The organism is Streptomyces sp. NPDC001828 (assembly GCF_042892175.1).
GTDB lineage: Bacteria > Actinomycetota > Actinomycetes > Streptomycetales > Streptomycetaceae > Streptomyces.
Map to the genome: position 1 here is coordinate 1 of NZ_JBIATV010000019.1, position 57,058 is coordinate 57,058.

A 57,058-nucleotide genomic window follows, 5' to 3' on the forward strand; every position below is an offset into this window, starting at 1 on the left:
CGATGGTCGCGCTCGTCCTCGCGGACGCGGTCGCCGAGAAGTTCGGCGGCGACAGCGTGCCCGAGACCCGCCGCAACATCACCTCCTACCTCGACAACCTCCAGATCCGGTGAGCGACGGACCGCTGGTCGTCCTGGTCGGGCCGATGGGCTCCGGCAAGTCCACCGTGGGCGCGCTGCTCGCCGAGCGGCTCGGCGCGCCCTACCGGGACACCGACGCCGACATCGTGGCCGCCGAGGGCCGCCCCATCTCGGACATCTTCATCGAGGACGGCGAGCCGCACTTCCGGGCCCTGGAGCGGGCCGCGGTACGCGCCGCGCTCGCCGAGCACCCCGGTGTGCTCGCGCTCGGCGGCGGTGCCGTCCTCGACGACGACACCCGCGCGCTCCTCGCGCCGCACCCCGTCGTCTATCTCTCGATGGACGTCGAGGAGGCGGTCAAGCGCGTCGGCCTGAACACCGCCCGGCCGCTGCTCGCCGTCAACCCGCGCCGGCAGTGGCGCGAGCTGATGGACGCGCGGCGTCATCTGTACACCGAAGTGGCCCGTGCGGTCGTCGCGACCGACGAGCGCACCCCCGAAGAGGTCGCCCAGGCGGTCCTCGACGCACTGGAGTTGAAGGACGCATGACGGAGCAGGCACCCACCCGGATCCAGGTCGGCGGCAGCGCCGGCACTGACCCCTACGAAGTGCTCGTCGGCCGCAACCTGCTGGGCGAACTGGCCGGGCTCGTCGGTGACGAGGCGAAGCGGATCGCGATCATCCACCCGGAGGCCCTGGCCGGCACCGGTGACGCGATCCGTCTGGACCTCGCCGCCGAGGGCTACGAGGCCATCGCCATCCAGGTCCCCAACGCCGAGGAGGCCAAGACCGCCGAGGTCGCCGCCTACTGCTGGAAGGCGCTCGGCCAGTCCGGCTTCACCCGCACCGATGTCGTCATCGGCGTGGGCGGCGGCGCCACCACCGACCTCGCGGGCTTCGTCGCGGCCACCTGGCTGCGCGGAGTGCGCTGGATCTCGGTGCCGACCACCGTGCTCGGCATGGTGGACGCGGCCGTCGGCGGCAAGACCGGCATCAACACCGCCGAGGGCAAGAACCTGGTGGGCTCCTTCCACCCGCCCATCGGCGTGCTGTGCGACCTGGTCGCGCTCGACTCGCTGCCCGTCCACGACTACGTGTCGGGCATGGCCGAGGTCATCAAGACCGGCTTCATCGCGGACCCGGCCATCCTCGACCTCATCGAGTCCGACCCGGCAGGCGCCCGCACCCCCGCGGGCCCGCACACCGCCGAGCTCATCGAGCGCTCCATCCGGGTCAAGGCCGAAGTGGTCTCCAACGACCTGAAGGAGTCGGGTCTGCGCGAGATCCTCAACTACGGCCACACCCTCGCGCACGCCATCGAGAAGAACGAGCGCTACAAGTGGCGGCACGGCGCCGCCGTCTCCGTCGGCATGGTCTTCGCGGCCGAACTCGGCCGCCTGGCAGGGCGGTTGGACGACGCGACCGCCGACCGGCACAGCGCGATCCTGGAGTCGGTCGGCCTGCCGCTCACCTACCGCGGCGACCAGTGGCCCAAGCTCCTGGAGAACATGAAGCTGGACAAGAAGTCCCGCGGCAACCTGCTGCGCTTCATCGTCCTGGACGGCCTCGCCAAGCCGACCGTCCTGGAGGGCCCGGACCCGGCGGTGCTGCTCGCCGCCTACGGGGAGGTCTCCGCGTGACCCGGCGGGTGTTCGTCCTCAACGGCCCCAACCTGGGCCGCCTGGGCTCCCGCGAGCCCGACGTGTACGGCGCCACCACCTACGCGGGCCTCGTCGAGGTCTGCGAAGGGCTCGGCAAGGAACTCGGCTTCGAGGTCTCGGTACGCGAGACCAACGACGAGGGCGAGCTCATCCGCTGGCTGCACGAGGCCGCGGACGGTCGAATTCCGGTCGTCATCAACCCGGGCGCCTTCACCCACTATTCGTACGGAATGCGTGACGCGGCGGCCCAGCGCACCGCGCCGCTCATCGAGGTGCACATCTCGAACCCGTACGCCCGTGAGGAATTCCGCCACACCTCGGTGATCGGGCCCGTCGCCACCGGTACCGTCGCGGGCTTCGGCATCGGTTCCTACCGGCTCGCGCTGCGCGCGCTCGCCGACGAACTGGCCGACGAACTCGGCTGACGGGGCACTGTTGCCGCCCCCCGGCCGTTCACACTGTGGCGGCCGGGGGAGGTACGGTTCTGCACCGGGCCGCCCCGCACGACGGGCGCCCGACCAGCGCCAGTTGCCTGTACGAGACGGAGTGGCACCGGATGCAGCACGCAGGGGGGGCTCCGCTGCCGCCGCCCCACGCCCCGGGGCAGCCCCCGCACGACTGGGCCCAGGGAGTCGAGCCGGAGGGCACCGCCCGGCTGAGGCCGAGCGCGCCGGGCACCCCGCCGTTCCAGCCCGGGCCCGGAGCCACCCAGCTCCCGGCCCACCCGCCGTCGCCCCCGGCCCCGCACCACCCCGGCACCCAACAGCCGCCCGGCCAGGGCTGGCAGGGACCCGCGCCCCAGCACGCCTCGGCCCGGCCGCCGTCCCGGGACACCACCGGGCACGTCGCACTGCCGCCCGGCGGCCCGGTACCGATGCCGCAGGCGCCCGAGGGGACCGGCGCCACCACGCTCGCCGTGCTGCTCATCGGCCCCGCGGGCGCCGGCAAGACGACCGTGGCCCGGTACTGGGCGCAGCACCGCCGGGTGCCCACCGCGCACATCAGCCTCGACGACGTACGCGAGTGGGTGTGCTCGGGGTTCGCCGACCCCCAGTCGGGCTGGAACGACCACTCCGAGGCCCAGTACCGCCTGGCCCGCCGCACCTGCGGCTTCGCCGCGCGCAACTTCCTGGCCAACGGGATCTCCTGCATCCTCGACGACGCGGTCTTCCCCGACCGGCCGGTCGTCGGCCTCGGCGGCTGGAAGCGGCACGTGGGCCCGGGCCTGCTGCCGGTCGTGCTCCTGCCGGGCCTCGAAGTCGTCCTGGAGCGCAACGCGGAGCGCAGCGGCAACCGCCGGCTTTCGGACGAGGAGGTCGCGGGCATCCACGGCCGCATGGCCGGCTGGTACGGCTCGGGCCTCCCGATCATCGACAACTCCCAGTACGACGTCCCCACCACGGCCCGCCTCCTGGACGACGTCCTGGCCAGAACGATCGCGAGCCCCCCGAGCTGGTAGCGCCGTTCCCGTCCGGGGGGCGGTTAGTCGACTGCGGGCCGTACGGGCCGTTCGCGCAGTTCCCCGCGCCCCTGAGGGGGCCGGTTTTCGGCTGCGGGCCGTGTGTGGCTGGTCGCGCAGTTCCTCGCGCCCCTTCGGGGCTGCTCCCCGGTTCCCCGGCTGCGGATCGTGTGGGTCCGGATCTCACAGCCCCGCGCTCCTTACGGAACCGGCGCCGGCCCGCATCGGTGCCGCCAGGGGCGCGGGGAACTGCGCGACCAGCCCGGGACGGCCCGCGGCCGAAGAACCGGGGAGCAGCCCCCCGAGCCCGTCCGGCGATTGAGGACGAGGACGGACCGACTACCGGGGCGGCCCCCGGTCGGACGCGCTGAGACGGCCGACCCGCGCCCCCGCTCATACGCTCGGGGCATGTCAGAGGTGTTCGCGGTGCGCCGCGGCTGGCTGCGGGACCGCTGCGCGGCCGCAGGCAGCGCGGCCGCCCTGGTCTCCCGCCCGGCCAATGTCCGCTATCTGTCCGGCGGTGCCCCGCCGGGCGCGGTCCTGTTGCTCGGCCCCGCCGAGGACGTCCTGCTGTGCCCGCGCACGCCGTCCGGCGACCTCATCGAGGGGCATCTGGACGAGCAGTTGCGGCTCATCGTGCTGCCCGCCCCCGGCGGTGACCCCGCCGTCGCGGCCGCCGACCTCGCCCAGGCCAGCGGCGCGGACTCGCTGGCCGTGGAGGAGCACCACCTCTCCGTGGCCCGCCACCGCGCGCTCGGCTCGGTGGCGCCCGGGCTGCTCCTGAGCGATCTGGGCGGCGCCGTCGAACAGCGCCGCCTGGTCAAGGACGAGGACGAGATCGCCTGTCTGCGCATCGCCGCCGAGATCACCGACCAGGCCCTGGGCGAGCTCCTGGAGTCGATCCTGGTGGGCCGCACCGAGCGGCACCTCGCCCTGGAGCTGGAGCGCCGCCTCGTCGACCACGGCGCCGACGGCCCCGCCTTCATGACGTCGGTCGGCACCGGCCCCAACTCCGGCCGGGCGGGCCACCGTCCGGCGGACCGCAGGGTCGAGGAGGGCGACTTCCTCTCGGTCTGCCTGGGCGCCACCTACCGGGGATACCGCTGCGAGATCGGCCGCACCTTCGTGATCGGCACCACCCCGGCGGACTGGCAGATCGAGCTGTACGACGCCGTTTTCGCAGCCCAGCGGGCCGGCCGGGAGGCCCTCCTGCCGGGCGCCGAGTACCGCGCGGTGGACCGCGCGACCCGTCAGGTGCTGGACGCCGCGGGCCATGCGGAGGCCTTCGGACCGCTCACCGGACATGGCGTCGGGATCGAAATCGACGAGGAGCCGCAGCTCGCACCTGGAGCCATGGGTAAACTGGACACTTGCGTGCCGGTCACCGTCGAACCGGGGGTCCACCTCCCGGGCCGGGGCGGCGTCCGGATCGATGACACGCTCGTCGTACGCCCCGAGGCGGACGGCGGCCCCGAGCTACTCACCATCACGACCAAGGAGCTGCTAGCGCTCTAGCACGCGTACGTGCCCCGTGTACGTACCCTCGGTCGTCCACCAGCTTTCAGTCCAGGAGATTCCGCAACCGTGGCTTCCACGAACGACCTCAAGAACGGCCTGGTGCTCAAGCTCGACGGAGGCCAGCTCTGGTCCGTCGTCGAGTTCCAGCACGTCAAGCCCGGCAAGGGCCCGGCCTTCGTGCGCACCAAGCTCAAGAACGTGCTCTCCGGCAAGGTGGTCGACAAGACCTTCAACGCCGGTGTGAAGGTCGAGACGGCCACCATCGACCGCCGAGACATGCAGTTCTCGTACATGGACGGCGAGTACTTCGTCTTCATGGACATGAGCACCTACGACCAGCTGATGGTCGACCGCAAGGCTGTCGGCGACGCCGCCAACTTCCTGATCGAGGGCTTCACGGCCTCGGTCGCCCAGCACGAGGGCGAGGTGCTCTACGTCGAGCTCCCCGCCGCCGTCGAGCTGGTCATCGAGCACACCGACCCGGGCGTCCAGGGCGACCGCTCCACCGGCGGCACCAAGCCGGCCCGCCTGGAGACCGGTTACGAGATCGGCGTCCCGCTCTTCATCACCACCGGTGAGAAGATCAAGGTCGACACCCGCACCGGCGACTACCTCGGCCGGGTGAACAGCTAACCGTGGCTGCCCGGAACAAGGCCCGCAAGCGCGCCTTCCAGATCCTCTTCGAGGCCGACCAGCGCGGTGAGTCCGTGCAGACGGTCCTCGCGGACTGGGTGCGGCACTCGCGGTCCGACGACCGTCAGCCGCCGGTCGCCGAGTACACGATGCAGCTCGTCGAGGGCTACGCGGGCCATGTGGACCGCATCGACGACCTGATCTCCACGTACGCGGTGGGCTGGACGCTCGACCGGATGCCGGTCGTCGACCGGAACATCCTGCGCCTCGGCGCGTACGAGCTGGTCTGGGAGGACGAGACGCCCGACGCGGTCGTCATCGACGAGGCCGTCCAGCTGGCCAAGGAGTTCTCCACGGACGACTCCCCGGCCTTCGTCAACGGCCTGCTCGCCCGTTTCAAGGACCTCAAGCCGAGCCTGCGCCGGGACTAGTCGCCCGGCGGGGCCCAAGGCCTTCGAAGGGCCCGCAGCACGACGCGTGCTGCGGGCCCTTCGGCATGCTCGGGCGCCGCGGGCGGAAAGCCGCGCGGAAAGCCGTCGGGCCCGCCGGGAGCGAGTGCTCCCGACGGGCCCGACGGCACGTTTCTGCTGAAGTGGTGTCAGCCCTCTTCGTGGGCGACCGCACGGCGGGCGTCCGCGTCCAGGACGCCCCAGCTGATCAGCTGCTCGGTCAGCACCGAGGGGGACTGGTCGTAGATGACGGCAAGGGTGCGCAGATCGTCCTGGCGGATCGAGAGGACCTTGCCGTTGTAATCGCCGCGCTGCGACTGGATGGTCGCCGCGTAACGCTGCAACGGGCCCGCCTTCTCCGGCGGCACGTGCGCGAGGCGCTCAAGGTCGAGGACCAGCTTCGGCGGCGGCTCGGCGGCCCCGCCCGGCGTGGTGCCCGGCAGCAGTTCCTGCACCGGAACGCCGTAGAAGTCCGCCAGCTCGGCAAGGCGCTGTACGGTCACGGCGCGGTCGCCGCGCTCGTACGAGCCGACCACGACGGCCTTCCAGCGGCCCTGGGACTTCTCCTCCACGCCGTGGAGGGAGAGGCCCTGCTGGGTGCGGATGGCGCGGAGCTTGGCCCCGAGCTGTTTTGCGTATTCGCTGGACATATAGCTCCCCGGACGCTGTGACAACGTGCGGCTCCGCCGCGCGGCTGTAACTCACTGTGAGGTTACGCAGCGTTACTTGGCCGCGTCAAGCCGAATGGTCCACACCCCCGCCCCGCAGGAGTGACGGGCTCCGCGTACGGCGGGCCGTACAGGTCACGGCGATTCCCCGGCCCGGCTCACCCGTTCGGGTGACGACCCGGTGTCGGGCGGGTCCCGGGCCCTGGTACCGTTGGTGACGCAATTCCGGCGTCCTTTAAGGTCCGTCCCGTGAGGCGGAGAAGGAGGTCCGTTTCATATGGACACGCAGCACCCGCACCACCAGCAGGATCCGGCGCACCCCGATGCGGCGCGGCCCGTTCTCGAAGGCCCCGACATCGCCCGCGTCCTGACCCGCATCGCCCACGAGATCGTCGAACGTGCCAAGGGCGCCGACGACGTGGTGCTCCTCGGCATCCCGACCCGCGGGGTCTTCCTCGCCGAGCGGCTGGCCGTGAAGCTCGAAGGCATCACCGGACGCAAGACCCCGGTCGGCTCCCTCGACATCACCATGTACCGCGACGACCTGCGGATGAAGCCCGCCCGCGCGCTCGGCCGCACCGAGATCCCCGGCGACGGCGTCGACGGCCGCCTGGTCGTCCTCGTCGACGACGTCCTCTTCTCCGGCCGCACCATCCGCGCCGCCCTCGACGCGCTCGGCGACATCGGCCGCCCGCGCGCCGTCCAGCTCGCGGTCCTCGTCGACCGCGGTCACCGCGAACTCCCGATCCGCGCCGACTACGTCGGCAAGAACCTCCCCACGTCGCTGCGGGAGACGGTCAAGGTCCAGCTCGCCGAGGAGGACGGCCGCGACGCCGTGCTGCTCGGGGTCAAGCAGACCGCTCCGGCCGGCGAGCAGTAGCTCCCACCACCCCCGTACGGCCCACACCGACCCGTACGGGCTGCTTCTGCGCGCTCGCACGCCCAAATCCTCCACCACACCTGGAGAACCCCCAGATGATGCGTCACCTCATCTCGGCCGCCGACCTCACCCGCGACGACGCCGTGCTCATCCTCGACACCGCCGAAGAGATGGCCCGCGTCTCCGACCGGCCGATAAAGAAGCTCCCCGCCCTGCGCGGCCGGACCATCTGCAACCTCTTCTTCGAGGACTCCACCCGCACCCGGATCTCCTTCGAGGCCGCCGAGAAGCGCCTGTCGGCCGACGTCATCAACTTCGCGGCCAAGGGCTCCTCGGTCTCCAAGGGCGAGTCCCTGAAGGACACCGCGCAGACCCTGGAGGCGATGGGCGTCGACGCCGTCGTCATCCGGCACAGCGCCTCCGGCGCCCCCTACCGGCTCGCCACCTCCGGCTGGATCGACGCCCCGGTCATCAACGCCGGCGACGGCACCCACCAGCACCCCACCCAGGCACTGCTCGACGCGTTCACCATGCGCCGTCGCCTGGTCGGCAGGGACGCGCTCGGCCAGGACCTGGCCGGCAAGCGCATCACCCTCGTCGGCGACGTGCTGCACAGCCGGGTCGCCCGCTCCAACGTCGACCTGCTGCACACGCTCGGCGCCGAGGTCACCCTGGTGGCCCCGCCGACGCTGCTCCCGGTCGGCGTCGACCACTGGACCTGCGACGTCAGCTACGACCTGGACGCCGTGCTGCCGAAGTCCGACGCGGTGATGATGCTGCGTGTGCAGCGCGAACGCATGAACGCCGCCTTCTTCCCGACCGAGCGCGAGTACTCGCGGCGCTACGGGCTCGACGGCGAGCGCATGGCCAAGATGCCCGAGCACGGCATCGTGATGCACCCGGGCCCGATGGTGCGTGGCATGGAGATCACCGCCGAGGTCGCCGACTCCGACCGCTGCACGGTCGTCGAGCAGGTCGCCAACGGCGTCCACACCCGCATGGCGGTCCTGTACCTGCTGCTCGGCGGCAACGAGCCCGCCGTCAGCCACGCCCGTCCCACCGATTCGGAGAACAAGTAACCATGAGCAAGATCCTGATCCGTGGTGCGAAGGTCCTCGGCGGCGACGTCCAGGACGTCCTGATCGACGGCGAGACCATCGCAGCGGTCGGCACCGGCCTGGACGCGGGGGACGCGACCGTCGTCGACGCCGAGGGCCAGATCCTGCTGCCCGGTCTCGTCGACCTGCACACCCACCTGCGCGAGCCCGGCCGCGAGGACTCCGAGACCGTCCTCACCGGCACCCAGGCGGCCGCACGCGGCGGTTACACCGCGGTCTTCGCCATGGCCAACACCTTCCCCGTCGCCGACACCGCGGGCGTCGTCGAGCAGGTCTGGCGGCTCGGCAAGGAGTCCGGCTACTGCGACGTGCAGCCCATCGGCGCCGTCACCGTCGGCCTGGAGGGCAAGCAGCTCGCCGAGCTCGGCGCCATGCACGACTCGGCCGCCGGGGTCACCGTCTTCTCCGACGACGGCAAGTGCGTCCACGACGCCGTGATCATGCGCCGCGCCCTGGAGTACGTGAAGGCCTTCGGCGGCGTCGTCGCCCAGCACGCCCAGGAGCCCCGCCTGACCGAGGGCGCCCAGATGAACGAGGGTGTCGTGTCGGCGGAGCTCGGCCTCGGCGGCTGGCCCGCCGTCGCCGAGGAGTCGGTCATCGCCCGCGATGTGCTGCTCGCCGAGCACGTCGGCTCCCGCGTGCACATCTGCCACCTCTCGACGGCCGGCTCGGTCGAGATCGTCCGCTGGGCCAAGTCGCGCGGCATCGACGTCACCGCCGAGGTCACCCCGCACCACCTGCTCCTCACCGACGAGCTGGTCCGCTCCTACAACCCGGTCTACAAGGTCAACCCGCCGCTGCGCACCGAGCGCGACGTGCTGGCCCTGCGCGAGGCCCTCGCGGACGGCACCATCGACATCGTCGCCACCGACCACGCCCCGCACCCGCACGAGGACAAGGACTGCGAGTGGGCCGCGGCCGCCATGGGCATGGTCGGCCTGGAGACCGCGCTCTCCGTCGTCCAGCACACGATGGTCGAGACCGGGCTGCTCGACTGGGCCGGCGTCGCCGACCGCATGGCCCACAAGCCCGCCGAGATCGGGCAGGCGACCGGCCACGGACGCCCCGTCTCGGCAGGCGAACCCGCCAACCTGACCCTGGTCGATCCGGCATACCGTGGTGAGGTGAACCCCGCGGGCTTCGCCTCCCGCAGCCGCAACACCCCCTACGAGGGTCGCGAGCTGCCCGGGCGCATCACCCACACCTTCCTGCGGGGCCGGGCAACGGTCGTGGACGGGAAGCTGGCGTGACGTACGCATCACTGATCAATCTGGCCGCCGAGGAGAAGTCCGCCGAGGTGACCAACTGGGGCGGACGCATCGGCTGGCTCGTCGGACTCGCGCTGTTCGTGGCGCTCGTCTACTGGCTGATGCGCCAGGGCTGGCAGTGGCGCGGCCGCCTCCAGGCCGACCTGCCCGACCTCCCCACCGCGCCCGAGACGCCCGGCGAGGCGAAACTGGAGCTGAGCGGCCGCTACCACGGCTCCACCACCGCCGGGCAGTGGCTCGACCGCATCGTGGCGCACGGCCTGGGCGTCCGCAGCAAGGCCGAGCTCACCCTGACGGACGCGGGTCTGGAGGTCGTACGCCCCGGCGCGAACGACTTCTTCGTCCCGGCCGCCCAGCTGCGCGAGGCCCGGCTCGACAAGGGCATCGCGGGCAAGGTCCTCACCGAGGGCGGCCTGCTCGTCGTCACCTGGAGCCACGGCGACAAGCTCATCGACTCGGGCTTCCGCTCCGACCGGGCCGAACAGCACCCGGCCTGGGTCGAAGCCATCAACTCCATGACCGAGATCTCCGCACCACCCACCACGACGGAAGGCGCCGCACGATGACCACCTCCACCCGGGGAGCCGCCAAAGCTCCCGCCGTACTCGTCCTGGAGGACGGCCGCATCTTCCGCGGCCGCGCCTACGGGGCCGTGGGGGAGACCTTCGGCGAGGCCGTGTTCTCCACCGGCATGACCGGATACCAGGAGACCCTCACCGACCCGTCGTACCACCGCCAGGTCGTCGTGATGACGGCCCCGCACGTCGGCAACACCGGTGTGAACGACGAGGACCCCGAGTCCGGCCGGATCTGGGTCGCCGGGTACGTCGTGCGCGACCCCGCCCGCCTCCCGTCCAACTGGCGCTCGCGCCGCACCCTGGACGACGAGCTCGTCAAGCAGGGCGTCGTCGGGATCTCCGGCATCGACACCCGCGCCCTCACCCGCCACCTGCGCGAGCGGGGCGCCATGCGCGTCGGCATCTTCTCCGGCGAGGCCTGGAAGGGCGTCCGCGACGAGGCCCTGCTGGCCCGCGTCAAGGAAGCCCCGCAGATGAAGGGCGCTAACCTGTCCGCCGAGGTCGCCACCAAGGAGACCTACGTCGTCCCCGCGATCGGCGAGAAGCGGTTCACCGTCGCCGCCGTGGACCTCGGCATCAAGGGCATGACCCCGCACCGCATGGCCGAGCGCGGCATCGAGGTGCACGTGCTGCCCGCGACCGCCACCGCCGAGGACGTGTACGCCGTGAACCCCGACGGCGTGTTCTTCTCCAACGGCCCGGGCGACCCGGCCACCGCCGACGGCCCCGTCGCCGTGATGCGGGCGGTCCTGGAGCGCAGGACCCCGCTGTTCGGCATCTGCTTCGGCAACCAGATCCTCGGCCGCGCCCTCGGCTTCGGCACCTACAAGCTGAAGTACGGCCACCGCGGCATCAACCAGCCGGTGCAGGACCGCACGACCGGCAAGGTCGAGGTCACCGCGCACAACCACGGCTTCGCCGTCGACGCGCCGCTCGACAAGGTCTCCGAGACGCCCTTCGGGCGCGCCGAGGTCTCGCACGTCTGCCTGAACGACCAGGTCGTCGAAGGCCTCCAGCTGCTCGACCAGCCGGCCTTCAGCGTCCAGTACCACCCCGAGGCGGCCGCGGGCCCGCACGACGCCGCGTACCTCTTCGACCGCTTCGTAACCTTGATGGAGGCCGAGCGTGCCTAAGCGCACCGACATCCAGTCCGTTCTGGTCATCGGCTCCGGCCCGATCGTCATCGGCCAGGCCGCCGAGTTCGACTACTCCGGCACCCAGGCCTGCCGCATCCTCAAGGCCGAGGGCCTGCGGGTGATCCTGGTCAACTCCAACCCGGCCACGATCATGACCGACCCGGAGATCGCCGACGCCACGTACGTCGAGCCGATCACCCCCGAGTTCGTCGAGAAGATCATCGCCAAGGAGCGCCCCGACGCGCTCCTGCCCACCCTCGGTGGCCAGACCGCGCTCAACACCGCGATCTCCATGCACGAGCAGGGCGTCCTGGAGAAGTACGGCGTCGAGCTGATCGGCGCCAACGTCGAGGCCATCAACAAGGGCGAGGACCGCGACCTGTTCAAGGGTGTCGTCGCGGCCGTCAAGGAGAAGATCGGCTACGGCGAGTCCGCCCGCTCGGTCATCTGCCACTCCATGGACGACGTCATCAAGGGCGTCGACGAGCTCGGCGGCTACCCCGTCGTCGTACGCCCCTCCTTCACCATGGGCGGCGCCGGCTCCGGCTTCGCGCACGACGAGGAGGAGCTGCGCCGCATCGCCGGCCAGGGCCTCACCCTCTCGCCGACCACCGAGGTGCTCCTCGAGGAGTCCATCCTCGGCTGGAAGGAGTACGAGCTGGAGCTGATGCGCGACAAGAACGACAACGTCGTGGTCGTCTGCTCCATCGAGAACTTCGACCCGATGGGCGTGCACACCGGCGACTCGATCACCGTCGCCCCGTCGATGACGCTGACCGACCGCGAGTACCAGCGGCTGCGCGACATCGGCATCGCGATCATCCGCGAGGTCGGCGTCGACACCGGCGGCTGCAACATCCAGTTCGCGATCAACCCCGACGACGGCCGCGTCATCGTCATCGAGATGAACCCGCGCGTCTCGCGGTCCTCCGCGCTCGCCTCGAAGGCCACCGGCTTCCCGATCGCCAAGATCGCGGCCAAGCTCGCCATCGGCTACACCCTCGACGAGGTCCCCAACGACATCACCGAGAAGACGCCGGCCTCCTTCGAGCCGACCCTCGACTACGTCGTGGTGAAGGCCCCGCGCTTCGCCTTCGAGAAGTTCCCCTCCGCCGACTCCACCCTCACCACCACCATGAAGTCGGTGGGCGAGGCCATGGCGATCGGCCGGAACTTCACCGAGGCCCTCCAGAAGGCGCTGCGCTCCCTGGAGAAGAAGGGCTCGCAGTTCGACTTCACAGGCCCGGTCGGCAGCAAGGACGTCCTGCTCGAAGAGGCCAAGCGGCCGACCGACGGACGCATCAACACCGTCATGTACGCGATCCGCGCGGGCGCCACCCAGGAAGAGGTCTTCGAGTCCACGAAGATCGACCCCTGGTTCGTCGACCAGCTCTTCCTCATCAAGGAGATCGCCGACGAGCTGGCCGCCGCCGAGAAGCTCGAGCCCGGGCTGCTCGCCGAGGCCAAGCGGCACGGCTTCTCCGACGCCCAGATCGCCGACATCCGCGGCCTGCGCGAGGACGTCGTCCGCGAGGTCCGGCACGCCCTCGGGGTGCGCCCGGTCTACAAGACGGTCGACACCTGCGCCGCCGAGTTCGCCGCCAAGACCCCGTACTTCTACTCCTCCTACGACGAGGAGAGCGAGGTCGCGCCGCGCACCAAGCCCGCGGTGATCATCCTGGGTTCGGGCCCCAACCGCATCGGCCAGGGCATCGAGTTCGACTACTCCTGCGTCCACGCCTCCTTCGCGCTGAGCGAGGCGGGCTACGAGACCGTGATGGTCAACTGCAACCCGGAGACCGTCTCCACGGACTACGACACCTCCGACCGCCTGTACTTCGAGCCGCTCACGCTCGAGGACGTCCTGGAGATCGTGCACGCCGAGACCCTGGCGGGCCCGGTCGCGGGCGTCGTCGTCCAGCTCGGCGGCCAGACCCCGCTGGGTCTTTCGCAGGCGCTCAAGGACAACGGCGTCCCGGTGGTGGGCACTTCGCCCGAGGCCATCCACGCCGCCGAGGACCGCGGCGCCTTCGGCCGCGTGCTCGCCGAGGCCGGCCTGCCCGCGCCCAAGCACGGCACCGCCACCACCTTCGAGGGCGCCAAGGCCATCGCCGACGAGATCGGCTACCCGGTCCTCGTACGTCCGTCGTACGTGCTCGGCGGACGCGGCATGGAGATCGTGTACGACGAGGAGCGGCTCGCCTCGTACATCGCCGAGTCCACCGAGATCAGCCCCACCCGGCCGGTCCTGGTCGACCGCTTCCTCGACGACGCGATCGAGATCGACGTGGACGCCCTCTACGACGGCACCGAGCTCTACCTCGGCGGCGTCATGGAACACATCGAGGAGGCCGGCATCCACTCCGGCGACTCGGCGTGCGCGCTGCCCCCGATCACGCTCGGCGGCTTCGACATCAAGCGCCTGCGGGCCTCGACCGAGGCCATCGCCAAGGGAGTCGGCGTCCGCGGACTGATCAACATCCAGTTCGCCATGGCGGGCGACATCCTGTACGTCCTCGAAGCCAACCCGCGTGCCTCGCGCACCGTCCCCTTCACCTCGAAGGCGACCGCGGTGCCGCTCGCGAAGGCCGCCGCCCGCATCTCGCTCGGCACCACCATCGCCGAGCTGCGCGCCGAGGGCATGCTGCCGAAGGCCGGGGACGGCGGCACCCTGCCGCTGGACGCGCCGATCTCCGTCAAGGAGGCCGTGATGCCGTGGAGCCGCTTCCGCGACGTCCACGGGCGCGGCGTCGACACCGTGCTCGGCCCGGAGATGCGCTCCACCGGTGAAGTCATGGGCATCGACTCGGTGTTCGGGACCGCGTACGCCAAGTCGCAGGCGGGCGCCTACGGTCCGCTGCCGACCAAGGGCCGCGCGTTCATCTCGGTCGCCAACCGTGACAAGCGCACGATGATCTTCCCGGCGCGTGAACTGGTCGCCCACGGCTTCGAGTTGATGGCCACCTCCGGCACCGCCGAGGTGCTGCGCCGCAACGGCATCAACGCCACCGTGGTGCGCAAGCTCAGCGAGGGCGAGGGCCCGAACGGCGAGAAGACGATCGTCCAGCTGATCCACGACGGCGAGGTCGACCTCATCGTCAACACGCCGTACGGGACCGGCGGCCGGCTCGACGGCTACGAGATCCGCACGGCGGCCGTCGCCCGCTCCGTGCCCTGCCTGACCACGGTCCAGGCGCTCGCCGCCGCCGTCCAGGGCATCGACGCGCTCAACCGCGGTGACGTGGGGGTGCGTTCCCTCCAGGAACACGCGGAACACCTGATCGCGGCACGCGACTAGCAGACGGGGAAGCAGGGGGACACCGGAAACGGTGTCCCCCTCTTCATGAGTCCCCTCCTTCATGAGCCCCCACCAAGAGCCCCTGAGGACACCGAACATGTACAAGCTCTTCTTCAACCTCGTCTTCAAGCGGATGGATCCCGAGCAGGCCCACTACCTGGCCTTCCGCTGGATCCGGCTCGCCGCCCGGGTGCCCGTCCTGCGCACCTTCGTCGCCGCCGTGCTCGCGCCCCGCCACGAGGAGCTGCGCACCGAGGCCCTCGGCCTGCGCATGCACGGCCCCTTCGGCCTCGCGGCCGGCTTCGACAAGAACGCGGTCGCGATCGACGGCATGTCGATGCTCGGCTTCGACCACATCGAGATCGGCACGGTCACCGGCGAGCCCCAGCCCGGCAACCCGAAGAAGCGCCTGTTCCGCCTCGTGCCGGACCGCGCGCTGATCAACCGCATGGGCTTCAACAACGAGGGCTCGGCGGCCGTGGCGGAGCGCCTGGCGGCCCGCAAGGCCGTGTTCCGCACCACGGTCGGCGTCAACATCGGCAAGACCAAGGTGGTCCCGGAGGCCGAGGCGGCCGCCGACTACGTGAAGTCGACCGAGCGGCTCGCCCGGCACGCCGACTACCTCGTGGTGAACGTGTCCTCGCCGAACACCCCGGGCCTGCGCAACCTCCAGGCCACCGAGTCGCTGCGCCCGCTGCTCACCGCCGTGCGCGAGGCCGCCGACCGCAGCGTCCCGGACCGCCGCGTCCCGCTGCTCGTCAAGATCGCCCCCGATCTCGCCGACGCGGACATCGACGCGGTCGCCGACCTCGCCGTCGAGCTCGGCCTCGACGGCATCATCGCCACCAACACGACGATCGCCCGGGACGGGCTCGGCCTGAAGTCCCCGGCCGGCCTCGTCAAGGAGACCGGCGGCCTGTCCGGCGCCCCGCTCAAGGAGCGCTCCCTGGAGGTCCTCGGCCGCCTGTACGCGCGCGTCGGCGACCGCCTCGTCCTGATCGGCGTCGGCGGCATCGAGAACGCCGAGGACGCCTGGCAGCGCATCCTCGCCGGCGCCACCCTCGTCCAGGGCTACAGCGCCTTCATCTACGAGGGCCCCTTCTGGGGCCGCGCGATCCACAAGGGCCTCGCGGCCCGGCTCGCCACCTCCCCGTACGCCACCCTCGCCGAGGCCGTCGGCGCCGAGACCCGGAAGAAGGCCGCCGCATGACCCCCTTCGGTACCCGACTGCGCGAGGCGATGGACACCCGCGGGCCGCTGTGCGTGGGCATCGACCCGCACGCCTCCCTGCTCGCGGACTGGGGTCTGAACGACGACATCGCGGGCCTGGAGCGCTTCACCCGCATCACCGTGGAGGCCCTCGCCGACCGGGTGGCCGTGCTCAAGCCGCAGTCCGCGTTCTTCGAGCGGTTCGGCTCGCGCGGCGTCGCGGTCCTGGAGAAGGCGGTCGAGGAGGCCCGCGCGGCCGGGGCGCTGGTCCTGATGGACGCCAAGCGCGGCGACATCGGCTCCACCATGGCGGCGTACGCGGCCACCTACCTGGACCCCGCCTCCCCGCTGTTCTCGGACGCGGTCACCGTCTCGCCGTACCTGGGCTTCGGCTCGCTGCGCCCGGCGCTCGACCTCGCGGCCGAGTCGGGCTCGGGCGTCTTCGTGCTCGCCCTGACCTCCAACCCGGAGGGCGCCGAGGTCCAGCGCTCGACCGCGGCCGACGGCCGTCCCCTCGCCCAGCTGATGCTGGACCACATGAAGGCCGAGAACGCGGGCGCCTCGCCCCTCGGCTCGGTCGGTGCCGTGGTCGGCGCCACGCTCGGCGACGCCGGGGTGGACCTCGACATCAACGGCCCGCTGCTCGCCCCCGGCATCGGCGCCCAGGGCGCGACCCCGGCCGACCTGCCCGGCGTGTTCGGCTCCGCCGTGCGCAACGTGGTCCCCAGCGTCAGCCGCGGCGTGCTGCGCCACGGTCCGGACGCCGGCGCCCTGCGCGAGGCCGCGGCCCGCTACGCCGACGAGGTCCGCGCGGCGGTCCCGCGGGCGTGATCGGCGGCGGCGCCCCGGTGTGACTTGCGTCGCACCGGGGCGCCGCGCATTTCCGGACACCCGGCCGACATGCGACGACGGCCGCCGGGCGGCGCGCGGAACGGGGAAACCGCCGGTCGCGGGAGGCCGTGCGGTGCCCGGACACCGAACGTTGACAATTTCCTTACCCAAAACCGGGGTGTTTTGTCCGAAAAGTCCTGGTCGGCTGAGGCTGACCAGGACTTTTCGTCTGTTCTCGCTGACTGGAGCGGCCTTGGCCGCTAGTCTCCGACGAGAGCAGACGAGCACGTGCGCGAGTGCGTTGTTCGTTGCTCGCCTGGTGTGGGGCGATTAGGTTCCTCACCGGTCCGTATCCGACAGTTCGACATCCGAGGTGACGTAGGCGTGGCTCTTCCGCCCCTTACCCCTGAACAGCGCGCAGCCGCGCTCGAAAAGGCCGCCGCGGCTCGCCGGGAGCGGGCCGAGGTCAAGAATCGACTCAAGCACTCCGGCGCCTCGCTCCACGAGGTCATCAAGTCGGGCCAGGAGAACGACGTCATCGGGAAGATGAAGGTCTCCGCCCTCCTTGAGTCCCTGCCCGGCGTGGGCAAGGTCCGCGCCAAGCAGATCATGGAGCGGCTCGGGATCTCCGAGAGCCGCCGCGTGCGGGGGCTCGGCTCCAACCAGATCGCGTCCCTTGAGCGCGAGTTCGGCGGCTCCGGGGCCTGACGTCTCGGGCATACCCGAGAAGCTGGAATAATCGCCGCATGGCAGCAACACCCCGGGGGACCACCCCCGTACCCCCGGACGCACGTCCGCGGCTGACCGTGCTCTCCGGCCCCTCCGGGGTCGGCAAGAGCACGGTCGTCGCTCATATGCGCAAGGTCCACCCCGAGGTCTGGCTCTCGGTGTCGGCGACGACCCGCAAGCCGAGGCCCGGCGAGCGCCACGGCGTGCAGTACTTCTTCGTCGACGACGAGGAGTTCGACAAGCTCGTCGCCAACGGCGAACTGCTCGAGTGGGCCGAGTTCGCGGGCAACCGCTACGGCACCCCGCGCACGGCCGTCCTCGAACGGCTCGAAGCGGGTGAGCCCGTCCTCCTGGAGATCGACCTCCAGGGCGCCCGGCTCGTCCGCGAGTCGATGCCCGAGGCGCAGCTCGTCTTCCTCGCGCCGCCGAGCTGGGACGAACTGGTCCGCCGGCTCACCGGCCGGGGCACCGAGGCGCCCGAGGTCATCGAGCGCCGGCTCGCCGCCGCGAAGGTCGAACTGGCCGCCGAGGCGGAGTTCGATACGACGCTCGTCAACACCTCGGTCGAGGACGTGGCCCGCGAGCTGCTAGCCTTGATGCGAGTTGTTTGATCGAGTCGTATGACGTCATTCACCCGACGTCGGTCCGACTCGCATGATCCGGCTCACATCTTCGATCCCCATCGGAAGGCAGAGAGTGTCCTCTTCCATTACCGCGCCCGAGGGCATCATCAACCCTCCGATTGATGAGCTCCTCGAGGCAACCGACTCGAAGTACAGCCTGGTGATCTACGCGGCCAAGCGTGCCCGCCAGATCAACGCGTACTACTCGCAGCTCGGTGAGGGCCTGCTCGAGTACGTCGGCCCGCTGGTGGACACCCACGTCCACGAGAAGCCGCTCTCGATCGCGCTGCGCGAGATCAACGCGGGTCTGCTGACCTCCGAGGCCATCGAGGGCCCCGCCCAGTAGGCGACAGATCGTTTCCACCACAGGCCCGGCAGCGCGACTGCCGGGCCTGTGGTGTGTCATGGGTACGTACACGCATCAGGCGCGCGGGGAGAGGCAGTTTTCGATGGCCAAGCCGAAGGTCGTACTGGGGGTCAGCGGCGGCATCGCCGCCTACAAGGCGTGCGAGCTGCTGCGCCGGCTGACCGAGTCGGGGCACGACGTACGGGTGGTGCCGACCGCCTCCGCGCTCCACTTCGTCGGGGCGGCCACCTGGTCGGCGCTCTCCGGCCACCCCGTCTCGACCGAGGTCTGGTCGGACGTCCACGAGGTGCCCCACGTCCGCATCGGACAGGGCGCCGACCTGGTGATCGTGGCCCCGGCCACCGCCGACATGCTCGCCAAGGCCGCCCACGGCCTCGCCGACGACCTCCTGACCAACACCCTGCTCACCGCGCGCTGCCCCGTCGTCTTCGCGCCCGCGATGCACACCGAGATGTGGGAGCACCCCGCCACCCAGGAGAACGTGGCGACGCTGCGCCGCCGGGGCGCGGTCGTGGTCGAGCCCGCCGTCGGGCGGCTCACCGGCGTCGACACCGGCAAGGGGCGGCTGCCCGACCCGGGCGAGCTGTTCGAGGTGTGCCGCCGGGTGCTCGCGCGGGGGAGTGCCGAGCGGGATCTGGCCGGCCGGCACGTGGTGGTCAGCGCGGGCGGCACGCGCGAGCCGCTCGACCCCGTCCGCTATCTCGGCAACCGCTCCTCGGGCAAGCAGGGCTACGCGCTCGCCCGTACCGCCGTCGCACGCGGGGCCAGGGTCACCCTGATCGAGGCCAACACCGGGCTTCCCGACCCGGCGGGCGCGGACGTGGTCCGCGTCGGCACCGCCGTACAGCTGCGCGAGGCCGTGCTGAAGGCGGCGGCGGACGCGGACGCCGTGGTGATGGCGGCCGCCGTCGCCGACTTCCGGCCGGAGACGTACGCCGCCGGGAAGATCAAGAAGAAGGACGGCGAGGAGCCCGCCCCGCTCACCCTCGTCCGCAATCCGGACATCCTCGCCGAGATCTCCGCCGAGCGGGCCCGGCCCGGCCAGCTGGTCGTCGGCTTCGCCGCCGAGACCGACGACGTGCTGGCCAACGGCCGTCTCAAGCTCCGGCGCAAGGGGTGCGACCTGCTCGTCGTCAACGAGGTCGGTGAGCGCAAGACGTTCGGCTCCGAGGAGAACGAGGCCGTCGTGCTCGGCGCCGACGGCTCCGAGACGCCGGTGCCGTACGGTCCCAAGGAAGCCCTCGCCGACACGGTGTGGGATCTGGTGGGCCGGCGTCTCGGCTAGACCGGAGCGGGCCTCGGTGACCGTGCCCGACCCGACGCCCGGGGCCTTCCGGGCGTCCGCCGCGGTGGATATGGGACCCCGGAACGACCAGATCCGGAGATCTCCGGACTCCAGGTGGCGAGACACGTGGTCCATTGAGCAGAACCGACCGATAAACTGGTCTCGGAACCGCAGCCGGGCGCAGCTCCCGGCGCGACCTACCATGATCAGCCAGCAGCCGCTGCAACCCCAGGGAGCGTTGTGTCCCGTCGTCTCTTCACCTCGGAGTCTGTGACCGAGGGTCACCCCGACAAGATCGCTGACCAGATCAGTGACACGATCCTCGACGCGCTTCTGCGCGAGGACCCGAGCTCTCGCGTCGCCGTGGAGACCCTCATCACCACGGGCCAGGTGCACGTGGCCGGAGAGGTCACCACCAAGGCGTACGCGCCGATCGCCCAGCTGGTCCGCGACAAGATCCTGGAAATCGGCTACGACTCCTCGAAGAAGGGCTTCGACGGCGCCTCCTGCGGCGTCTCGGTGTCCATCGGCGCCCAGTCCCCGGACATCGCCCAGGGTGTCGACACCGCGTACGAGAAGCGGGTCGAGGGGTCCGCCACCGGTGAAGAGGGCGATGAACTGGACAAGCAGGGCGCCGGCGACCAGGGCCTGATGTTCGGCTACGCCTGCGACGAGACGCCCGAGCTGATGCCGCTGCCGATCCACATCGCGCACCGCCTCTCGCGCCGCCTGACCGAGGTCCGCAAGAACGGGACCATCCCCTACCTGCGCCCCGACGGCAAGACCCAGGTCACCATCGAGTACGACGGCGACAAGGCCGTCCGCCTCGACACGGTCGTCGTCTCCACGCAGCACGCGAGCGACATCGACCTGGAGTCGCTGCTCGCGCCCGACATCCGCGAGTTCGTCGTCGAGGCCGTCCTCAAGCAGCTCGTCGAGGACGGCATCAAGCTGGACACCGACGGCTACCGCCTCCTGGTGAACCCGACCGGCCGCTTCGAGATCGGCGGCCCGATGGGCGACGCCGGCCTGACCGGCCGCAAGATCATCATCGACACGTACGGCGGCATGGCCCGCCACGGCGGCGGCGCCTTCTCCGGCAAGGACCCGTCCAAGGTCGACCGCTCGGCCGCCTACGCGATGCGCTGGGTCGCCAAGAACGTCGTGGCCGCCGGCCTCGCCGCGCGCTGCGAGGTCCAGGTCGCGTACGCGATCGGCAAGGCCGAGCCGGTGGGCCTGTTCGTCGAGACGTTCGGCACCAACACGGTCGACAACGAGAAGATCGAGACCGCGATCACCGAGGTCTTCGACCTGCGCCCGGCCGCGATCATCCGCGACCTCGACCTGCTGCGCCCGATCTACGCCCAGACCGCGGCGTACGGTCACTTCGGCCGCGAGCTCCCCGACTTCACCTGGGAGCGCACGGACCGCGTGGAGGCGCTGCGCGCCGCCGCGGGTCTGTAAGCCGCCACCGCACCTCATGGGGGCCCCGGACCGGGATCGGTCCGGGGCCCCCTGCGTGCTCCCGGGCCGTCCGGCGGCCGCCGCTGTCAGTCCCGTCTGGTAGGAATTTGGCTGTGAGCAGCGAGAACGAACGGCAGGGCGGGGGCGCCGAGGGTGCGGGGCCCGAGCAGCTTGCGCTCATTCGGGAGACGGTGCGCAAGGCCAAGGTGCCCAAGGCCAAGCCGCGGACGTGGCGGGGGGCGGCGCTCGCCAAGGAGCTGCCGGTCGCCCGGGTCGTGGTGAACAAGGGGGTGCTGCACCTCGACCAGTTCTTCGACTACGCGGTGCCCGAGGAGCTGGACGCGGACGCGCGGCCCGGGGTGCGGGTGCGGGTGCGCTTCGGGGCGGGGTCGCGCAATGTGCGGGGCGGGCGCCGGGAGGGCGGCGGGCTCATCGACGGGTTCCTCGTCGAGCGCCGGGCCGAGTCGGACTATGCGGGCCCGCTGGCCGCGCTGGCCGGTGTCGTCTCGCCGGAGCGGGTGCTCAGCACGGAGATGCTCTCGCTCGCCCGGGCCGTGGCGGACCGGTACGCGGGCAGCCTCGCCGATGTGCTGCAGCTCGCCGTCCCGCCGAGGAACGCCCGCGCCGAGTCCAAGCCGTCCCCCGAGCCGCCCCCGCCCCCGGCCCCGCCGGAGCCCGGGACCTGGGAGCGGTACCAGCAAGGACCCGCGTTCCTCAGGGCGTTGGGCACCGGCGGCGCCCCCCGCGCGGTGTGGACGGCGCTGCCCGGGCCGCACTGGGCGACGGAGATCGCCCGGGCCGTCGGGGCGACGCTCGCCTCGGGGCGCGGCGCCCTCGTCGTCGTGCCCGACGGGCGCAGCGCGGGCCGGGTGGACGCGGCGCTGACCGCCCTGCTCGGCGAGGGCCGGCACGCGCTGCTCACCGCAGAGTCGGGCCCCGAGCGGCGCTACCGGCAGTGGCTCGCGGTGCGGCGCGGCGCCGTGCGGGCCGTGGTCGGCACGCGCGCCGCGATGTTCGCACCCGTGGAGAAACTGGGGCTCGTCGTGATCTGGGAGGACGGGGACTCCAGCCACAGCGACGACAACGCGCCCTTCCCGCACGTGCGCGAGGTGCTCGAACTGCGCGCCGCGCACGACAAGTGCGGCTTCCTGCTGGGGAGTACGAGCTGCACGGTCGAGGCCGCCCAGCTGGTGGAGAGCGGCTGGGCCGCGCCGCTGGTCGCCGACCGCGCGGTGGTCCGGGCCGCCGCCCCACTGGTGCGTACCGTCGGCGACGGCGAGCTGGCACGCGACGAGGCGGCCCGGGCGGCTCGCCTGCCGAGCCTGGCCTGGAAGGCCGTGCGCGAGGGGCTGAAGAGCGGCCCCGTCCTCGTGCAGGTGCCCCGGCGCGGCTACGCACCCAGGCTCGCCTGCGCCCGCTGCCGTACGCCCGCCCGCTGCGAGAGGTGCGCGGGCCCGCTCCAGGCGCCGGACGAGCGGGAGTTGACGTGCGCCTGGTGCGGGACGGCGGAGAGCGACTGGCACTGCGCGGAGTGCGGGGCGAACCGGCTGCGCGCCCAGATCGTCGGCGCCCGGCGCACCGCCGAGGAGCTCGGCCGGGCCTTTCCCGCCGTCCCGGTGCGCACCTCGGGGCGTGACCACATCCTGGACAGCGTGCCCGGGCAGCCCGCCCTCGTGGTGTCCACCCCCGGCGCCGAGCCGGTCGCCGAGGGCGGCTATGCGGCGGCGCTGCTCCTCGACGGCTGGGCCATGCTCAGCCGGCCCGACATCCGGGCCGGCGAGGAGGCGCTGCGGCGCTGGATCTCGGCCTCCTCGCTGGTGCGCGGGCAGGACGAGGGCGGCACCGTGGTCGTGGTCGCCGAGCCCACCCTGCGTCCCGTACAGGCACTGGTCCGCTGGGACCCGGTCGGCCACGCCCTGCGCGAGCTGGCCGAGCGGGCCGAGCTCAACTTCCCCCCGGTCTCCCGCATGGCCGAGGCCATCGGACGCCCCGAAGCGGTCGAAGCCTTCCTCAAGGCCGCCCAACTGCCGCCCGAGGCACAGGTGTTGGGCCCGGTGCCGCTGCCGGTGGCCGACCCCGGGCGGCCGCGCCGGCCCGGCGATCCACCGGTGGGCGAGCGCTGGGAGCGGGCGCTCGTACGGGTCCCGCCGGGCAGCGGCGCGGCGCTCGCCGCGGCCCTCAAGGCCGCCCAGGCCTCCCGGCTGTCCCGGGGCGGCGGCGACCCGGTGCGCCTGCGGATCGACCCGCCGGACATCGGCTGAGCGTCCTGGCCGGGACATGGGTGTGCCCCCGCGAGACGTACGGACGCGAGGGCACGAAGGGCGAAAGCGGGGTCAGCCGTTGCGGGGACCGGGGAAGGCGCTGGTGCGGACCTCCTCGCGAAGGGACTGGCTGCTCGCCGTCGGCTGCGGCGGCATCGAACGGGCGGCGGGCACCGCGGGCATGGCGGGCAGCGACGGCAGCGTGCGGGTCGCCGTGGCCTCGGCCGGGCGCTCGGTGTCGACCTGGCCCGGGGCCTGGGTGCCCGCCCGGCGGGACCCGTAACGGCGGTGCACCGCCTGCTTGGTGACGCCGAGCGCGGAGCCCACGGCGTCCCAGGAGAAGCCGAGGGAGCGGTCGAAGTCGACGGCGGCGGTGACCAGCGTCTCGACGCTGTCCCGCAGCTCCTGGGCGAGCCGTACGGTCGGGGCCGGAGCGCGTCCGTACACGACGAAGCCCGTGGAGGGACCGGAGCGGCGCGGGCGGTAGACGTTGCCCAGCTGCGCGGTGAGGGTGCGCAGTGCGTCCACCTGTCGGCGGACCCGCTCGATGTCCCGCACCAACAGGTGCAGGCTGGCCCGCGCTTGGGCGTCGTGGGTTGCGTGGTCGGCCATGAGCAAGCCTCTCGAACCGGCGATGAAAGGGATGGTGAAGTCGGTGCTGGGGGTGGTGCTGGGGGTGGTGCTGGTACTGCGTGGTGCGGTTTGCCGTGTTGACGTGGAGCGGGTGCTGAAAAGGCGCGGGACGTACAAGCGGCCCGATTCGGTCAATCTCTCTTGACCAACGCGCCACCTCCTGTTGTGGTCACGCTGCGGGGGCGTATGGGCATATGCACAGGGCGCACAAGTCCCCGTACGCCCCTGCCGTGCGGGACGCCGGGAGCGGGCCGCACCGGCCCGGGGCACCTCCGCGTCGGCCCCGGGCCCGGGGGCCCATAGACTGAGACGCTGCTCTCGACAAAGCGAGGTAACCCCCAGTGAAGCTCGTCTTCGCAGGCACCCCCGAGGTCGCCGTCCCCGCCCTGGACGCCCTGATCGCCTCCGGCCGGCACGAGGTCGCCGCGGTCGTCACCCGGCCCGACGCCCCCGCCGGGCGCGGGCGCCGGCTCGTGGCGAGCCCGGTCGCCGAGCGCGCCGAGGAGGCCGGCATCGAGGTGCTCAAGCCCGCGAAGCCGCGTGACGAGCAGTTCCTGGCCCGGCTGCGCGAGATCGCGCCGGACTGCTGCCCGGTCGTGGCGTACGGCGCGCTGCTGCCCAAGGCCGCCCTCGACATCCCGGCGCGCGGCTGGGTCAACCTGCACTTCTCGCTGCTGCCCGCCTGGCGCGGGGCCGCGCCCGTGCAGCACGCCGTCATGGCGGGCGACGAGATCACCGGCGCCGCGACCTTCCTCATCGAGGAGGGGCTCGACTCCGGCCCGGTGTACGGCACCGTCACCGAGGAGGTCCGGCCCACGGACACCAGCGGCGACCTGCTCACCCGGCTCGCCTTCGCGGGCGCCGGACTGCTCGCGGCGACCATGGACGGCATCGAGGACGGCTCCCTGAAGGCCGTTCCGCAGCCCGCCGACGGGATCTCGCTCGCTCCGAAGATCACCGTCGAGATGGCGCACATCGACTGGGCGGCCCCGGCGCTGCGGGTCGACCGCGTGGTGCGCGGCTGCACCCCCGCGCCCGGCGCCTGGACCGTGTTCCGCGGCGAGCGCCTCAAGCTGATCCAGGCCGCCCCGGTCACCGACCGCACCGACCTGGCGCCCGGCGAGATCTCCGCGGCCAAGAACAACGTGTACGTGGGTACCGGCTCGCACGCCGTGGAGCTGCTCTGGGTCCAGCCGCAGGGCAAGAAGCCGATGCGCGGAGCCGACTGGGCGCGCGGGGTCCGGATCGCCCCGGGTGAGCGCGTGGGAGCGCCGGACGTACGCTGAAGGGGTTCGCCCCATCTGATCAGCGGAGCACCTTTCACGTGAACGATTCGCCACGTCGCAGCCCGAACCCCGGCGCGGGCAAGGGCGGCAAGCCGTACCGCCGTCCCAAGAAGGACCCGGTCCGCATCCTTGCCTTCGAGGCCCTGCGGGCCGTCGACGAACGCGACGCCTACGCCAACCTCGTCCTGCCCCCGCTGCTCCGCAAGGCGCGCGAGGGCGGGAACTTCGACACCCGGGACGCGGCGCTCGCCACCGAACTTGTCTACGGGACGCTGCGCCGCCAGGGCACCTACGACGCGATCATCGCGGCCTGCATCGACCGGCCGCTGCGCGAGGTCGACCCGCCGGTGCTCGACGTGCTCGCGCTCGGCGCCCACCAGCTGCTCGGCACCCGGATCCCCACCCACGCCGCGGTCTCCGCGAGCGTGGAGCTGGCGCGCGTGGTGCTCGGCGACGGGCGGGCCAAGTTCGTCAACGCCGTCCTGCGCAAGATCTCGGCGAACGACCTCGACGGCTGGCTGGAGAAGGTCGCGCCCTCCTACGAGGACGACGCCGAGGACCACCTCGCGGTCGTGCACTCGCATCCGCGCTGGGTCGTCTCCGCGCTGTGGGACTCCCTCGGCGGCGGCCGGGCCGGCATCGAGGATCTCCTGGAGGCCGACAACGAGCGGCCCGAGGTGACCCTGGTCGCCCGCCCCGGCCGCTCCACCACCGATGAACTGCTCGACGCGCTCGGCGAGGACGGCGGCCTGCCCGGCCGCTGGTCGCCGTACGCCGTGCGGATGGCCGAGGGCGGCGAGCCCGGAGCGCTCGACGCCGTGCGCGACGGCCGGGCCGGTGTCCAGGACGAGGGCAGTCAGCTGGTGGCGGCCGCCCTCGCCAACGCCCCGCTGGAAGGCCGCGACGAGCGCTGGCTGGACGGCTGCGCGGGCCCCGGCGGCAAGGCGGCCCTGCTCGCCGCCCTCGCGGCCGGGCGCGGCGCGGCCCTGCTCGCCTCCGAGAAGCAGCCGCACCGGGCCCGCCTGGTCGAGCGCGCGCTGGCCGGCAACCCGGGCCCGTACCAGGTCATCGCGGCCGACGGCACCCGCCCGCCGTGGCTGCCGGGGTCCTTCGACCGGGTCCTGGTGGACGTGCCCTGCTCCGGACTCGGCGCGCTGCGCCGCCGCCCGGAGGCCCGCTGGCGCCGGCGCCCCGAGGACCTGGAGGGCTTCGCCCCGCTCCAGCGCGGGCTGCTGCGCGAGGCCCTGTCGGCGGTCCGCGTCGGCGGCGTCGTCGGGTACGCCACCTGCTCGCCGCACCTGGCCGAGACCCGGATCGTCGTCGACGACGTGCTCAAGGGCCGCGGCGGCGCCGAGCCCGTCGAGGCCGAGTGGATCGACGTGCGCCCGCTGATGCCCGGTGTCGCGGGCCTCGGCGAGGGTCCCGACGTCCAGTTGTGGCCGCATCTGCACGGCACGGACGCGATGTACCTCGCGCTCCTGAGGCGCACGGCCTGACGGCCGCGCGACGCCCCGTGAACGCGGGGCGTCGCGTTCCGTCAGCCGAGCGTGACGGTCCCGAACTCGCCTGCCGCACAAGGGACTTGGGCGCATCACGGTTTGGCGGCCGTCGGGTGGACGGCCCGCCGCAGGGTGTGCGGCCGGGCGCCCCCGAGGGCGAAGGATCATGCGCCGGAGCCCCGCCGGGCCCACAGGACCGCCCGGCTCGCGCGGATCCGGTCAGGCTTCGACCGGCACCGTGGCAGGCAAGTCGCCCGGGGCATGGCAGGCTTGGGGCATGGCTCAGATCAACCCCAGCATCCTCTCCGCGGACTTCGCCCGACTGGCCGACGAGGCCAGGGCCGTCGAAGGTGCCGACTGGCTGCACGTCGATGTGATGGACAACCACTTCGTGCCGAACCTGACGCTCGGGGTGCCCATCGTGGAATCCCTCGCCCGGGCGACGGACACGCCACTGGACTGCCACCTGATGATCGAGGACCCGGACCGCTGGGCCCCGCAGTACGTGGAGGCGGGGGCCGGATCGGTCACCTTCCACGCGGAGGCGGCGGCGGCCCCCGTGCGGCTCGCCCGCGAGATCCGGGCCAAGGGCGCCCGCGCCTCGATGGCGCTGAAGCCCGCGACGCCGATCGAGCCGTACGAGGACCTGCTCCCCGAGCTGGACATGCTGCTGATCATGACGGTCGAGCCCGGATTCGGCGGCCAGTCCTTCCTCGACATCATGCTGCCGAAGATCCGCCGGACCCGTGAGCTGATCGGCAAACACGGACTTGAACTCTGGCTCCAGGTCGACGGCGGCGTCTCGGCGTCCACGATCGAGCGCTGCGCCGAGGCCGGGGCCGACGTCTTCGTCGCCGGTTCGGCCGTCTACGGGGCGGACGATCCGGCCGAAGCGGTGCGCACTCTGCGCTCCCTGGCTGAACGGACGACGGCGGACGCACCCTGGGCGTGCGCACACTGAGCCGCCACTGAATGAACGGAACCCCGCGGGGCTGATCAAGGACCGTGGGATCTGACAGGATGAACAGCGAGTCCGGTGCGTGAACAGCAGTTGTGAACAGCAGTGAGGAGATCGCGGTGTCTGCAATGTCGGCGGGTCGGTCAGCCCTGCGGATGGGACCCGCGGAGCTGGTGCAGGCGGCGGCCATGGCCCGCCGTTTCTATCTGGAGGGCAAGTCCAAGATCCAGATCGCCGAGGAGTTCGGCGTGAGCCGCTTCAAGGTGGCCCGGGTCCTGGAGACCGCCCTGGAGCGCGACCTCGTACGGATCGAGATCCGGGTCCCCGCCGAACTGGACGCGGAGCGCTCGGACGCCCTGCGGGCCCGGTACGGACTGCGGCACGCGGTCGTCGTCGAGTCCCCCGCGGAGGGCGAGGAGACCTCGCCCGACCCGGAGAACCTCGGCGAGGTCGCCGCCGACCTGCTCGGCGAGCTGGTCAGCGAGGGCGATGTCCTCGGCCTGGCCTGGGGCCGCTCCACCATCCACATGGCCGCCGCCCTCGACCGCCTTCCGCCCTGCACGGTCGTCCAGCTGACCGGGGTCTACGACGCGGGCACCGCCGAGCGCGGCTCCGTCGAGGCGGTGCGCCGGGCCGCCCAGGTCTCCGGCGGCGAGGCCCACCCCATCTACGCGCCGATGCTGCTGCCCGACCCGGCGACCGCCGCCGCGCTGCGCAACCAGACCGGGATCGCCCGCGCCTTCGAGTACTTCGACAAGGTCACCGTCGCCGCGGTGTCCATCGGCTCCTGGGAGCCGGGCATCTCCACGGTCCACGACATGCTCAGCGACGAGGAGCGGGCGCACTACGCCTCGCTCGGTGTCGCCGCCGAGATGTCCGCCCACCTCTTCGACGCGGAGGGCCGCCGGGTCGGCCGCGACCTGGGGGAGCGCTGCATCACGGTCGAGGCGGACCGGCTGCGCCGCATTCCCGAGGTGGTCGCGATCGCCGGGGGCCAGCGCAAGGCCGCCGCGATCGACGCGGTGCTGCGGTCCGGCCTGGTCACCAGCCTGGTCACGGACACGGCCGCGGCCGACTTCCTCCTGAACGAGACCGGGCCCAAGCCGCGGCCCGCCCTCGACCGCGCGGACCCGGACGGAATCTGAGCCACCGGGGGCCGCCGGCCCCCGGCGGCCCCGATGCCTCACGTGCCGTAGACCCGCTCGGCGTTGTCCGCCGACACCAGCGCCGCCACCCGTTCCGCGTCGGCGGCCGACCACGCCCCGGACCCGGTCCAGCCGTTCAGGAGCCGGTCGAGCCCCTCCCGGTAGAGCCTGGCCCCCACGACGTACAGCTCCGCGAGCCCGTACGCGTCCGTCGAGAAGAGCAGCTTGCCGAACGGGGCGAGCTCGAGGAACTCGGCGAGGACCGCCTCCGCCCGCGCCCCCGTGTGCGCCAGCGAGAGGCCCACGTCCGCGTACACGTGCGGGAAGGCGTGCGCCAGATAGCCCGCGTTGCGGTGGTACGGATAGCCGTGCAGCAGGACGAGACGGCAGCCCGTCGGGCGGACGGCCCGGATGAAATCGGTCAGCAGCAGCGGATCGCAGCGGTGCAGCCGGAGATCGGGGTCGCCGAACCCGGTGTGGATCTGGAGCGGCAGCCCGGTGTGCGCCGCCGACCACAGCAGATGGCGCAGCAGCACGGGGTCGGCGATCCGGCCGGCCCCGGCGGCCAGCCACTGGGCGGTGGCCGCGCGGAGCTCGGCCGGGCCCGGCGGCTCGGGGTCGAAGTCGAGTCCGTAGCGGTATCCGGCGACCGACTTGAAGCCGGCCGCCGTGCCGGCGGCGGCGCCGATCGCGTCGGCGAGCACCGCGAGGAACTTGTCCGGATCCTGCTCCTGTCCGCCACACCGCTCGGCGAGGTGTTCCAGGCGGACGATCTCGCGCGCGTCCGCCCCACCCAGGCGGGCCAGCTCGGCCGGGCTCGTCAGATCGCCGGGCAGGCCGGTGTCCACGAGGTAGGTGCCGATGCCGGTGGCGCCGAGGAGCAGCCGGTTCGCCTCCTCGGCACCCAGTTCGCGGCGCCGGGCCAGATAGCGCGCGGGCGGGCAGTGCGGTTCGAGACCGAGCAGCGGCGGGCACCAGCGGCGCACCGCGAAGCCCAGCTGGGTGTCGAAGAAGCTGCTGCCGGGCGCGGCGGGGGCGTCGGACTCGGTCAGGAACGCCTCGAAGGCGGCGTCGTCCGGGTCCGAGCGCAGTACGCCGTGGCAGTGGTGGTCGATGAGCGGCAGCACTCAGTACCGCCCGCGCGTGGCCTCGGCGATCTCCCGCGGCGTACGGCCGTCGAAGAGCTTCGTCTCCGCCTGGCGCACCGCCACGATCGCCTCGAAGAGGCGGTCGCCGAGCGCTTCGCGCAGCACCGCCGACTCCGTGAAGTGCCCGACCGCCTCGGGCAGCGAGGCGGGCAGCCGGCGCGGACCGTCGGAGTGGACCGGGTCGCCCGCCACCGGCTCGGGCAGCGCCAGGCCCGCGTCGAGGCCGGCCAGCCCCGCCGCGATCAGCGAGCCCACCACGAGGTAGGGGTTGGCGGCCGGGTCGAACGACTTGACCTCGGCGTTCGCCGCGTCCTGCGCACCGGGCGGCCCGGCCACGAACCGCAGCGACGCCTCCCGGTTCTCCAGGCCCCAGCACTGGAAGGCCCCGGCCCAGCGGGACGGGGCGAGGCGCAGATAGCTCGCCGGGGTGGGGGCGCCGATGGCGAGCAGCGCGGGCAGCGCGTCGAGGATCCCCGCGAGGAAGCCCTCGCTGGCCGCGCTCATCCCGAACGGGCCGTCGCCGCCGCGGCACAGGTTGCGGCCGTCCTGCCACAGGCTGAGGTGCACATGGCCGCCGTTGCCGACGCCCTCGGGGTCGACGACCGGCCCGAACCACGGGGTGAGCCCGTGCCGGAGCGACACCGCCCGGATCGTCTCGCGCACCAGGACCGCGAGGTCCGCGGCCCCCACCGGATCCGCCGGGGCCACCGACACCTCGAACTGGCCCGCCGTGTACTCCGGGTGGATCTGGAGCACCTCGACGCCCTGCGCCTCGAGCGCGCCGAGCACATCGCCCACGTACTCCGAGCGCTCCACGACCCGGGACATCCCGTACGCCGGCCCCGCGAGCGGCGGGTCGACGACCCACTCCGTCTCGAAGCCCATCCGCAGCTCGATCCCGCGTGCGGCGGCCCGCTCGGTCATCCGGCGCGCGAACTGCCGCTGGCAGGCGTCGTACGGCTGCCCCGACTGCTCGAAGCGGTCGACGGGCGCCCAGGCCCAGCCGGGCTGGGCGGCCAGCACGGTCAGCCGGTCGAGATCGGGGATCAGCCGCAGATCGCCGTCCGGACCCCCGATGTGGGGGCTGGTGGTGACCGAGTCGTCCACCAGGTACACGTCGAACACCGGTGACATGCCCACGCCGTGCGCGGCGACCTGGGCGAGCCGCGTGGTCGGCACGACCTTGACGCGGGTGAGGCCCGCGACGTCCACCCAGGTCAGTGCGACCGCCGTCACCCCTTCCGCGGTCAGTCTCGCGGCCGTGAGCCCCGCCTCCTGCGCCCTGCGCTGTGCCCGTTCGCGCCGTTCCTGGTTGTGACCCTGCTCCACCGGTTCAGTCCCTCCCGCCGCGCAGTGCGATGACTGTCGCGACCGTGTCCGCGTCCGAGGCCCTCTTGTCCTCGCGATAGCGCACTACCCGTGCGAACCGCAGTGTCACCCCTTCCGGGTACCGCGATGATCTCTGTACGCCGTCGAAGGCCACCTCGACGACGAGTTCCGGCCGCACCCGCACCCCCCAGGGCTCCTCCGCCACCGCCAACTCCCGCAGCCGCTCGGTCTGCCAGGCCAGGAGCACATCGGTGAGCCCCTTGAACGTCTTGCCGAGCATCGCGAACGTGCCGTCCTCGCGGCGGGCCCCGAGGTGCAGGTTGGAGAGCGTGCCGGTGCGCCGGCCGTGGCCCCACTCGGCCGCGAGGACCACCAGGTCCAGCGTGTGCACGGGCTTGACCTTCAGCCACGAGGCGCCCCGGCGGCCCGCCGCGTACGTCGAGTCGAGCGCCTTGAGCACCACTCCCTCGTGCCCGCGCTCCAGCGTCCGGGCCGCGAACTCCTCGGCGGCGGCGCGCAGTTCGGGATCGGAGGGGTCCGCCACCACGAACCGCCGTACGCGACGCGGCTCGGGCGCGACGCGGACCAGTTCCGCGTGGCGTTCGCGCACCGGCAGATCGAGCAGGTCCCGGCCGTCCACGGAGAGCAGGTCGAAGAAGACGGGGGAGAGCGGCAACCGGTCCTGGGCGCCCGCGACATCGAGCCGGGAGCCGACGCGTCCGGCGATGTCCTGGAACGAGCGGGGCCGACCGTCGGGTCCGAGCGCGATCACCTCACCGTCGAGCACGGCCTGGCCGGCGGCCAACTCCCGTGCGGCGGCCACCACTTCGGGCAGCCGCTCGGTGATCTCGTCCAGGGTGCGGGTGAAGACCCGTACCGTGTCGCCGTCCTTGTGGACCTGGGCGCGGATGCCGTCGAGCTTCTCCTCGACCACGCACGGGCCGAGCCGGTCGAGCGCCTCGGCCACGTCCTTCGCGCTCTGCGCGAGCATCGGCAGCACCGGGCGGCCCACGTCGAGCCGGAAGGCGGCGAGCGCGGAGGGGCCCTCGGCGAGCAGCGCCCGGGCCACGGCGCCGAGCGAGCCGCCCAGCATCACGGCCCGCCGCACGTCCGCCGCGGGGGCGCCGGCCGCGGCGGCGAGCCCCTCGACGGCCGCCGCGTCCAGCGCGCCCTGGCGGACCTCGCCGGTGATCAGCGAGACCAGGAAGCGCTGCTCCTCCTCGGTGGCCGCCGCCATGAGCTCACCGACCAGGCGCCTGCGCTCGCCCTGGGCGCCCTTGCCGGCCACCGCCGAGATCGCGTCCAGCCGCTCGTCGACCTCGCGCACGGTCAGCCGGGCCGAAGCGGCGGGCGCAGGGCGGTCCTTGACGGCGGCCCAGCCGAGCCCGGTGCGCCGCTGCGGGAGCCTGCCCGCGAGGTAGGTCACCACCAGGGGTGCCTCGTCCGGTTCGGTGGCCGAGAACAGCCGGGCAAGCAGCGCGGACTTCTCCGAGCGGGATGCGGTGGCGGCGATCTCGGCCGAGGTCCTGGCCACGTCGGAGAGCAGCATGGCTCCATCGTGACCCGGAAACATCGGTATACGCATTCGCTCCCGCCCCTGCCGGATGGGAGCATCGAGGCATGATCAACAGGTTTGCCCGGATCGCCCTCGCCTCGGTCCTCGCGTGCCTCGCCGTGCTGCTCGTCGGCTGCGGCGGCAAGGACAGCGGGAAACCCGCGGGCCCGGGGTCCTCCCCAGCCGCCTCCGCACCCGCCTGGGCCAAGGGCATGGCCACGGTCCCGGCGGCCCAGCTGCCGCCCGAGGCCCGCAGCACCCTCAAGCTCATCGACAAGGGCGGCCCGTTCCCGTACAGCAAGGACGGCGTCGTGTTCGGCAACTTCGAGAAGCTCCTGCCGCAGCAGAAGCGCGGCTACTACCACGAGTACACCGTCGACACCCCGGGCTCCCGCGACCGTGGCGCCCGGCGCCTGATCACCGGGCAGGGCGGCGAGTTCTACTACACCGGCGACCACTACAAGACGTTCAAGGCGGTGCTGCGATGACGGCCCAACCCCTCGCCGGCCTGCTCGCCGGCGCCCGCGCCGAGGGCTGGGCCGCGGTGGTCCTCGACCTGACCGGAGTCACCGGCAAGCAGGCCCTGATGGACCGCTTCGCCCGCGCCCTCGACCTGCCCGACTGGTTCGGCCGCAACTGGGACGCGCTCGCCGACTCCCTGAGCGACCTTCCGGCCACCGGCCGGGGCCGCCTGCTGATCGTCACCGGCTGGCAGCCGTACGCCGACGCCCGCCCCGAGGAGTGGGCGATCGCCCGGGAAATCCTCGACCAGGCGGCGGGTCCCGCGCTGTGCCCCGTGCTCGCGCTAGGAGGATCGCACCAGGCCCAAGGTCCTGTCCCTGGATGATCGGCCCGGGCGGCGCGATCGTACGAACATGGGACAATGAACTACGTGCTTTTCCCCTGGCTGAAATGCCTGGGGCCACCTCGATCGACTGGGATGTTCAGCACGTGCGTTTCCTCAACGACATCAAGCCGCCGTACGACCTGACGTACGACGATGTGTTCATGGTGCCGAGCCGCTCCGCGGTGGGCTCCCGCCAGGGCGTCGACCTCGCCTCCCCCGACGGCTCGGGGACCACCATCCCGCTCGTCGTCGCCAACATGACCGCGATCGCCGGCCGCCGCATGGCCGAGACCGTGGCCCGCCGTGGCGGCATCGTCGTGATCCCCCAGGACATTCCGATCGAGGTCGTCACCGACGTCATCTCGTGGGTCAAGACGCGCCACCACGTGCTCGACACCCCGATCGTCCTGGACCCGACCCAGACCGTCGCCGACGCCCTGGCCCTGCTGCCCAAGCGGGCGCACAACGCGGGCGTCGTCGTGGACGGCGAGCGCAGGCCGGTCGGTGTCGTCACCGACCAGGACCTCACCGGCGTGGACCGCTTCACGCAGCTGTCCGAGGTCATGTCCAAGGACCTGCTGCTCCTGGACGCGGACATCGACCCGCGCGAGGCCTTCAACAGGCTCGACAACGCCAACCGCCGCTACGCCCCCGCCGTGGACAAGGACGGCCGCCTCGCCGGCATCCTGACCCGCAAGGGCGCCCTGCGCGCGACCCTCTACACCCCGGCCACCGACGCCGACGGCAAGCTGCGCATCGCCGCCGCCGTCGGCATCAACGGCGACGTGGCCGGCAAGGCCAAGCAGCTCCTGGACGCCGGCGCGGACACCATCGTGGTGGACACCGCGCACGGCCACCAGGAGTCGATGATCGCCGCGATCAAGGCCGTGCGCGGCCTGGACCCGCAGGTCCCGATCGTCGCCGGCAACATCGTGGCCGCCGAGGGCGTGCGCGACCTCATCGAGGCCGGCGCGGACATCATCAAGGTCGGTGTGGGCCCCGGCGCCATGTGCACCACCCGGATGATGACGGGCGTCGGCCGGCCGCAGTTCTCCGCGGTCCTGGAGTGCGCCGCCGAGGCCAGGAAGTTCGGCAAGCACGTGTGGGCCGACGGGGGAGTGCGCCACCCGCGCGACGTCGCCATGGCGCTGGCCGCCGGTGCCTCCAACGTGATGATCGGCTCCTGGTTCGCGGGCACCTACGAGTCCCCGGGCGACCTGCACACCTCCGCCGAAGGTCACCTCTACAAGGAGTCCTTCGGCATGGCCTCCGCCCGCGCGGTCAAGAACCGCACGAGCGACGAGTCCGCCTACGACCGGGCCCGCAAGGCCCTGTTCGAGGAGGGCATCTCCACCTCGCGCATGTTCCTCGACCCGACCCGTCCGGGCGTCGAGGACCTGATCGACTCGATCATCGCGGGCGTCCGCTCCTCCTGCACCTACGCCGGTGCCTCCTCGCTCGCCGAGTTCGAGGAGAAGGCCGTCGTCGGCATCCAGTCCGCCGCCGGTTACGCCGAGGGCAAGCCGCTGCACGCCAGCTGGAGCTAGTCACCGCCCGGCGGCGGGGCCCGACCGCCGTACGCCCCGGAGCCCCCGCGATTCCTCTCGCGGGGGCTCCGGCATGTGCGGGGGCTACGGGACGGGTGAGGCCGCTGGCGTCCGCGCGGACACCTGGGGAGCCAGGGCCCGCGCCACCGCCGCGCCGAGCACGGCGTGGCCCTCGTCCGTGGGGTGCAGGCCGTCCGTGAGGTGGTCCGGGGTCAACAGGCCCTGCCCGGGCAGCAGTTGAAGGGCGTGATCGCCCGCCGCGATGAGCTCCCCGGTCGCCTTCTCCATGGCGGCCCGCAGCTCGGCCAGCGTCGCGCCCAGGGCGTTGGGCGTCCGCTCCGCCTCCGGGCACAGCAGCGGGGAGACCAGGAGCAGCGGGGTCGTCGGATGGCCCCGGCGTACGAGGCGCAGGAACGCGAGCGTCGTCTCGTACATCAAGGTGGCCGAAAACGGCACGCGCGACCAGCAGTTGGTGCCGAAGGCGAGCGTGATGACATCGGCCGAGAGGCGCGCGAGCTGTTCGGCGGTGGGGAGTTCACCGCGCCCTCCGCCCGCGTAGCCGAGGTTCACCGTGTCCAGTTCCAGCGCCCGGCCCGCGACGGCCGGCCAGGCGTGCGCGGGGCGCGTCGACCACCAGCCCTCCGTGATGGAGTCCCCGTGGACGAGCCAGCGCGGCTTGGGCGGGGCCGGCGCGAGCGTGCCGCCGACCGGCCGCAGCCCGACGATCCTCGGCGCCTGCGTCTCGGGCGGGTGGATGGTGAACTGGCCTTCCGGGCAAGGTAGTTGCAGACGTACGTGACCTTCCTGACGGGGTGTCACGGTCTCCTCGGCCACGCAGCTGTCGCCCTGCCAGAGCGCGAAGGTGTGCGCGAGATCGTGCAGCTCCGCGCCGTCCTCCGGCACCCGGGCGCGGTAGCGCACCTCCACGGCGGCGGCTCCTCGCGCGGTGAACTCGATCCGCATTCCGATGGGCAGCGCGGCCCGCTCGCCGGTGTCCCACGGCAGCCGCATCACATCGTCCGGATCGGCGCGCACCGGCTGCCCCTCGGCGTCGAGCCAGGCCACCCCGCGCAGGAAGGGGGCCGGATCCAGCCAGCCCGCGGCCGACGGTCCGGCGGTCTCGTACGGCACGTGCAGCTCCATGGGGCGCGACCCTGCAACAGCCCTGATCACGTGTCAAGGCGGCCCCGTGACCAGGACCACTGCGCGAGGCCGTGCACAGCGGTACGAACAGGGCATACGCACGGATCGAACGTTGATGTGCAACAAACACCCACCCCGCGCGCCCGCGCGCAATGATCAACCGCCGATGCGCAAGGTTGCTGCATTACGACCGGGAAGCGGAAACCCATAGGGTTCTCGCCGTACGTGGAGTGGCGGGGACCGCCTGCTCGGCGGAACCGGTCACGGGAAGGCTCCATGCTGCCCGAAATACCCCTTTGTGCGGGCAGGCCGGTCCGTCGCGGTCACCCGCCGCCGATTGGCAGCGATAAGGAGCCACCTCAGTGTTGGATCACGGCGCAGCGCCACCCTCGACCGATGCACCCGCCGCCGGGGGCCCGCGCCCCGGCAGCGGTCTGATGCGGCGCAAGCCGGTGGAACGCCTGGTCGAGGAGGGTGGCCAGGGCGAGGGCGGTTCGCTCAAGCGCTCACTCGGCATGTGGCAGCTGACCATGATCAGCATCGGTGCGACGCTCGGCACCGGCATTTTCGTGGTGCTCGGTGAGGCCGTCCCCAAGGCCGGGCCCGCCGTCACCCTCTCCTTCGTGCTCGCCGGCCTCACGGCGCTCTTCTCCGCTCTGTCCTACGCCGAGCTGGCGGGCTCCATCCCGGTCGCGGGCTCCTCGTACTCGTACGCTTACGCAACGCTCGGCGAACTCGTCGCCTGGATCTGCGGCTGGTGCCTGATCCTGGAGTACGGCGTCTCGGTGGCGGCGGTCGCCGTCGGCTGGGGGCAGTACCTCAACGAGTTCCTGGACGGCACGATCGGCGTCACCATCCCCGACGCCCTGTCCGCGCCGCCCGGCGACGGCGGGATATTCAACCTGCCCGCGCTGATCGTCGTCGTCCTCGCGATGGGCCTGCTGCTCGGCGGCGCCCGCGAGTCGGCCCGCGCCAACACCATCATGGTCGGCGTGAAGATCGCCGCCCTGGTGCTGTTCTGCGTGATCGGCTTCATGGGCTTCAAGTCGGGCAACTACTCCAACTTCATGCCGATGGGCACGGCCGGTGTGAGCGGGGCGGCCTCGACGCTGTTCTTCTCCTACATCGGCTTCGACGCGGCCTCCACCGCCGGTGAGGAGGCCAAGAACCCCAAGCGTGACCTGCCCCGCGCGATCATGCTCTCGCTGGTCATCGTCACCGCGCTCTACGTCCTCGTCGCGTTCGTCGCCGTAGGCGCCCGCCCCTGGAAGCAGTTCGAGGGCTCGGAGGCGGCGCTCGCCGGGATCATGAAGGACGTCACCGGACACTCCTTCTGGGCCACGCTGCTCGCGGCCTGCGCCGTGATCGCCATCGCCAGCGTCGTCCTGACCGTGCTCTACGGCCAGACCCGCATCCTCTTCGCGATGTCCCGCGACGGTCTGGTGCCCAAGGTGTTCGCCAAGGTCAGCCCGCGCAGCGGCACCCCGGTCGCCAACACGATCGCCGTCTCGCTGTTCTGCGGCGTGCTCGCCGCCGCGGTGCCGCTCGGCAACCTCGCGGACGCCACCAGCATCGGCACGCTCTTCGCCTTCGCGCTGGTCAACGTCGCCGTCATCATCCTGCGCAAGACCCGCCCGGACATGCCGCGCACCTTCCGGGTGCCGCTCGGCTGGGTCGTCCCGATCCTCGGCTTCCTCAGCTGCGGCTACCTGATGTGGAACCTCTCCGGGATCACGTGGGAGTACTTCGGATACTGGATGGCCGCCGGTCTCGTGATCTACTTCGCTTACGGCTACCGCCGTTCCAGGCTGGCCACCGCCTCACAGAAGTGATCCACCCGCAGTGCGACTCAATGACCTCGATGAACGCATCGTCCACGCGCTCGCCGAAGACGCCCGACGCTCCTACGCCGACATCGGCTCGCTGATCGGTCTGTCCGCGCCCGCCGTCAAGCGGCGCGTCGACCGGCTGCGGGCCGAGGGTGCCATCACCGGCTTCACCGTACGGGTGGACCCGGCGGCCCTCGGCTGGGAGACGGAGGGGTTCATCGAGATCTACTGCCGTCGCAACACCTCGCCCGACGCGATCAAGCGCGGGCTCGAGCGGTATCCCGAGGTCGCGTCCGCCTCCACCGTCACCGGTGAGGCGGACGCGATCGTCCAGGTCTTCGCGTCGGACATGCGGCACTTCGAGCGGGTCCTGGAGCGGATCGCGGGCGAGCCGTACGTGGAGCGCACCAAGTCGGTCCTGGTCCTCTCGCCCCTGCTCCGCCGCTACACCTCAGGCTCCCCGGCCTAGCCGTTTTCCCACCCGCCCGCCCGTTGCCCGGGGTTGGTTGGTTCCGGCCCCTGGGGCTCCGCCCCAGACCCCGTTCGCGCCTGAACGGCGCTCGTCCTCAAACGCCGGACGGGCTGAAGATGCCCATGCACCCGGTGCCGCAAAGGGGCGCGGGGAACTGCGCGCCCAGCCACGGACGACCCGCAGACGAAAGCGGGTTTTTGGGGCGGAGGAACTGCGCGAGGATCCACGACGGTCCGCGGTCGGGAACGGGTTTAGGGGGCGCGGGGAACTGCGCGAGCAACCACGCACGGCCCGCACGCGAGGCACGCCCGAGGCACCTAGGGGGCGCGGGGAGCTGTCCCGGCCAGCCGGGCGCACCCCGCACTGCGCCCCCGAACCGCACCCAGCGGAAAACCGCACAACAAATCACCGCCAAGCCGCGACCTTGCGCAACGAATCGCGCGTCAACGCGCAACGCTCGCGCCTTGTCGGGGTCGAACGGCGGAACGTACCGTCTATTGACCCCACCCAGCACTTGAGCCCCCGCCGAGGACTGCCCATGCCCGCGTTGCGCACCGCCCTGCTCCAGAGTTCCGGCCGTCTCTCGGACGTCGCCGCGAACCTGACGGCACTGGACGAGGCGGCCGGGCGGGCGGCCGCGACCGGCGCCGGGCTGATCGTCTGCCCCGAGCTGTTCCTCACCGGGTACGCCATCGGCGACGACGTGGCCAAGCTCGCCGAGGCCGCCGACGGCCCCTCCGCCCGGGCGATCGCCGACATCGCGGTACGCCACGGCCTGGCCGTCGTCTACGGCTACCCCGAGCGCGACGGCGACGCGGTTTACAACGCGGCCCAGCTCATCGGCCCCGACGGCACCCGCCTGGCGAACTACCGCAAGACGCACCTCTTCGGCCGCTTCGAGCAGGAGGCGTTCACGCCGGGCGAGCAGCCGGTCGTCCAGGCCGAGCTGAACGGCCTCCGCGTCGGCATGATGATCTGCTACGACGTGGAGTTCCCCGAGAACGTACGGGCCCACGCGCTGGCCGGCACCGACCTCCTCCTGGTGCCCACCGCCCAGATGCACCCCTTCCAGTTCGTCGCCGAGTCCCTCGTGCCGGTCCGCGCCTTCGAGAACCAGCTGTACGTCGCGTACGTCAACCGGACCGGCCCCGAGGGCGAGTTCGAGTTCGTCGGGCTCAGCTGTCTCGCCGGACCCGACGGCGCCGCGCGGGCCCGCGCCGGGCGGGGCACCGAGCTGGTCGTGGGGGACGTCGACCCCGAGTTCCTGGCCGCCTCGCGCGCGAACAACCCGTATCTGCGCGACCGCCGCCCCGGCCTCTACGCCTCCCTCGTCTGAGCCCCCCGATCCACTCGACCCCCTGAGCCCGGGTCCCCACCCCGGGCCGTGAGGGCCTGCCCCCTCAACTTCCGTACTGTGCAAGGAGTCCGTACCCCATGACGTCCACGGTGCCCACCGCCGTCCAGCACATCGACGAGCAGCCGCCCGTCACGATGTTCGGGCCGGACTTCCCCTACGCGTACGACGACTTCCTCGCGCACCCGGCCGGGCTCGGCCAGATACCCGCGACCGAGCACGGCGCCGAGGTCGCGGTCATCGGCGGCGGGCTCTCCGGCATCGTCGCCGCTTACGAGCTGATGAAGATGGGCCTCAAGCCCGTCGTGTACGAGGCCGACCAGATCGGCGGGCGGCTGCGCACCGTCGGCTTCCCGGGCTGCGACCCCGAGCTCACCGCCGAGATGGGCGCCATGCGGTTCCCCCCGTGCTCCACCGCGCTCCAGCACTACATCGATCTGGTGGGCCTGGAGACCAAGCCGTTCCCGAACCCGCTCGCGCCGGACACCCCCTCGACGGTCGTCGACCTCAAGGGCGAGTCCCACTACGCGACGTCGGTCGACGAGCTGCCGCCCGTGTACCGCGAGGTCATGGACGCCTGGAACGCCTGTCTCGAAGAGGGCGCCGACTTCTCCGACATGAACCAGGCGATCCGCGAGCGCGACACCCCGCGCATCCGCGAGATCTGGGCCAAGCTCGTCGACAAGCTCGACAACCAGACCTTCTACGGCTTCCTCTGCGAGTCGGAGGCCTTCAAGTCCTTCCGGCACCGCGAGATCTTCGGCCAGGTCGGCTTCGGCACCGGCGGCTGGGACACCGACTTCCCGAACTCCATCCTGGAGATCCTGCGGGTCGTCTACACCGAGGCCGACGACCACCACCGCGGCATCGTCGGCGGTTCCCAGCAGCTGCCGCTGCGCCTGTGGGAGCGCGAGCCGGAGAAGCTCGTGCACTGGGCGCCCGGCACCTCGCTCTCCTCGCTGCACGAGGGCGCGCCCAAGCCCGCCGTGACCCGGCTGCACCGCACCGCGGGCAACCGCATCACCGTGACGGACGCGGACGGCGACATCCGCACCTTCCGTGCGGCGATCTTCACGGCGCAGTCCTGGATGCTGCTCTCCAAGATCGCGTGCGACGACTCGCTCTTCCCGATCGACCACTGGACCGCGATCGAGCGCACCCACTACATGGAGTCCTCCAAGCTGTTCGTGCCGGTGGACCGGCCGTTCTGGCTGGACAAGGACGAGGACACCGGCCGTGACGTCATGTCGATGACGCTCACCGACCGCATGACGCGCGGCACCTACCTCCTGGACAACGGGCCGGACAAGCCCGCCGTCATCTGCCTCTCCTACACGTGGTGCGACGACAGCCTCAAGTGGCTGCCGCTGTCGGCGGGGGAGCGCATGGAGGTCATGCTCAAGTCGCTCGGCGAGATCTACCCCAAGGTCGACATCCGGGGTCACATCATCGGCAACCCGGTGACGGTGTCCTGGGAGAACGAGCCGTACTTCATGGGCGCGTTCAAGGCGAACCTGCCGGGTCACTACCGTTACCAGCGGCGCCTGTTCACCCACTTCATGCAGGACGCGCTGCCCGAGGACAAGCGAGGCATCTTCCTCGCCGGGGACGACATCTCCTGGACGGCGGGCTGGGCGGAGGGGGCGGTACAGACCGCGCTCAACGCGGTGTGGGGTGTCATGCACCACTTCGGCGGGGCCACGGACGCGGGCAACCCCGGGCCCGGGGACCTCTACGACTCGATCGCCCCGGTCGAGCTTCCCGAGGACTAGCGCCCTCGCACCCTGCGGCTGAGGACCCGGGGGCTCTGCCCCCGGATCCCCGTCGCGCCTCAAGGGCCCTCGTCCTCAAATCCCGGACGGGCCAAGGGGGTTGAGCTACAGCCCCGCCGCCCGCACCAGCCCGTACACCTCCGCCGCCACGTCCTTCAGCTCCTCCGCGTCCCGCGCGGAACCCTGGAGGTCCAGGAGGAACTCCTCGACTCCGTCGAGGGCGTGGGCCGCCAGGTCGTCCACTATCTGGGCCGTGCTGCCCGTGAACGGCGGGCGCTCCGCGCCCTCGAACGGCTTCGGGAGGTGGCGGGCGTTGACACGGACGCAGACCTCGATCGGGCGGGTCCTGCCGCGCTCCGCGGCCAGGTCCTTGAGCCTCGCCCACTCCTCGGCGAGTTGGGCCGCGCCCTGTGCCGCGGGCAGCCAGCCGTCCGCGCGGTCCACCAGGCGGCGGGCCGACCGGGGGCTCGACGCCGGGAGGTAGACCGGGATGGGCCTGGCCGGCTTGGGGCCGACCACGGAGGGGGCGATGGTCGTCAACTCGCCCTCGTAGGACACCGGGTCGGGGCCCCACACCGCGGCGCACACGTCGAGGAGCTCGTCGAGGACCTTGCCGCGCTTCGCGAAGGGGGCCACGCCCGCCGCCGCGTACTCGTCGTGCGACCAGCCCGTGCCGAGCCCGGCCACCACCCGGCCGCCGCTCACCGCGTCCAACGAGGCCAGCGAGCGGGCCAGTTGGAAGGGTATGTGCAGCGGGGCCACCAGGACGCTGGTGCCGAGCCGGGCCCGTCCGGTCGCGGCGGCCGCGAGGGTCAGCGTGACCAGCGGGTCGGCGACCGAGCGGTAGCTGTCCGGCCAGGGCAGACCCGGCACGCCGTACAGACCCTGGGTGGCGGGCTCGGGGAACAGCACCCGCTCGAACACCCACAGGCTCTCGAAGCCGGTCTCCTCCGCCGCCCGCGCCACCGCGGGCACATCACGGCCGAGGTCGTACTGCCTCATCTGCGGAAGGCCGAGTCCGAGCCGGATCGCCATGGTCGCTCCTCAGTCGCGTACCGAAAGGGGGGTCAGCAGGCACCGGGTCACCAGACCCACGCCCGCGTCCAGCCGATCAGTGAACTCCTGGGCCAGGGCCGGAAGTTCCCGCAACTGCCACAGGACCTTCGCCGCGGACCAGGACGCGTCCCGCGCCCGGTCCAGGCTCCAGGACGCCAGCAGATGCGTCATGGGGTCGGCCACCTCGAACAGGTCGGGTCCGGGCATGAGTTCCTCCCGGATCCGTTCCTCCAGGAGGGTCAGCATGTCACCGACGCGGTCGAAGTCCCGCTCCAGGAGCGCCGGTTCGCAGTCCAGGGCCCGGCAGCTGTCGACCAGCGCGAGCGTCAGGTCGTGCCCGATGTGCGCGTTGATCCCGGCCAGCGCGAACTGCAGCGGGCGCACTCCGGGATGGCGCCGGTACTGGAAGAGCGGGCGCCAGCAGTCCGGTGGGCGCCGGCCCGCGGCCGTCGCCTCGACCGCGGCGAGATAGCGCCCGGCGAAGAGCACGTCCAGGGTCGCCGCGGCGCGCGGGTCGGCGAAGTGGCCGTGTGCGATGAGCCGGGAGATCTCCTCGGTCACCGTCAGATAGACGCGGTTGAAGACCGCGATGCCGTCCCGGGCCGGCAGGTCGGCCCGCAGCGCCCGCATCCGCCGGACCACGGGGTCCAGCGGCGCGGCGAACCGATGGGTGTGGGCCGGGTGTCCGGTTTCGGTCCATGCGGTCTGCGTCATGGGGGCAGCGTCGCAGTCCGCGGCCCGGCCCAGCACCGCCGTAAGGGGGCATGACCGGATCGGATGAACGGCGGGCCGGACGGCCGCCATGGGCGGGCCGGGCGCGCTATGCCTGGTCCTTCTCGTACGACGAGGTGCCCGAATCGAGCAGCGGCTCCTGCTCCTTGAGGTGGGCCGGGGCGAAGGCGCGCAGTACGTGATAGCCGGTGATCACCACGATCGTGCCGAGCGCGATGCCACTGAGCTGGAAGTTCTCGGTGAACTTCAGGGTGACGTTGCCGATGCCGATGATGATGCCCGCGGCGGCCGGCACCAGGTTCAGCGGATTGCGCAGATCGACCTTGGCGTTGATCCAGATCTGCGCGCCGAGCAGGCCGATCATTCCGTACAGGATGACGGTGATGCCGCCGAGCACCCCGCCCGGGATCGCGGCGACGACCGCGCCGAACTTGGGGCACACGCCGAAGAGCAGCGCGAAGCCGGCGGCGGCCCAGTAGGCGGCGGTCGAGTAGACGCGGGTGGCGGCCATGACGCCGATGTTCTCGGAGTACGTGGTGTTCGGCGGGCCGCCCACGGCGGTCGACAGCATCGAGCCGGCGCCGTCGGCGGCGATCGCGGTGCCGAGCTTGTCGTCGAGATTGGTGCCGGTCATCTCGCCGACGGCCTTGACGTGGCCCGCGTTCTCCGCGATCAGGGCGATGACGACGGGCAGCGCCACGAGGATCGCCGACCATTCGAAGCTCGGGGCGTGGAAGCCCGGCAGTCCGATCCAGTCGGCCTTGCCGACGCCCGAGAGGTCCAGGCGCCAGTGGTCGACCGCCTGCGGGCCGCCGTTCACCGAGTGGATCTTGCCGAAGACCTGGTCGAGCACCCAGGAGATGGCGTATCCGAAGATCAGCCCGAGGAAGATCGCGATGCGGGACCAGAAGCCGCGCAGGCACACCACGGCCAGACCGGTGAACAGCATCACCATCAGCGCGGTCCACTGGTCCTGCGGCCAGTACGTGGAGGCGGTGACGGGCGCCAGGTTGAAGCCGATCAGCATGACGACGGCGCCCGTGACGATGGGCGGCATCGCCGCGTGGATGATCCGGGCGCCGAACCGCTGCACCGCGAGTCCGACGAAGAACAGCACCACGCCCACGACGAAGACGGCACCGGTCACGGTGGCGCTGGTGCCTCCGGTGGCCCGGATCGCGGCGGCGACGCCCACGAAGGAGAGCGAGCAGCCGAGGTAGCTGGGCACCCGGCCCTTGGTGGCGAGCAGGAAGATGACCGTCGCGATGCCGGACATCATGATCGCGAGGTTGGGGTCGAGGCCCATCAGCACCGGGGAGACGAACGACGCCCCGAACATGGCCACCACGTGCTGGGCGCCGAGGCCGATCGTGCGGGGCCAGGTGAGCCGTTCGTCGGGGCGTACGACGGCTCCTGGAGCGGGGGTCCGCCCGTCGCCGTGCAGGGTCCAGCGCACGCCGAGACGCATGGTCGCTCCAGTTCGTCAGTGGGGGTCGGTGCCAAGAAAAGATCAGGCCAAATATTAGTGCCGGATCTCGACCCCCTTGTCCGGCCGGTGCGCCGGACGCGCGTCGCCGGTCCGGCCGGTTCAGGCCTGACGGGCCGGCGTCGCGTCCGCCGTGCCGGCGGCCTCGCGTGGCCGGGCCCCGGACCGCAGGACCCGCGCCCCCGCTATGAGGCCGAGTGCGAGCACGGTCACCAGGCCGAACGACACCACCAGGGAGGTCAGATCGGCGATCCCGCCGATCGCGGAGGGCGCGACCAGGCCCGAGGTGTAGGTGATGGTCGCCACACCCGCGATGGCCTGGCTCGGGTTGGGGCCGCTGCGGCCCGCCGCCGCGAAGGCGAGCGGCACCACGACCGCCACCCCGAGGCCCATCAGGCCGAACCCCGCCATCGCGACGGCCGGGCCCGGCGCGAACACCACGAGCAGACCGCCCAGCGTGGCGAGCACCCCTCCGGCCCGGACCGTCCGCACGGCCCCGAAGCGGTCCACCCCCTTGTCGCCGGCGAGCCGGGCCGCCGCCATGGTCAGCGTGAACGCCGTGGTGCAGGCGGCGGCCGTGCCCGCCGAGGTCTCCAGCACATCGCGCAGATACACCGCCGACCAGTCCATGCTCGCGCCCTCGGCGAACACCGCGCAGAACGCCACCATGCCGATGATCAGCGCCGACCTGGGCGGCAGCGCGAAGCGGGGCGGCGGCTCCTCGTCGGGGGCGCTGCGCAGGTCGAGCACCCCCTGGCAGGCGGCGAGGCCGAGCAGCGTCAGCACGGCGGCCGCCACCGTGTGGTGCAGCCGGGCGTCGGCCCCCAGGTGCGCGGCCAGCGTTCCGGCCGCCGAGCCGATCAGCGCGCCCACGCTCCACATGCCGTGCAGCGAGGACATGATCGAGCGGCCGAGCCGGTTCTCGGTCTCCACGCCCAGCGCGTTCATCGCCACGTCCGCCATCCCGGCGCTCGCCCCGTACACGAAGAGGACGGCGCACAGCGTGTAGACGTTCGGGGCGAGCGCGGGCAGCGCGAGGGCCAGGGTCCACAGGGCGAGCAGCCCGCGCAGCGCGTTGCGCGCCCCGAACCGGTGGGTGATCGCGCCGGACAGCGGCATCAGCAGGGACGAGCCGATCGCCGGGAAGGCCAGGGCGAGGCCGAGCTGGCCCGCCGAGACCCCGGCGTGCTCCTGGATCCAGGGCACCCGGGTGGCGAAGTTGCCGGTCACCGCGCCGTGCACACAGAACACCGCGGCGATCGCGATCCGCGCCCGCCTCAACTGCCGTGGTTCCAGAGCCAGTTCCGCTGCCATGTCGACCGGGTTTCCCTCCCTCGGGGGCGGCCTTCCCGCCGCCGTCGCGTAAACTATCAGGAACCCTGCCTGATAAATAGAACGGGTGGCCATCCGCTTTCGGTGATCTGGAAGGATTCCCGGCATGCCCGCATCCCCGAGCACCGCCCGGGCCATCAACGACCGGCTCGCCCTGCGCCTGCTGCAGGACGAGGGTCCGTTGACGGCAGGCCAGCTGAAGAACCTCACCGGACTCTCCCGGCCCACCGTCGCCGACCTCGTCGAGCGCCTTCAGGGCTCCGGCCTGATCCACGTCGTGGGGGAGTCGGGCGCCGAGCGGCGCGGCCCCAACGCGCGGCTGTACGCGATCGTCGCCGACCGTGCGCATCTGGCGGCCCTGGACGTGCGCACCGACAGCGTCTCGCTCGTCGTCGCCGACCTGCTGGGGCGCACGCTCGCCGAGGCGACGCTGCCGATCGAGCCGGAGGCCGGGACGGGCCCCGCCGTCGAGCAGGCCGTCGCGCTCCTGGAGCGGACGGCGAAGGAGGCGGGCGCCGAGCGGCTGCACAGCGTCGCGATCGGCGCTCCCGGACTCATCGACCCGGCCGGCGGCGAACTGCGCGACACCAGCGGGCTGCCCGCCTGGCACCGCGAACTCGTCCGGGTCCTCGCGCGGCGGCTGCCCGCCGCCGTGCTCGTCGAGAACGAGACGAATCTGGCCGCCGTGGCCGAACAGCGCCTGGGCGCCGCCCGGGGACAGGACACCTTCGTGCTGCTGTGGCTCGGCCAGGGCATCGGCGCGGCCCTCGTCCTGGACGGCAAGCTGCGCAGGGGCGCCTCGGGCGGCGCGGGCGAGATCGGGTTCATGCCGGTGCCGGGCACCGGGGGACTGCCGTCCTCGACCGGCTGCGACGGCGGCTTCCACGAGCTGGTGCACGCGGGCGCGGTGGCCCGGCTCGCCGCCGCGTACGGACGCCCAGGCAGTGCGGAGGAGGCCGTGAGGGACGCCGACGGGCCCTTCCTCGACGCCCTCGCCGAGCGGCTCGCGATCGGCGCGGCGAGCGTGGTCGCCGTTCTCGACCCCGGGCTCGTCGTGCTCGGCGGTGAACTGGGCCACGCGGGCGGCCAGTTGCTCGCCTCCCGCGTCCAGCGCGCCCTGGCCGCCCTGACGCCGCTCGCCGCCGAGGTCAGGCCGAGCGCCCTGGGCGACGGCGCGGTCCTGAGCGGCGCCCTGCTGACCGCACGGGACGCCGCCCAGGACGAGCTCTTCACGCCAAGGGCCTGAACCGGCAACGGATGTGACGGACACTCACATGCGACGTTCGGATGTGACGGACACTCACATCCGACGTCCGCATGTGGCGGTCCCTCACACGTGACGCCCCATCACATCAGGCACCCGACGGCGGCCAAGGGCCGGGAGACCGCCGCCGGGCGTTCTTGCGGGGAGCGGATCAGCAGGCCCCGAGGTCCTGCCACACTCCCCAGTCACCGGTAGTACCCGGTTCCTCGCCCTTCGTCCACCACTTCGACTTCCAGGTGTGGGACTTGTACGAGACCGTCGTGCCGCCGCCGTACTCCGAACCGGCCGACCAGAGCGGCGCGGCGCAGGTGCCGCCCGGGGCCGAGGGCGAGGGCGACGGCGACGGGCCGGTCGTGCCCGAGGCCGTCGGGGTCGGGGTCGGGGTGGGCGTCGAGGTGCCCGGGTCGCTCACGACCGCCCCCCGGCTGTGGTCGCCGGCCAGCGCGTAGGTCTTGCCACCGAAGGTCACCGTCCAGTTCGAGGGGGTGGAAACCGGCAGGTAGTAGACGAAGTCGAGGGTGACCGAGGCGCCCGGAGCCAGCGACTGCCAGCTCGGCAGCTTCAGCGAGACGCGGTTGTAGTCGCCCTTGAGCCCGCCGATGTTGTTGGCGGCGGTGTGGTCGCTGCGCACGATCGTCGTGCCGAAGCCGGACTGGTCCTTGGCGTTGGCCGGGGCCGAGGTGCCGTAGTCGAACTGGAACTCCGTGCCGCCGGGCAGCGTCGCCGTGGTGTTGTTGGTGAGCGTCACCTTGGGGCTGATGGGGTAGTTGGAGTCGCCGAGCGGGAACTGCCCGAAGTCCACGCCGATGTTCAGCGCCTGCGCGGGCAGGGCGATCGTGGAGCGCTTGTTGCCGTACGGGGTGGCCGACTTGAACTTGTCGTACATCTCGCTCGTCAGGGTCGAGCCCTGCTCGTACTGGCCCTTGGCCGCGTTCCACTGGTAGTCGCCGGCCAGCTCCCAGACCATGGTGCCGCCGATGCCCTTGTCCACGACGTAGTCGGCCTTGGCTCCCACCGACTGCTCGTCCTCGGTGGACAGGAAGACCTTCTTCTGGTCGTTCCACAGCCAGGGCGCCACCAGCGTGGAGTCGTAGTTGCGCACGTAGGTGCCGGTCAGCTTGGTGGTGGTGGAGAGGCCGTACTTGCCGACGTAGTCGCCGACGATCCCCTTCTCCAGGTTCTTGGCGTGCCACATCGGGTTGGAGCCGGCCGGGGCCTCCTTGCCGTTCGCGTCCAGGTCGTGCCAGAGGTTGTCGATGCCGACGGCGCCGTCACCGCAGGCGGTGAGGCCCGAACCGGCGGGACAGTTGGTCGAAGGGGCCTTGCCCCAGAGGCCGTTGGTGCCGCCCTGCACGTTCTCGAAGCCGCGCGTGTAGTACGGCAGGCCCATGTTGATGCGCCCGGCCGGCATGGAACCGCGGAAGTAGTGATAGGCCCAGTCGGCGTTCAGATAGCCGACGCCGCCGTACTGGGACGTGGAGTAGACGCCGGCGGCCGCGAGCTCCGCGTCCTTGCCGTCGTCGAAGAGCGAGGCGTTGGGGCCGACGTACTGGTTCCAGGCGCCGTGCAGGTCGTAGGACATGATGTTGACGTAGTCCAGGTACTGCTGGACCTGGAAGGTCTCCATGCCGCGCAGCAGATAGCCGGAGGACGGTGCCGCGACCGAAAGGAGATAGTGCTTTCCGTCGGCCGCCCCCGCGCGGTCGAGCTTCTCGCGCAGCGACTTCATCAGGGCCGCGTAGCCCTTGACGAGACCGGCCCGGCGGGCGTTGGAGATGGTCAGGTCGAGCGGGTTGCCCGCGTCCTTCATCGTCGTCGGGTACTCGTAGTCGATGTCGACGCCGTTGAAGCCGTACTTCTTGATGAAGGCGACCGCCGAGTCGGCGAAGGTGTCGACGCCGGCCTGGTTGACGGAGCCGTCCGCGTTGGTGGCCATGGTGTAGAAGCCGCCGGAGCCGACGCGCTTGCCGTCGTCGCCGAAGTAGCCGCCGGTCTCGGCCCAACCGCCCACGGAAATGAGGGTCTTCACGTTGGGGTGCTGCTTCTTGAACTTGTTGAGCAGGTTGAAATGGCCCTTGTAGGGGAGCGAGGGATCCATCTCGGCGCCCGCGACGCCCGGCCAGGTCATGCCGGTCGCGGCGTTCTTCTCGCTGTCGGTGCCGACGGAGATCTTGTTGTCCGAACCGACGTGTGCGAAGGCGTAGTTGAGGTGGGTGACCTTGTCCCACGGGATGTCGGACGCGAGGTAGGCGGGCGTCCCGTCCTGGCCGGTGCGCCAGCCGGTGAAGTAGCCGATGACGCGGCGCTGGTGGTCGGCGCCCATCTTCTCGCGGCCGTCGGTGTCGTAGACCGAGCAGTACGGGACGTCGACGCCCGGGGTCTTGTACAGGCCGTCGGGACGACAGGCCTCGTTGTCGACGGCGGCCTGCGATACGCCGGTGGACAGCGCGCCGAACAGCAGCCCGGCGACCGCGGTGGCGGCCGTGAGCAGCGCGGTGCGTCTGCGGGTGGGGGAGAGCACGGGCAGTTCCTCCTGGGAGGTGGGCGGAACACAACGAACGGGACGGTGGTCGTGCGCGGCCCCGGTGTGCGCACACCGGCGGGCCTCTCCTCGGAGGTGACGCAGAGATTAAAAGGACTAGACCAGTGCGTCAATAGGTATGGACCAAAGGCACATGCCATCGCTCGTGTCCCGCTGGACTCCCGGCAGGTTTCCGCTCGGATCCGGCCATTCTGTGAGCCAGGCCACATCCACTCACTCGCATGGCCTTCGAGCAGGCGTGGCACACTGGCCCTGTACCAGCAGCAGCGCACTCCGGGGTCGGTGTAATTCCGAACCGGCGGTAATAGTCCGCGACCCGTCCGCATCCAGCGGCCGGTTGACCAGGTGAAATTCCTGGACCGACGGTGAAAGTCCGGATGGGAGGCAGTGCGCGGCGGGCGGACCGTTGACCGGTCACGTCGGCCGTCTGTTACCGGTCGCCCACCAGGGCACCGGTCTCTTTCGGCCGTGGCGTGAGCTGTGCGCGATGGTCTGTTTCCGCTCTCTGTCGTCATCGACAGGCCCCGGAGTCCGTGCCCGAAGAGGCAGGAGGACCCGGTGGCACCCACAGCCGACGCGGACGCCATGCGCCGAGCCGTCGGGCTCGCGGCGCGCGGACTCGGCTCCACCAGCCCCAACCCGGTCGTCGGATGCGTGATCACCGACGCCTCGGGCACGGTCGTCGGCGAGGGCTACCACCAGCGGGCCGGCGGCCCGCACGCCGAGGTCCACGCCCTGCGGGCAGCGGGCGAGCGGGCCCGGGGCGGCACCGCCTACGTCACCCTGGAGCCCTGCAACCACACCGGCCGCACCGGCCCCTGCGCCCAGGCGCTCATCGAGGCCGGGGTCACCCGCGTCCACTACGCCGTCGGCGACCCGAACCCGCAGGCCACCGGCGGCGGCGACACCCTGCGCGCGGCCGGTGTCCGGGCCGAGCGGGGCCTGCTCGCCGACGAGGCCGAGGCGGTCAACGCCGCCTGGCTCACCTCGATGCGGCTCGGCCGCCCGCACGTCACCTGGAAGTACGCGGCCACCCTCGACGGGCGCACCGCGGCCGAGGACGGCACCAGCCGCTGGATCACTTCCCCCGAGGCCCGCGCCGACGTCCACCGGCTGCGCGCCGAGTGCGACGCCGTGGTCGTGGGCTCCGGCACCGCCCGCACCGACGACCCGCACCTCGCCGTGCGCGGCATCGAGGGGGCAACTCAGCCACTGCGCCTGGCAGTTGACACCAACGCCACCGCCGTCAAGCCCGGCTCCCGCATCCTCGACGACGCGGCGCCCACCCTGATCGCGGTCGCCGAGGACGCCGACGCGGCCCACCTGCCCGAGGCCGCCGTCCTGCGACTCCCGCGCGCCGCGACCGGTCTGGACATCCCCGCACTGCTCGGGGCCCTGCACGCCCGGGGCGTGCGCTCGGTCCTCCTCGAAGGCGGCCCGACCCTGGCCGGCGCCTTCGTCGCCGCGGGCGCCGTCGACAAGGTCGTCGGCTACCTCGCACCCGCCCTGCTCGGCGCCGGACCCGCCGCGCTCGCCGGAGCGGGAATCACCACCATCGCCGAAGCGTTGCGGCTCGGCATCACCGAGGCCGTACGCATCGGCCCCGACCTGCGCATCACCGCCACCCCTCTCGCCAAGGAGCGCTGAACGTGTTCACCGGAATCGTCGAAGAGCTGGGCGAGGTCGCCGCCATCGAGACCCTCGGTGACGCCTCCCGCTTCCGTCTGCGCGGCCCCCTCGTCACCGAAGGCGCCGGACACGGCGACTCCATCGCCGTCAACGGCGTCTGTCTGACGGTCGTGGAGTTCGGCGACGGCGAGTTCACCGCCGACGTGATGGACGAGACGCTGAAGCGCTCCAGCCTCGGCGCCCTCCAGGTCGGCTCCCGGGTCAACCTGGAGCGGCCCATGGCCGTCGGCGGCCGGCTCGGCGGCCACATCGTGCAGGGCCACGTCGACGGCACCGGCACGGTGCTCGCCCGCACGCCCTCCGAGAACTGGGAGATCGTCAAGATCGCCCTGCCCGCCGGCCTCTCCAAGTACGTCGTCGAGAAGGGCTCCATCACCGTGGACGGCGTCAGCCTCACGGTCGTGGAGGCGGCCGCCGACTACTTCACCATCAGCCTCATCCCGACCACCCTCGCGCTGACCACGCTCGGCATCAAGCAGCCCGGCGACCCGGTCAACCTAGAGGTCGACGTCATCGCCAAGTACGTCGAGCGGCTGCTCGGCGCGAGCCACGGGGGGAACACCAAGTGAGCACGGTGAACTGGCTGAACGGGGAGGCCTTCACGGTCCTCGGTCAGCACATCAAGTGGTCGGACATGATCGGCAACACCATCGGCCTGATCGCCCTCGCGCTCGGCTGGCGCCGCTCCATATGGACCTGGCCCGCACAGTTCGTCTCGGGTCTGATCCTGTTCGTGGCGTTCGCCGCCGGACACCTCTCCGGCAGCGCCGGCAAGCAGGTCGTGGTGATGGTCGTCGCGGCCGGCGGCTGGCTCGCCTGGACCCGGCGCGGCCGGCGGCAGGCGCAGGACGGCTCCATCGCCGTACGGTTCGCGACCTGGCGCGAGCGCGCCTTCCTGCTCGGCGGCGCGGCCGTCGGCACGGTCGCCGTGGCGGGCCTGTTCACCGCCTACCCGGCGCTCTCCTGGGACCCGTGGCCCGACGCGTACGTCTTCGTCGGCACCGTCGTGGCGATGTTCGCCCAGGCCCGGGGCATGGTCGAGTTCTGGTTCGCCTGGCTGCTCGTCGACCTCGTGGGCGTCCCGCTCAACTTCGCCAACGGCTACGCCTTCTCCGGCTTCGTCTACGTCATTTACGGCGCGCTCGTCCTGTGGGGCATGCGCGACTGGTGGCTGCGCTCGCGCACGAGCGTCGAGCCCGCCCTGGAAGGAGCGACGGCATGACCACGCACGCACCCACCTGGTACTCCACCGACAACCGCGAGGACCTCTCGCTCGACCCCGTCGAGCAGGCCATCCGCGACATCGCGGCGGGCCGGCCCGTGGTCGTCGTCGACGACGAGGACCGCGAGAACGAGGGCGACCTCGTCATCGCGGCCGAGAAGGCCACCCCCGAGATCGTCGCGTTCATGATGAGCGAGTGCCGCGGTCTGATCTGCGCGCCCATGGAGGGCGAGGACCTCGACCGGCTCGAACTGCCGCAGATGGTCGAGCACAACACCGAGTCGATGAAGACCGCCTTCACCGTCTCCGTGGACGCGAGCGGCGCCCACGGCGTGAGCACCGGCATCTCCGCCGCCGACCGCGCCACCACCCTGCGCCTGCTCGCCGACGGCCGCTCCGCCTCCGGCGACTTCGTCCGCCCCGGCCACATCTTCCCGCTGCGCGCCAAGCCCGGCGGGGTGCTGGTGCGCAACGGCCACACCGAGGCCGCGGTCGACCTCGCCCGGCTCGCCGGGCTCGCCCCGGCCGGCGCCATCGTCGAGATCGCGGGCGAGGACGGCGTCATGCTGCGCCTGCCCGAACTCGTGCCGTTCGCCCGCAAGCACGGCCTGACGATCATCTCCATCGAGGACCTGATCGCCTACCGCCGCTCCGCCGAGCCCACCGTGCGCCGCGAGGCCGAGGTCCATCTGCCCACCGCCGCAGGGGAGTTCACCGCCTACGGCTACCGTTCCACCGTCGACGGGGTCGAGCACGTCGCCCTGGTCCACGGCGAGATCGGCGACGGCGAGGACGTCCTGGTCCGGGTCCACTCCGAGTGCCTGACCGGCGACATCTTCCACTCCCTGCGCTGCGACTGCGGCCCCCAGCTCCAGGCCTCCATGGAACGCATCACCGAGGCCGGCCGCGGCGTCGTGGTCTACCTGCGCGGTCACGAGGGCCGCGGCATCGGCCTGCTCTCCAAGCTCCGCGCGTACGAGCTCCAGGAGCGCGGCCGCGACACCCTCGACGCCAACCTGGAACTCGGCCTGCCCGCCGACGCCCGTGACTACGCGGCCGGCGCCCAGATCCTCGCCGACCTCGGCGTGCACAGCCTGCGGCTCATGACCAACAACCCCGACAAGATCACCGCGCTGGTACGGCACGGCCTGACCGTGTCGGGCCGCGAGCCCATGCCCGTCCAGGCGGGCGAGCACAATCTGCGCTACCTGCGCACCAAGCGGGACCGCATGGGGCACGACCTGCCGTGGCTCGACGGCGGCCCCGCGCCGATGTCGGCCTGCGGCAACCAGTAGGCACGACCGGGGCCCCGCACGTCCGAGGCCCCGCACATCCCGGATCTCGCACATCCCAGACACAGCACATCCCAGAACACCTGAAGGAGAGCACGTGAGCGGCAAGGGCGCACCCGAACTGTCCGTACGCAACTGCGGAGACCTCCGTGTCGCCGTGGTCGCGGCGCAGTGGCACGAGAAGGTGATGGACGGACTCGTCGACGGCGCCCTGCGCGCCCTGCACGAGCTCGGCATCGACGAGCCGACGCTGCTGCGCGTCCCCGGCAGCTTCGAACTGCCCGTGGTGGCCAAGGTGCTCGCGGGCCGCGGCTACGATGCCATCGTCGCGCTCGGCGTCGTCATCAGGGGCGGCACCCCGCACTTCGAGTACGTGTGCCAGGGTGTCACCAACGGCCTCACCCAGGTCACCGTGGACACCGGCGTACCCGTCGGATTCGGCGTGCTGACCTGCGACACCGAGGAGCAGGCCCTGGACCGGGCCGGTCTCGAAGGGTCGAACGAGGACAAGGGCCATGAAGCGGTCACCGCCGCCGTGGCCACTGCGGCCACGCTGCGCACGGTCAGCGAACCCTGGCGCTGAGCGACCGGGGCCCACCCCTTACCCTAAGAAGCATCATGGCGAACAAACCCTCCAAGAGCTTCGAAGAGCTCTTCACCGAGCTCCAGCTCAAGGCCGCCAACGGCGACCCGTCCACCTCCCGCACCGCCGAGCTGGTGGACAAGGGCGTGCATGCCATCGGCAAGAAGGTCGTCGAGGAGGCCGCCGAAGTCTGGATGGCCGCCGAGTACGAGGGCAAGGAAGCCGCCGCCGAGGAGATCTCGCAGCTGCTGTACCACGTCCAGGTGATGATGGTCGCGCGCGGGATCTCCCTCGACGACGTCTACGCCCACCTCTGAGCACCCCTTCCCCCCGGCACACCTCTCCGTACGAAAAGGAAGCTGACCTCATGCTGCGCATCGCCGTCCCCAACAAGGGTTCACTGTCCGGACCTGCGTCGGCGATGCTCCATGAGGCCGGCTACCGGATGCGCAAGGAGTCGAAGGAGCTCGTCCTCGTCGACCCCGTCAACGAGGTCGAGTTCTTCTACCTGCGCCCCAAGGACATCGCGATCTACGTGTCCGCGGGCAAGCTCGACATCGGCATCACCGGCGAGGACCTGCTGATCGACTCCGGCGCCGACGCCGAGGTGATCCTGCCGCTCGGCTTCGCCCGCTCCACCTTCCGCTTCGCCGCCAAGCCCGGCACCGTCTCGGACCTCAAGGACCTGGCCGGCAAGACGATCGCCACCTCCTACGAGGGCATCGTCGCCAAGCACCTCGCCGAGGCCGGCGTGGACGCCTCCGTGGTGCACCTCGACGGCGCCGTCGAGACGGCGATCGAGCTGGGCGTCGCCCAGGTCATCGCCGACGTCGTGGAGACCGGCACCTCGCTGCGCAACGCGGGCCTCGAGGTCTTCGGCGACCCGATCATGAAGTCCGAGGCGGCCGTCATCCGCCGCACCGGCGCCGAGGACAACGCCAAGGTCCAGCAGTTCCTGCGCCGCCTCCAGGGCGTCCTGGTCGCCCGCAGCTACGTGATGATGGACTACGACTGCCGCGCCGAGCACCTGGAGCGGGCGGTCGCCCTCACGCCGGGCCTGGAGTCGCCCACGATCTCCCCGCTGCACAACGAGGGCTGGGTCGCCGTCCGCTCGATGGTCCCCGCCAAGGACTCCCAGCGGGTCATGGACGACCTGTACGAGCTGGGCGCCCGGGCGATCCTCACCACGGCCATCCACGCCTGCCGCCTCTGACCCCGGCCGGGCCGGCGAAGACAGCGACGAAGACGACAGCGACGAAAGCGAACGACACCGTGTCCGCCCCCGCGCCCCAACCTCCCGCCCTGCCGGTCACGTTCAGGCCGACCGTCACCCGGGCCGTGCTGCTGGCCAGCGCCGCCGCCATGTTCGTCGCCATGACGGTGATGTCGCTGCTCCTGGAGACCCTGAGCGGGGGCGAGCGGGGCAGCTTCATCCTGATGGCCGCCCTGTTCGCGGGGGTGCTCGTGCTGCTCAGCCGGCCGAAGGTCGTCGCCGACGACGCCGGCGTCACCGTGGTCAACCTCACCGCGCGGCGCCGGCTCGCCTGGCCGGAGATCCTCCGGGTGAATCTGCGCCCCGGCGACCCCTGGGTCTTCCTCGACCTGTCCGACGGCACCAGCCTGCCCGCCCTGGGCATCCAGCCCGGCAGCGGCAAGGCCCGCGCGATCCGCGACGCCAGGGCGCTGCGCGCGCTCGCCGAGAGCCACGGAAGCCGCGGCACCGGCCCCGATTCACCCGGCTCGGCTCACGACAACGGCTGAGCCCCTTGCCCCACCTGGCACCATCTTGATTACCCTGATGTCGGCGGCGCCAAGTGCGCCCCGCCCCG

General features: G+C 72.0%; 53 protein-coding genes and 1 riboswitch. Of the genes, 42 read left to right on the plus strand and 11 right to left on the minus strand.

Going from position 1 to position 57,058, the window contains the following annotated elements:
• Positions 1–109: 109 nt before the first annotated feature.
• From ACFYZA_RS37025 to nusB, 7 genes are all read left to right on the plus strand, one after another.
• The gene (locus ACFYZA_RS37025) at positions 110–628 is read left to right on the plus strand and encodes a shikimate kinase (protein ID WP_382600218.1); all 519 of its coding nucleotides are present in this window, start codon (positions 110–112) and stop codon (positions 626–628) included.
• A complete protein-coding gene (aroB, locus tag ACFYZA_RS37030) occupies positions 625–1,719 on the plus strand; it encodes a 3-dehydroquinate synthase (RefSeq protein ID WP_382600216.1) in 1,095 nt (364 codons plus the stop codon). The genes ACFYZA_RS37025 and aroB overlap by 4 nt, the downstream gene beginning before the upstream one ends.
• Entirely contained in the window at positions 1,716–2,165 is a 450-nt protein-coding gene (aroQ, locus tag ACFYZA_RS37035) for a type II 3-dehydroquinate dehydratase (protein ID WP_382600214.1), read from the plus strand. Before aroB ends, aroQ begins: the two co-directional genes overlap by 4 nt.
• A gap of 131 nt (positions 2,166–2,296) precedes the next feature.
• A complete protein-coding gene (locus tag ACFYZA_RS37040; RefSeq protein ID WP_388494785.1) occupies positions 2,297–3,199 on the plus strand; it encodes a Pro-rich N-terminal domain-containing protein in 903 nt (300 codons plus the stop codon).
• Positions 3,200–3,607: 408 nt separating this feature from the next.
• The gene (locus ACFYZA_RS37045; RefSeq protein ID WP_382600210.1) at positions 3,608–4,714 is read left to right on the plus strand and encodes a M24 family metallopeptidase; all 1,107 of its coding nucleotides are present in this window, start codon (positions 3,608–3,610) and stop codon (positions 4,712–4,714) included.
• Positions 4,715–4,783: 69 nt separating this feature from the next.
• Entirely contained in the window at positions 4,784–5,350 is a 567-nt protein-coding gene (gene efp, locus ACFYZA_RS37050; protein WP_382600208.1) for an elongation factor P, read from the plus strand.
• A 2-nt stretch (positions 5,351–5,352) separates the two neighbouring features.
• Positions 5,353–5,781: a transcription antitermination factor NusB gene (nusB, locus tag ACFYZA_RS37055; protein ID WP_189962228.1), complete on the plus strand. Its 429-nt coding sequence runs from the start codon at positions 5,353–5,355 to the stop codon at positions 5,779–5,781.
• A 167-nt stretch (positions 5,782–5,948) separates the two neighbouring features.
• Here nusB and bldD read toward each other — a convergent pair whose 3' ends face one another.
• Entirely contained in the window at positions 5,949–6,449 is a 501-nt protein-coding gene (gene bldD / locus ACFYZA_RS37060) for a transcriptional regulator BldD (RefSeq protein WP_014044812.1), read from the minus strand.
• A 295-nt stretch (positions 6,450–6,744) separates the two neighbouring features.
• Here bldD and pyrR point away from each other — a divergent pair, with 295 nt between their 5' ends.
• The 14 genes from pyrR (at position 6,745) to ACFYZA_RS37130 (ending at position 23,514) form a co-directional block, all read left to right on the plus strand.
• The gene (pyrR, locus tag ACFYZA_RS37065; protein WP_388494786.1) at positions 6,745–7,347 is read left to right on the plus strand and encodes a bifunctional pyr operon transcriptional regulator/uracil phosphoribosyltransferase PyrR; all 603 of its coding nucleotides are present in this window, start codon (positions 6,745–6,747) and stop codon (positions 7,345–7,347) included.
• A 95-nt stretch (positions 7,348–7,442) separates the two neighbouring features.
• The gene (locus ACFYZA_RS37070; RefSeq protein WP_382596663.1) at positions 7,443–8,426 is read left to right on the plus strand and encodes an aspartate carbamoyltransferase catalytic subunit; all 984 of its coding nucleotides are present in this window, start codon (positions 7,443–7,445) and stop codon (positions 8,424–8,426) included.
• 2 nt (positions 8,427–8,428) lie between these two features.
• Positions 8,429–9,715, plus strand: a complete 1,287-nt coding sequence (locus tag ACFYZA_RS37075) for a dihydroorotase (RefSeq protein WP_382596661.1) — start codon at positions 8,429–8,431, stop codon at positions 9,713–9,715.
• Positions 9,712–10,299 (plus strand): hypothetical protein, encoded by a 588-nt coding sequence (locus ACFYZA_RS37080; RefSeq protein ID WP_382596659.1) that lies wholly within the window; start codon positions 9,712–9,714, stop codon positions 10,297–10,299. Before ACFYZA_RS37075 ends, ACFYZA_RS37080 begins: the two co-directional genes overlap by 4 nt.
• Positions 10,296–11,444 (plus strand): glutamine-hydrolyzing carbamoyl-phosphate synthase small subunit, encoded by a 1,149-nt coding sequence (gene carA, locus ACFYZA_RS37085; RefSeq protein WP_382596657.1) that lies wholly within the window; start codon positions 10,296–10,298, stop codon positions 11,442–11,444. The genes ACFYZA_RS37080 and carA overlap by 4 nt, the downstream gene beginning before the upstream one ends.
• On the plus strand, positions 11,437–14,745 hold the full coding sequence (carB, locus tag ACFYZA_RS37090) for a carbamoyl-phosphate synthase large subunit (protein ID WP_382596655.1): 3,309 nt from the start codon (positions 11,437–11,439) through the stop codon (positions 14,743–14,745). Before carA ends, carB begins: the two co-directional genes overlap by 8 nt.
• A 97-nt stretch (positions 14,746–14,842) precedes the next feature.
• A complete protein-coding gene (locus ACFYZA_RS37095) occupies positions 14,843–15,955 on the plus strand; it encodes a quinone-dependent dihydroorotate dehydrogenase (protein WP_382596653.1) in 1,113 nt (370 codons plus the stop codon).
• Positions 15,952–16,785, plus strand: coding sequence for an orotidine-5'-phosphate decarboxylase (gene pyrF / locus ACFYZA_RS37100; RefSeq protein WP_388494787.1), 834 nt, complete (start codon positions 15,952–15,954; stop codon positions 16,783–16,785). Before ACFYZA_RS37095 ends, pyrF begins: the two co-directional genes overlap by 4 nt.
• A gap of 384 nt (positions 16,786–17,169) precedes the next feature.
• Positions 17,170–17,493: an integration host factor gene (locus ACFYZA_RS37105; protein ID WP_053724505.1), complete on the plus strand. Its 324-nt coding sequence runs from the start codon at positions 17,170–17,172 to the stop codon at positions 17,491–17,493.
• A gap of 38 nt (positions 17,494–17,531) precedes the next feature.
• Positions 17,532–18,125 carry a guanylate kinase gene (gene gmk / locus ACFYZA_RS37110; RefSeq protein WP_100577303.1) on the plus strand — a complete coding sequence of 198 codons (594 nt, stop codon included), beginning with the start codon at positions 17,532–17,534 and terminating at the stop codon, positions 18,123–18,125.
• 85 nt (positions 18,126–18,210) lie between these two features.
• On the plus strand, positions 18,211–18,483 hold the full coding sequence (gene rpoZ, locus ACFYZA_RS37115; RefSeq protein ID WP_005319902.1) for a DNA-directed RNA polymerase subunit omega: 273 nt from the start codon (positions 18,211–18,213) through the stop codon (positions 18,481–18,483).
• A gap of 103 nt (positions 18,484–18,586) precedes the next feature.
• Positions 18,587–19,789, plus strand: a complete 1,203-nt coding sequence (gene coaBC / locus ACFYZA_RS37120) for a bifunctional phosphopantothenoylcysteine decarboxylase/phosphopantothenate--cysteine ligase CoaBC (protein WP_382596647.1) — start codon at positions 18,587–18,589, stop codon at positions 19,787–19,789.
• Between the two features lie 240 nt (positions 19,790–20,029).
• On the plus strand, positions 20,030–21,253 hold the full coding sequence (metK, locus tag ACFYZA_RS37125; RefSeq protein ID WP_382596645.1) for a methionine adenosyltransferase: 1,224 nt from the start codon (positions 20,030–20,032) through the stop codon (positions 21,251–21,253).
• A 113-nt stretch (positions 21,254–21,366) separates the two neighbouring features.
• A complete protein-coding gene (locus ACFYZA_RS37130; protein WP_388494788.1) occupies positions 21,367–23,514 on the plus strand; it encodes a primosomal protein N' in 2,148 nt (715 codons plus the stop codon).
• Between the two features lie 72 nt (positions 23,515–23,586).
• On the opposite strand, the gene ACFYZA_RS37135 is transcribed toward ACFYZA_RS37130, so the two are convergent.
• Positions 23,587–24,126, minus strand: coding sequence for a hypothetical protein (locus ACFYZA_RS37135; RefSeq protein WP_382596641.1), 540 nt, complete (start codon positions 24,124–24,126; stop codon positions 23,587–23,589).
• Here ACFYZA_RS37135 and ACFYZA_RS37140 point away from each other — a divergent pair.
• The 5 genes from ACFYZA_RS37140 (at position 24,125) to ACFYZA_RS37160 (ending at position 29,035) form a co-directional block, all read left to right on the plus strand.
• On the plus strand, positions 24,125–24,292 hold the full coding sequence (locus ACFYZA_RS37140) for a hypothetical protein (RefSeq protein WP_388494789.1): 168 nt from the start codon (positions 24,125–24,127) through the stop codon (positions 24,290–24,292). The genes ACFYZA_RS37135 and ACFYZA_RS37140 overlap by 2 nt on opposite strands.
• A 196-nt stretch (positions 24,293–24,488) precedes the next feature.
• Positions 24,489–25,433, plus strand: coding sequence for a methionyl-tRNA formyltransferase (gene fmt, locus ACFYZA_RS37145; protein WP_382596637.1), 945 nt, complete (start codon positions 24,489–24,491; stop codon positions 25,431–25,433).
• Positions 25,434–25,471: 38 nt separating this feature from the next.
• Complete coding sequence (locus tag ACFYZA_RS37150; protein ID WP_388494790.1) at positions 25,472–26,929, plus strand: RsmB/NOP family class I SAM-dependent RNA methyltransferase; 1,458 nt, start codon at positions 25,472–25,474, stop codon at positions 26,927–26,929.
• A 280-nt stretch (positions 26,930–27,209) separates the two neighbouring features.
• A complete protein-coding gene (gene rpe / locus ACFYZA_RS37155; protein WP_382596633.1) occupies positions 27,210–27,893 on the plus strand; it encodes a ribulose-phosphate 3-epimerase in 684 nt (227 codons plus the stop codon).
• A gap of 92 nt (positions 27,894–27,985) precedes the next feature.
• Positions 27,986–29,035, plus strand: a complete 1,050-nt coding sequence (locus tag ACFYZA_RS37160; protein WP_382596631.1) for a sugar-binding transcriptional regulator — start codon at positions 27,986–27,988, stop codon at positions 29,033–29,035.
• A gap of 38 nt (positions 29,036–29,073) precedes the next feature.
• On the opposite strand, the gene ACFYZA_RS37165 is transcribed toward ACFYZA_RS37160, so the two are convergent.
• Genes ACFYZA_RS37165 through ACFYZA_RS37175 form a run of 3 tightly spaced genes read right to left on the minus strand, consistent with a single transcriptional unit; the run spans position 29,074 to position 33,061 of the window.
• On the minus strand, positions 29,074–30,162 hold the full coding sequence (locus ACFYZA_RS37165) for an amidohydrolase family protein (RefSeq protein ID WP_388494791.1): 1,089 nt from the start codon (positions 30,160–30,162) through the stop codon (positions 29,074–29,076).
• On the minus strand, positions 30,163–31,512 hold the full coding sequence (locus ACFYZA_RS37170) for a glutamine synthetase (protein ID WP_388494792.1): 1,350 nt from the start codon (positions 31,510–31,512) through the stop codon (positions 30,163–30,165).
• A 4-nt stretch (positions 31,513–31,516) separates the two neighbouring features.
• Positions 31,517–33,061 carry an ATP-dependent DNA ligase gene (locus ACFYZA_RS37175; RefSeq protein ID WP_388494793.1) on the minus strand — a complete coding sequence of 515 codons (1,545 nt, stop codon included), beginning with the start codon at positions 33,059–33,061 and terminating at the stop codon, positions 31,517–31,519.
• A 71-nt stretch (positions 33,062–33,132) separates the two neighbouring features.
• Here ACFYZA_RS37175 and ACFYZA_RS37180 point away from each other — a divergent pair, with 71 nt between their 5' ends.
• The 3 genes from ACFYZA_RS37180 to ACFYZA_RS37190 all read left to right on the plus strand — a co-directional run bounded on the left by ACFYZA_RS37180 (position 33,133) and on the right by ACFYZA_RS37190 (position 35,461).
• Entirely contained in the window at positions 33,133–33,555 is a 423-nt protein-coding gene (locus ACFYZA_RS37180; RefSeq protein WP_388494794.1) for a ribonuclease domain-containing protein, read from the plus strand.
• The gene (locus ACFYZA_RS37185; RefSeq protein WP_388494795.1) at positions 33,552–33,914 is read left to right on the plus strand and encodes a barstar family protein; all 363 of its coding nucleotides are present in this window, start codon (positions 33,552–33,554) and stop codon (positions 33,912–33,914) included. The genes ACFYZA_RS37180 and ACFYZA_RS37185 overlap by 4 nt, the downstream gene beginning before the upstream one ends.
• A gap of 65 nt (positions 33,915–33,979) precedes the next feature.
• Positions 33,980–35,461 carry a GuaB1 family IMP dehydrogenase-related protein gene (locus ACFYZA_RS37190; RefSeq protein WP_382596619.1) on the plus strand — a complete coding sequence of 494 codons (1,482 nt, stop codon included), beginning with the start codon at positions 33,980–33,982 and terminating at the stop codon, positions 35,459–35,461.
• Between the two features lie 84 nt (positions 35,462–35,545).
• Here the strand turns inward: ACFYZA_RS37190 and ACFYZA_RS37195 are convergent, their stop codons facing one another.
• Positions 35,546–36,604 (minus strand): GDSL-type esterase/lipase family protein, encoded by a 1,059-nt coding sequence (locus ACFYZA_RS37195; protein WP_388494796.1) that lies wholly within the window; start codon positions 36,602–36,604, stop codon positions 35,546–35,548.
• 362 nt (positions 36,605–36,966) lie between these two features.
• Between ACFYZA_RS37195 and ACFYZA_RS37200 the strand changes: the two genes are divergently transcribed.
• The 4 genes from ACFYZA_RS37200 (at position 36,967) to ACFYZA_RS37215 (ending at position 42,031) form a co-directional block, all read left to right on the plus strand.
• Positions 36,967–38,436, plus strand: coding sequence for an amino acid permease (locus ACFYZA_RS37200; protein WP_382596615.1), 1,470 nt, complete (start codon positions 36,967–36,969; stop codon positions 38,434–38,436).
• 10 nt (positions 38,437–38,446) lie between these two features.
• Positions 38,447–38,902 carry an Lrp/AsnC family transcriptional regulator gene (locus ACFYZA_RS37205; RefSeq protein WP_053724485.1) on the plus strand — a complete coding sequence of 152 codons (456 nt, stop codon included), beginning with the start codon at positions 38,447–38,449 and terminating at the stop codon, positions 38,900–38,902.
• 541 nt (positions 38,903–39,443) lie between these two features.
• Complete coding sequence (locus ACFYZA_RS37210; protein WP_388494797.1) at positions 39,444–40,241, plus strand: carbon-nitrogen hydrolase family protein; 798 nt, start codon at positions 39,444–39,446, stop codon at positions 40,239–40,241.
• 98 nt (positions 40,242–40,339) lie between these two features.
• On the plus strand, positions 40,340–42,031 hold the full coding sequence (locus tag ACFYZA_RS37215; protein ID WP_382596610.1) for a flavin monoamine oxidase family protein: 1,692 nt from the start codon (positions 40,340–40,342) through the stop codon (positions 42,029–42,031).
• 105 nt (positions 42,032–42,136) lie between these two features.
• On the opposite strand, the gene ACFYZA_RS37220 is transcribed toward ACFYZA_RS37215, so the two are convergent.
• From ACFYZA_RS37220 to ACFYZA_RS37235, 4 genes are all read right to left on the minus strand, one after another.
• A complete protein-coding gene (locus ACFYZA_RS37220; RefSeq protein ID WP_388494798.1) occupies positions 42,137–43,066 on the minus strand; it encodes an LLM class F420-dependent oxidoreductase in 930 nt (309 codons plus the stop codon).
• A gap of 9 nt (positions 43,067–43,075) precedes the next feature.
• Positions 43,076–43,801, minus strand: a complete 726-nt coding sequence (locus ACFYZA_RS37225; RefSeq protein WP_388494799.1) for a DUF5995 family protein — start codon at positions 43,799–43,801, stop codon at positions 43,076–43,078.
• Positions 43,802–43,907: 106 nt separating this feature from the next.
• Positions 43,908–45,287: a uracil-xanthine permease family protein gene (locus ACFYZA_RS37230; RefSeq protein ID WP_382596604.1), complete on the minus strand. Its 1,380-nt coding sequence runs from the start codon at positions 45,285–45,287 to the stop codon at positions 43,908–43,910.
• A gap of 120 nt (positions 45,288–45,407) precedes the next feature.
• The gene (locus ACFYZA_RS37235) at positions 45,408–46,619 is read right to left on the minus strand and encodes an MFS transporter (protein WP_382596602.1); all 1,212 of its coding nucleotides are present in this window, start codon (positions 46,617–46,619) and stop codon (positions 45,408–45,410) included.
• A 124-nt stretch (positions 46,620–46,743) separates the two neighbouring features.
• Here ACFYZA_RS37235 and ACFYZA_RS37240 point away from each other — a divergent pair, with 124 nt between their 5' ends.
• Entirely contained in the window at positions 46,744–47,883 is a 1,140-nt protein-coding gene (locus tag ACFYZA_RS37240; protein WP_382596600.1) for an ROK family transcriptional regulator, read from the plus strand.
• A gap of 169 nt (positions 47,884–48,052) precedes the next feature.
• Here ACFYZA_RS37240 and ACFYZA_RS37245 read toward each other — a convergent pair whose 3' ends face one another.
• Positions 48,053–50,422, minus strand: coding sequence for a chitinase C-terminal domain-containing protein (locus ACFYZA_RS37245; RefSeq protein ID WP_388494800.1), 2,370 nt, complete (start codon positions 50,420–50,422; stop codon positions 48,053–48,055).
• 285 nt (positions 50,423–50,707) lie between these two features.
• Positions 50,708–50,838, plus strand: a riboswitch (FMN riboswitch).
• A 163-nt stretch (positions 50,839–51,001) separates the two neighbouring features.
• On the opposite strand from ACFYZA_RS37245, the gene ribD reads away from it, so the two are divergent.
• The 8 genes from ribD to ACFYZA_RS37285 all read left to right on the plus strand — a co-directional run bounded on the left by ribD (position 51,002) and on the right by ACFYZA_RS37285 (position 56,990).
• Entirely contained in the window at positions 51,002–52,090 is a 1,089-nt protein-coding gene (gene ribD, locus ACFYZA_RS37250) for a bifunctional diaminohydroxyphosphoribosylaminopyrimidine deaminase/5-amino-6-(5-phosphoribosylamino)uracil reductase RibD (protein WP_388494801.1), read from the plus strand.
• Between the two features lie 2 nt (positions 52,091–52,092).
• A complete protein-coding gene (locus ACFYZA_RS37255; RefSeq protein WP_382596594.1) occupies positions 52,093–52,701 on the plus strand; it encodes a riboflavin synthase in 609 nt (202 codons plus the stop codon).
• Positions 52,702–52,706: 5 nt separating this feature from the next.
• The gene (locus ACFYZA_RS37260; RefSeq protein ID WP_382596669.1) at positions 52,707–53,354 is read left to right on the plus strand and encodes a nicotinamide riboside transporter PnuC; all 648 of its coding nucleotides are present in this window, start codon (positions 52,707–52,709) and stop codon (positions 53,352–53,354) included.
• Positions 53,351–54,649: a bifunctional 3,4-dihydroxy-2-butanone-4-phosphate synthase/GTP cyclohydrolase II gene (locus ACFYZA_RS37265; protein WP_382596592.1), complete on the plus strand. Its 1,299-nt coding sequence runs from the start codon at positions 53,351–53,353 to the stop codon at positions 54,647–54,649. The genes ACFYZA_RS37260 and ACFYZA_RS37265 overlap by 4 nt, the downstream gene beginning before the upstream one ends.
• Positions 54,650–54,743: 94 nt before the next feature.
• On the plus strand, positions 54,744–55,229 hold the full coding sequence (gene ribH / locus ACFYZA_RS37270) for a 6,7-dimethyl-8-ribityllumazine synthase (RefSeq protein ID WP_100577331.1): 486 nt from the start codon (positions 54,744–54,746) through the stop codon (positions 55,227–55,229).
• 35 nt (positions 55,230–55,264) lie between these two features.
• Positions 55,265–55,546 (plus strand): phosphoribosyl-ATP diphosphatase, encoded by a 282-nt coding sequence (locus ACFYZA_RS37275; RefSeq protein WP_100577332.1) that lies wholly within the window; start codon positions 55,265–55,267, stop codon positions 55,544–55,546.
• Between the two features lie 50 nt (positions 55,547–55,596).
• Positions 55,597–56,442: an ATP phosphoribosyltransferase gene (gene hisG, locus ACFYZA_RS37280; protein ID WP_382596589.1), complete on the plus strand. Its 846-nt coding sequence runs from the start codon at positions 55,597–55,599 to the stop codon at positions 56,440–56,442.
• Between the two features lie 59 nt (positions 56,443–56,501).
• Entirely contained in the window at positions 56,502–56,990 is a 489-nt protein-coding gene (locus tag ACFYZA_RS37285) for a PH domain-containing protein (protein WP_382596587.1), read from the plus strand.
• The last annotated feature ends 68 nt before the right edge of the window (positions 56,991–57,058 follow it).

Coding starts and splice junctions, on each gene's coding strand:
- ACFYZA_RS37095 (WP_382596653.1), top strand. CDS start 14,843: ATGTACAAGCTCTTCTTCAACCTCGTCTTCAAGCGGATGGATCCCGAG.
- ACFYZA_RS37135 (WP_382596641.1), bottom strand. CDS start 24,126: ATGGCCGACCACGCAACCCACGACGCCCAAGCGCGGGCCAGCCTGCAC.
- ACFYZA_RS37190 (WP_382596619.1), top strand. CDS start 33,980: ATGCCTGGGGCCACCTCGATCGACTGGGATGTTCAGCACGTGCGTTTC.
- ACFYZA_RS37275 (WP_100577332.1), top strand. CDS start 55,265: ATGGCGAACAAACCCTCCAAGAGCTTCGAAGAGCTCTTCACCGAGCTC.
- ACFYZA_RS37210 (WP_388494797.1), top strand. CDS start 39,444: ATGCCCGCGTTGCGCACCGCCCTGCTCCAGAGTTCCGGCCGTCTCTCG.
- ACFYZA_RS37070 (WP_382596663.1), top strand. CDS start 7,443: ATGATGCGTCACCTCATCTCGGCCGCCGACCTCACCCGCGACGACGCC.
- ACFYZA_RS37225 (WP_388494799.1), bottom strand. CDS start 43,801: ATGACGCAGACCGCATGGACCGAAACCGGACACCCGGCCCACACCCAT.
- ACFYZA_RS37220 (WP_388494798.1), bottom strand. CDS start 43,066: ATGGCGATCCGGCTCGGACTCGGCCTTCCGCAGATGAGGCAGTACGAC.
- ACFYZA_RS37175 (WP_388494793.1), bottom strand. CDS start 33,061: ATGCTGCTCTCCGACGTGGCCAGGACCTCGGCCGAGATCGCCGCCACC.
- aroB (WP_382600216.1), top strand. CDS start 625: ATGACGGAGCAGGCACCCACCCGGATCCAGGTCGGCGGCAGCGCCGGC.
- pyrF (WP_388494787.1), top strand. CDS start 15,952: ATGACCCCCTTCGGTACCCGACTGCGCGAGGCGATGGACACCCGCGGG.
- ACFYZA_RS37215 (WP_382596610.1), top strand. CDS start 40,340: ATGACGTCCACGGTGCCCACCGCCGTCCAGCACATCGACGAGCAGCCG.
- ACFYZA_RS37195 (WP_388494796.1), bottom strand. CDS start 36,604: ATGGAGCTGCACGTGCCGTACGAGACCGCCGGACCGTCGGCCGCGGGC.
- hisG (WP_382596589.1), top strand. CDS start 55,597: ATGCTGCGCATCGCCGTCCCCAACAAGGGTTCACTGTCCGGACCTGCG.
- rpe (WP_382596633.1), top strand. CDS start 27,210: ATGGCTCAGATCAACCCCAGCATCCTCTCCGCGGACTTCGCCCGACTG.
- coaBC (WP_382596647.1), top strand. CDS start 18,587: ATGGCCAAGCCGAAGGTCGTACTGGGGGTCAGCGGCGGCATCGCCGCC.
- ACFYZA_RS37140 (WP_388494789.1), top strand. CDS start 24,125: ATGAGCAAGCCTCTCGAACCGGCGATGAAAGGGATGGTGAAGTCGGTG.
- ACFYZA_RS37240 (WP_382596600.1), top strand. CDS start 46,744: ATGCCCGCATCCCCGAGCACCGCCCGGGCCATCAACGACCGGCTCGCC.
- pyrR (WP_388494786.1), top strand. CDS start 6,745: ATGGACACGCAGCACCCGCACCACCAGCAGGATCCGGCGCACCCCGAT.
- carA (WP_382596657.1), top strand. CDS start 10,296: ATGACCACCTCCACCCGGGGAGCCGCCAAAGCTCCCGCCGTACTCGTC.
- ACFYZA_RS37230 (WP_382596604.1), bottom strand. CDS start 45,287: ATGCGTCTCGGCGTGCGCTGGACCCTGCACGGCGACGGGCGGACCCCC.
- ACFYZA_RS37040 (WP_388494785.1), top strand. CDS start 2,297: ATGCAGCACGCAGGGGGGGCTCCGCTGCCGCCGCCCCACGCCCCGGGG.
- bldD (WP_014044812.1), bottom strand. CDS start 6,449: ATGTCCAGCGAATACGCAAAACAGCTCGGGGCCAAGCTCCGCGCCATC.
- ACFYZA_RS37075 (WP_382596661.1), top strand. CDS start 8,429: ATGAGCAAGATCCTGATCCGTGGTGCGAAGGTCCTCGGCGGCGACGTC.
- ACFYZA_RS37180 (WP_388494794.1), top strand. CDS start 33,133: ATGATCAACAGGTTTGCCCGGATCGCCCTCGCCTCGGTCCTCGCGTGC.
- ACFYZA_RS37045 (WP_382600210.1), top strand. CDS start 3,608: ATGTCAGAGGTGTTCGCGGTGCGCCGCGGCTGGCTGCGGGACCGCTGC.
- ACFYZA_RS37235 (WP_382596602.1), bottom strand. CDS start 46,619: ATGGCAGCGGAACTGGCTCTGGAACCACGGCAGTTGAGGCGGGCGCGG.
- gmk (WP_100577303.1), top strand. CDS start 17,532: ATGGCAGCAACACCCCGGGGGACCACCCCCGTACCCCCGGACGCACGT.
- ACFYZA_RS37265 (WP_382596592.1), top strand. CDS start 53,351: ATGACCACGCACGCACCCACCTGGTACTCCACCGACAACCGCGAGGAC.
- ACFYZA_RS37185 (WP_388494795.1), top strand. CDS start 33,552: ATGACGGCCCAACCCCTCGCCGGCCTGCTCGCCGGCGCCCGCGCCGAG.